The sequence below is a fragment of the Sinobacterium caligoides genome (assembly GCF_003752585.1).
Classification (GTDB): Bacteria; Pseudomonadota; Gammaproteobacteria; order Pseudomonadales; family Sinobacteriaceae; genus Sinobacterium; species Sinobacterium caligoides.
Window position 1 is genome coordinate 403,701 of sequence record NZ_RKHR01000004.1, and the last position, 57,671, is coordinate 461,371.

The window sequence follows — 57,671 nt, forward strand, 5'->3', positions numbered from 1 at the left end:
TAGAGCAAGCCTAGCAAAACCCTTTCTTTTTTCGCAAAAGATCATCCTCATCGATATCCGGCATCCACCGCTCGCATTTTAATGTCATTCCTATCACGACGAAATGTAGATCAAAATAGCAAAGGGTTCACTATGCTTGAATAGTGACACAAACACCTCACTCAAGAGCCTACTATGTCTAATAATTTGCAGCTGGTCAGTCGTTACACCCCCTCCGGTGATCAACCCGAGGCCATCAGTCAATTAATGGCCGGGCTCGACGGCGGCAAAACACATCAGACACTGCTTGGGGTCACGGGCTCGGGCAAGACCTTTACCATGGCGAATATCATCGCCAAATCTCAGCGGCCAACGATTATTCTCGCCCACAACAAAACCTTAGCTGCACAGCTTTATGCCGAAATGAAAGCCTTCTTCCCCCATAATGCCGTGGAATATTTTGTCTCTTACTACGATTACTATCAGCCGGAAGCCTATATTCCCAGCACCGACACCTTCATTGAGAAGGACTCCCACGTCAACGCCCACATCGAACGACAGCGGCTCGCGACAACGAAGGCGTTAATCGAACGTCGTGACGTCATCGTCGTCGCCTCGGTCTCATCTGTCTACGGTCTCGGTACACCAGACGCCTACCGCGCGATGCAAATACATCTCGAACCAGGCGCTAAACTCGAGCAGCGTAACTTCCTCAATCGCCTAGCCGAACTGCAATACAGTCGCTGCGAGAAGACCATCGAACGTGCCACCTTTCGCGTGCGCGGCGATGTCATCGATGTCTTCCCCGCCGATTCCGAGCGCGATGCGGTACGTATTGAACTCTTCGACGACGAGATCGAGCGCCTGAGCTGGATTGATCCTGTCACTGGCGAGGTGCTTGGCCCACTGGCACGTTATTCGGTATCGCCGAAAACCCTCTATGCCACCCCCAAAAAGAAAATTCTACAGTCGGCTAATGAGATTGAGAAAGAGCTACGCACACACTATGCCCACCTACAGGAGCAAAATAAGTCTGTCGAGGCCCTACGGGTGGTTGAACGCACCAATCTCGACTTAGAAATGATGCGCGAGCTAGGTTACTGCTCCGGCATCGAAAACTACTCACGCTACTTGGCCTGCCGCAACGAAGAGCAGGCGCCCTCAACACTCATGGACTATCTGCCGAAGGGCGGGCTGCTCTTTATCGACGAGTCCCACGTGATGGTGCCGCAGATTAACGCCATGTTCAGTGGCGACCAGAAACGCAAGCAAGTGTTGGTCGACTACGGCTTCCGCCTGCCATCGGCACTGGATAATCGCCCGCTGACTTTTGCCGAATTTGAAAAAATCAAACCCCAGACTATCTTCGTCTCCGCAACACCAGGTGACTATGAGCTCGAACGATCACAGCGCGTTGCCGTCCAACAGATCATGCGTCCGACAGGATTATTAGATCCCATCATTGAAGTCCGGTCAAAAGCCGCCTATTACGGCAACCTGCTCAGCGAAATACAACGACGCCTACCGCTTGACGAGCGCGTATTAATCACCGCGGCATCACGTGCACAGGGTGAAGAACTGCATCAGCAACTACTCAGTGATGGCGTGAGGGCCTGTTACATCCACGCCGATGTTGTCACCGCCGATCGCGTGAAGATCATCCGTCAGCTGCGTTTAGGCGAGCACGACGTACTGATCGGCGTTAACCTGCTACGAGAGGGCTTAGACATTCCTGAGACTTCGCTGGTCGCCGTGCTTAATGCCGACCAACGTGGCTTTCTGCGCACCGAGGCGGCACTCATTCAGCTGGTCGGGCGAGCGGCACGCAACGTGCGCGGCAGAGCCATCCTCTATGCCGATACCATAACCACGGAGATGCAGGCGACGATGGATCAGACAGCGGCACGACGCAAGCAGCAACAGAAGTTCAACGCCGACCACGGCATCACCCCACAACCGCTGGCACGACTAGTTGCCGAAGAAGGCGATCATCAGCCCGATAATAAAGAAAATACAATGACTAGCGCAGAGCCATCACTAGCGTCACTGACCGCTAAAATTGCCGCCCTCGATGCAGAGCGAATCGCCGCTGCGGAGGCACAAGACTACGAGCGAGCGACGGCGCTGCGTGATGAGGTAGCAATATTGTCGCAACAGGCACTCACTCAACCATAGAGAGATGTGTTATTAACAGCGGAAAACTAAACCTGCCATGCTAAAACACCCTTTTGCTAAAAGGGTTTTCACTGACTATGGTAACAGAGGTAGTCCTGCACAAAGAAGGCAGGGCTAAGCCGTCGACTTCAGGACTTAACAGGAGCAGAACGATGAAGATATTGCCTTTATTACTTGTCTCGTGCTTATTATCACTTGCCGCATGCGACCCTGTTGATAACGAAAAAAAGGCGGCACCCTACTCTCTTAACGCTGAACAGATAATAGCCGCCGTCGATAGCGGAGACCCCAACCTCTATGCCAAACTATTAACAGACAACTCTGTTTTTCGCTTTGCCAACTACCCCCCGGTAAAGGGAAAGCCTGATATTTTTTCTGCACAAAGCGATTTTTACGCTTCAGTGAAGAGTACCAAGCATGAGATTATTCGTGTCTGGCAGGACAATGAAACCATTGTCGCCGACATGCTAGTCACCTATGTGCGCCACGATGGCTCGACCATTACCCTACCCGTCGTCGACATCTTCGAAATCGAGGATAATAAAATCTCCGCCACACTGATTTACATGGACATCAACCCACTGCATGCCAGCGACTAGGCTCTGCCACAACAGAGCCAGGCTGTCATCCGCCCTTAATTCTTATCTACAGCTACAGGTTAGCCGCTTGTAACGACTGCTTCGCCTCGACCAGCTGGGCGACAATCTCGATAGCTCGATGTGCCGATAACACCGCGCCCTCCTGCCAGCCAGACAAGTACGTCGTGTGATCCCCAGCAAAAACATAGGGACCATCAGCATGGGAGAAAGCGGGGGCTGGCGGAACATTACTCCAACCACCTTCCGAGAAAGGAGTGTTTTTCCACGAGCGCGAGCAACCATGGCGAGCGTGTTGACGAATATTCGGATGCGTCTTTTCCACCTGACTCAACGCGGATTCATTACGCTGATAATTATCCATGTTGGCGAAGTTAATGCCCCAATAAATATAACCACACCCCAGTGAACCTGTTTTCGCGTTGTAATCGCCTGAAGGGTACCAAATCGCGGAATTCTCACTCTCCATATAGCTTACACCGCCATAGATGCTTTCCTCACTCTCCCAAAAGCGCTCCGACTCGAAAGCCACCTTCCCTGGTGGCGCATAAAAGGCACCATCAATGGCCGAGGATATATCCTCCGAAAAATCATGCTCAATGCCCTGCAGCACCGTCAGTGGGATGGTCACAATAATATGATCCGCGGATATCGCCCTCTCTCGACCATACTGTGTATAAGTCACCGTGCCACCCTCACCGCTGCGTTCGATCTTGCTGACAACCGATTCATACTGAATACGTCGTCTCAGGCGCTTAGCAAACGCATAGGGGATCTTATCCATCCCTCCAACCGGCTGTAGCATATTCGGCTGATAGTCTATTCGCTCACCGGCGGCCAGCTCCATTTGACTCCAGGGGTCTTCTGCCGCCATGAAATCTGAAAAATCGACACCTTCTATTGGCTCTGCGGGGGACAAGATACCTGTCCCCTCGACAATACCCGCACGTGTCGAACCTTGATAAGTGTAGTCCTGCTGAAGATCTCCAAAAGTCTTCAACATCGCTAACATCTGCTCGACATTATAAGGCTCAATCAGATCGTCCACTAAACTCTGATCAATTGCCTGCGCCAATGTCGAAGCAATTAACCCGCGTTGACTTGCATGTAGTTGGCGAAAGGGGACAGGCTTACCACCATAGCCCTCATTCATGCGGTAGGTAGCGGTATAGTTATCGTTGACAAACGTCTCCATCTCAACGCCGAGTTCTCGGCAATAGCCCAGCAACCGTGTATGTCGCTGCGAAATTCGTCCTGCTCCCGAATTAAAATAAACAGACTTGTCCCTAGAGAATTGGCAAACATCCTCTCGATCAAACTCCTTAATGACGCTGCCATGTCTAATCGTCTCATTTCTGCCACCTGGCCGATCTCGCGCCTCCAATATCCGACAGTTATAACCTGCCTTTGTTAACTCATAGGCTGCAACGAGACCCGAGATCCCCGCTCCTAGAATTAACACTTCAGTATGCCGATCACCATGACGATTTCTTTCTCTATCTCGCCATGATTCCAGTGAAGGGTTGTCAATACTTTGATCTGCTAAGGCAGACTGACCGAGAAGAGCTTTTGCAGAGAGTGCCGATACGGCAAATTGACCAATAAATTTTCGGCGCGACTTATCCATAAACATAACATCCTTATGTTGTCTCGTAGATTTAAAATTATTATTTTATCGATTGCAGCAAGCAATTATTCTGCAATGTGATCAATAGATACATCGAAGAAGAATATTAACGAATCAAAATATCGATTTACTATTATTATCATAAAAAATCCATTTACTGCTATTTACGCGCCAACCAATCTCTGCCAGCAGACCTACCAACCCTATAAAAACACCTCAACTAGCGCACAACTTACAAATTGATTTCTCACGACAATATAAAGCATTCGCTTACATCCGTGCATCATGCTGCAGTTCATTCAACCACAACACCATCACCATTGCATTAAAAAGATATATCAGCCTGCAAAAAAAGAATATCAATTTATAAAAAACAAAAGAGAAACCACAAAGAGAACAAAAAAGGCACCACAAACATACACACAGCACTTACAGGGCGCTTTAAATATAAAAAACAACAGCAACACAAATCACCACAAGACACCAAGCCACACCCGGAATCACACAAACAGTGATACTATAAGCCACCGTTATCACAAACCAAAACACTAATATTAATTATATTTAAAACTCTCTGCAGACGATTAAAAAAGCGCCGTCATATTCGCCCCACTGACGCAAATGCACAACAAAACACAGCTAATTGACACCAAAACAATCCGCAGAGAAAATTAGCGAGTTAATTATTCACAAGAAGCTGGTAGTGGCAGCCCTCTATGGAGAGAAAATATTCTATCTATAAAATCCTTAACCGACGAGCTAATCAGAGCACAAACAGAAGTAGCCCACCGACGGCCAAACCAATGACAATAAAGCATCTACCTAGCGTCACACTATTGCTTAAACCCATATTATGACCTTTCAGCAATACCTCAAGCTGATCATCGTCTAGCCTGCCGCAGTGATGGCACTGTTTAAGGTCCTCACTGTAATAAAGGCAGCACCTGTCGCAGCGCCTCTGTTTTTTCCGCATCGCGCACCAAGAGATGCTCATACCTAACGCCATAATTGCGTCCTATCAATATTTTAAACAAAAAAGTTTAATACCATGAGTTTAACGCAACACTGACGTCACCCTGTATCCCAACAGCGACCTCAATGATGCCTACGCACTTCTCAGTTGATTTCAGTGCTGATATTTACGCCACAATAGTGGGCTAACACTTATTACTCCATAACTGAGGTATTGGAAAATTCACCAGCGCCATCGTCGCAGCCAGCTACTCCGTCATATGATCAGGGTATTGATAAGAGGAGACGATATGAGGCGTTAAGATGGTCGATACAACAAAATAAATATAAGCCACTCACTAGGCAGCAATATTAAAAAAGATGCTAAAGTACCGCAACAAGCCATCGCGATCTTTGATGAAGGTTAATGTTAACAGAGGGAGGGCGATCCTCATTGCTCGCTGTTATTGACTGACAAACTAACCGGCCAAGATCTGCTTATCTGCGCAAGTAATGCTTAGACTTTGTGCTTCTCACCTAAACACCTTTACTTTGCAAATGAGAATGATTATCATCTAGAGAAATAGATAAGCGAGGAGGTGTATCATGATTAAGACAATGACATTTGCAGCACTACACTTTAGCGTCGCATTTACAGTCAGTTACCTGCTCACTGGTAGTGTTGTAATCGGTGGCGCGATTGCATTAATAGAACCCTCTGTGAACACCGTGGTCTTTTACTTCCATGAAAAGGCCTGGAAACGCCATGAGGCCAACAAGCAACAGGCTGCCGTACTGGCATAAGCTTTACTCACGCCATCGCACCTAGTTCGACTAAAACACTGACTAAGTCGTCACCAACACGAAATGACAGCCAGAAAAAAAACCACCGTCTTGCGGCGGTGGTTTCCTCTAAACAACATACTTCGTTAGTCGTAAAACTAGCCCTTAAGCGCTTTACTCACCATCTCAAAGACATCACTGGAGAGGTTGGGCGACGTCATGATCCGCTCTAGAGCCAGCTTCATCTTATCACCCTGTGCCGCAGGCAGTCGTCGCCACTTGGACAGCGGTACGATCATACGAGATGCAATCTGTGGGTTTAATGCATTCAGCTCAATCACCTGATCGGCGAGGAACTCGTAACCACTGCCGGAGGCATCATGGAAATTAATCGCATTCTGCCCACAGAAAATGGAAATCACCGAGCGCACTTTATTCGGGTTTTTTATATCAAACGCTTCGTGCGCCATCAGCGCCTTTATTCGCTCCAGACCTCCTGGCAACGCACAGGCCGACTGCACCTGTAGCCATTGATTCACGACCAGCGCCTCGTGCTTCCAGGCGTGATAGAAATCATCCAGCATCGCCTGTTTAGCCGTCTCCGCGTGCAGGCTGTTGCTGTTAACCATCGCCGCAAGCGCCGCCAACTTGTCCGTCATGTTATCGGCATCTTGGTACTGCTGCTGGATACGCTCGATGGCACTAAAGTCAGACTGCAGACTCAAATAAGCAAGGCAGGCATTCTTCAAACTACGTTGAGCAATTTGCTCAGCACTTGGCTGATATTCAACATCGCTCATATTGGAGTGATAGGTATCGAGCAAGAGCGCTTGTAGTTCACCGGAAATATGCTGACGTAATGTCGCACGAGCATGGTGCAACGCCTCAATATCCGGGCTATCCAACAAGTCGACCAAGTAAGGCAGGCTTGGCAGAGCCAGCATTAACGCCACCATCGCTCTATCGGCACTCTCATCTTGTAGCAGTTGACGCATCGCCTGCACTAGTCGCACATCGACGACAAGGCTCTCACCCGCACGCCAGGCCTCGGCCTGCTCACTAATCACCGCAACCGCTAGCTGCTGCATTGCATCCCAGCGGCAGAAACCGTCGGTATCATTGGCGATCAAAAAGAGTAACTGGTCACGACTGTAGGCACAGCTCAAATTAACGGGGGCTGAAAAATCACGTAACAACGACGGCACGGGCTTTTCGCTTACACCGCTGAAGACGAACTGCTGCTGCTTTTCCGTCACATCCAACACCGTTTCCACGCCATGGCTTTCACCCTCCAACTCTAACGGCAGCAAACCACGTCTACCAACCAACGCCATCGCCAGTGGAATATGGAAATTCGGCTTCACCGCCTGACCCGGTGTTGCGGGACAGGATTGCTCAACGGTAAGGGTATAAGTCTGAGCCTCGGCATCGTATTGCCCAGCAACGGCCAGACGCGGTGTGCCGGCCTGTTCGTACCAGTGCTGGAACTGACTGAAGTCGCGACCACTCACCTCCGCCATGCAGGCAACAAAATCATCGGTAGTGACCGCTTGACCATCAAAGCGCTCAAAATACAGGTCACAACCACGACGGAACAGCTCCTTGCCCAAAAGGTTGGCAATCATTCGTACGACTTCATTACCCTTCTCATAGATAGTCATGGTGTAGAAGTTAGATATTTCGATAAACGAGGCGGGGCGTATCGGGTGCGCCATCGGGCCGGCGTCCTCCGGAAACTGAATGGAGCGTAAGTGCTGCACATCCTCTACCCGCTTCACAGTGCGAGAGTTCATATCGCTCGAGAACTCTGAGTCACGATAGACAGTGAAACCTTCCTTCAAACTCAGCTGAAACCAGTCACGACAGGTGACACGATTGCCCGACCAGTTATGGAAGTACTCATGCGCTACCACCCCCTCGACACGCTGAAAGGCCGCATCGGTGGTCGTTTCTTGCGCCGCAAGCACACAAGAGGTGTTGAAGATATTCAGGCCTTTGTTCTCCATCGCCCCCATATTGAAATCGTCGACGGCGACAATCATGAAGATATCCAGGTCGTACTCGCGACCGTAGGTCTCTTCATCCCAACGCATAGAGTTTTTCAACGACAGCATCGCGTGAGCACACTTATCAAGATCTTTCGCCTCGACAAAAATCTGCAACAACACATCTCGACCACTACAGGTCGTGAAGCGGTCCTCAACCACCTCAAGATCCGCCGCCACTAAAGCAAAGAGATAGGCAGGCTTTTTAAAGGGGTCGAGCCAGGTTGCGTAGTGACGACCATCGGCCAGCTCACCACGCTCAATGGCATTACCATTTGAGAGCAGCAGCGGAAACTGACTCTTGTCGGCCTCGACACGGGTGGTAAACACACTCATCACATCGGGTCGATCGATGTAGTAGGTAATCTTGCGGAAGCCCTCGGCCTCACACTGCGTACAAAACATTGAACGTGACTTATACAGCCCTTCTAACGAAGTGTTTTTGTGCGGCTCGATTTCAGTGACACAAGCTAAGACAAAGCTTTCTGGCAAGTCACGCAACGTCAACGTCTTATCGTCAACACTGTATTTATCTTGCGGCCAAGGCTGGCCGTCGACCTTTACCGACAGCAACTTTAGCTCCACACCGTGCAGCACCAGCTCCGCATCTGCCGGGCTATCTGCGTGACGATGCATCTGTAGCTCACTGTGCACAACGGCCCGCTCTTCGAACAACTCGAAGCGCAGCCCCGTCTCGGTAATCCAGTAATCAGGCTGACGATAATCTTTCAGATAGATCGTACTTGGCTGTGCTTGTTTCATCAAAAATATCCTCTCGTATCGCTGTTATAATACTTATTCACAGGGGTGAAGCAGCGCTTCACTCCCCGTAGAGTTCAATGTGGTAGGCAGTGAATTTGCGCATATTGATTACGCCACTATCGAGGATCAGGTACTGCCCTTTAATACCTTGCAGTACACCCTCGACCACACCGTTCAGCTCGCCCGCTTGTGCCAACACATCGGCAAACTCACCGGCAATCGTCGCGCTATCTAACGCGGCCAGCAGAGGCTCTTTCTTTATCACGGCCGACAATGCCTCGATCGCAGGTTTGTGGCTGCGTGTTTTTTTCAAACCTTTCTTCAATGTCGAAGTAAACAGCTTAAGCACCGCCTTCTCCGTCTTCTTGTCTAGCGCCAGCTCGGCCAGATGACGCTGCATAACACCCTCAAATAGCTCGCGATGACGATCTTCAAGCTCACTATCAAGGCTACGTGAAGTCACCTTGCTCGGGTATTGCTCGACGGGATAGGCAATCGTGACAGTCTCACTATCGTCGAGCCACTCGATCTCACTGCTAAATTCGATCGCGTTAAAATCGGGATGAGCGGCACGCTTAGTGGCCACCTCCGCTTCGACCTTTTCAACCAAGGCCGCTATTTCACCCTGCAGCTGATCTTTTGCCTCACGCCATAATTGATCAAGATCGAGTGGTTCGGCATCGCCCTTGAGCATATTACGCCAGTTAGTCTTGTCCGGCAGTACCGCCTTAAACATGTCCTCGACTTTACCCGACATCAAGCGATTACGAATACGCGCTACCGGCTTCGCCTGTACCGCCCCCTGGTCCATCCAGCGCGTGGGTATTTGGTTACCACGGGTGATGCCGATCTTGATACCGGAGGAGTTCGCGAGGTAGACATAATGATCTTGGAAGCAAAAACGCTCTCCCCAGCTGCTATCGCGACAGGTACCCGCGTGATAGTGGCACTTCTCCGGGCTCATGATACAACTATCACACTGCGGCAATGTCATCGCACAACGATAGCAATAACCTTGGCTATAACTCTTCTTCGTGCTCTTACCGCAGGCCACACAATTGATGGCACCACGATACACAACGCGTAGCGAACGACCAATAAGGGCATTCATCGGCACCGCTTCTTCGCCAACAGGTAGACTGTATTCGACACTCGCATCAGTTAACTGAGTGATCATTTTGGCCACTTGGCCACGAGCTAATAATTGCAAAGGTTTACTCTCCAACAGGGTAAAAAACACGCATTAGGCACTGAATAAATAACCACGAATACGTTATTTACCAATGAAATTCAGTGGCTGAACGCCTGCCTTTTCCAACTGCTCAATCTTATTGTCGCGCTTCTTTTTCTTCTCTTCTGTCATATCCACGAAGCCGGCACGCTCTTCCTCAACAAGATTCTTCTCGCCGTAGGCAATGACCGCCTGTAAACACAGCTGGCGCTCCTCTTTGCTCAACACTCGGCCATCGTGCCATTTGCCCAGCTCGATCGCGCGCTGTAAGTTAGCGTAGATCTCCGGGGTAATACGTTCTAATAACTGCTCAAGATCCATACCTTTTTCCTCTATATCTATCGTCGAACAACACACTGCAGTAGTCACTATAGCGCGGCAAAAAAGCCACGACACAGCCGCTCGCCTATCGACTCAGCCATCGAGCGAGTGCAAATTATACCATTTTTGTATCCGCTACGGCCTTTAGCCAGTCACCCTATCGCCGCTGTAACGCACCCGCAACATCGCACTCAATAGCGCCACGGCCATGCCGCTAAACAGGCCACCAAAGTGCGCCGCATTAGCCACGGAGGTACCACTAAATAGCGTGACTACCCCTGTAGCAGCGATCACCAAGTAAGCCACCATCATATAGATCAGCGACGACGGCACGGTGAAGTCTTCCCCCTTGCGCAACAGACTCCATACCCAGACATAACCAACCAACCCTGCATCGACCCCCGAGAGGCCACCAAAGATCGTGTCCGGTGCCATTAAGTACTGAGCTATATTGGCCCCCAACGCCGTCGCCATCACCAAAATTAATAGCTGACTACGACCCTGCAATAACTCAATGCGATGACCAAAAAACCACATCCACACCACGTTAAAGGTAATATGAAGAATACCAAAGTGTAAAAAGGTCGGTGTCAGCAAACGCCAATACTCACCGCTGAGCCAACTGTCAGTCACCGGCTGAAAGAACAACCGTCGACCATCATAGAAAAAGTCTTGGAAGGTCAACCAGTGCAGGTGACTCTGCCCCGGGTCCAAATAAACCAGCAACGCACCAAGAATCGATAAAATAATGGTCACCAACGTCACCGGCACCGCCGTGAACATCACTCGCCAGTTAAGCTGACGACGCGGTGCTGCTGGCTGCCGCGCTGCCGCCTCTGTCAGCTCCCCCCGCTGGAAGGCCTGATAATACTGCTCGACCACCTCAACATGCTGCTGATCCTGCACATAGACAACCTGTCGCCCCGCTTCCTCGGTAATCCAGTGCGCTAAACCTCTGCTGTGTAGCAGTCGGCTCAACGCACCGATATCTTCTTCAAGCGACAGTGTCAGCGCCCGTATTTCAGCCATAACGACATCCCATTCCGGTGTGATGGCATCGCACCACCCGACATCAAGTAAAGGTTTAAATTAATAGAATAACCACAGCTATGGCAACTCAAGAGGGCCGCGACTCACAGTAATCGACAGCGACAAACTTGTCCTCTCGCAACTGACTCTCGCCATCCATCCGGTAGGCTACTAGTGGTCCACCCAAGACAGCACTGTAATCGAGACAGGCGATGTTGTTACTCTGTGGAACCTGCGCCCCTTGTAACCAGTAGTGGCCGATAAACAGCGGGCGCCGATCATCAGCATAGCTTTGGCTATCCAACCAGCTGCGCGTGTCCTCGGCCAGCGGCTGGTTACATAGTCTTTCCGGTAGAGGATCAGGCTGAAAAGCCGCATCGCCCAGGCTGTAGCTCCCCCCCCAAAAGCGCACACGAAAGCGCTTACGCGGCTGCCCCTCACGCCCGACGATGACATGCTCATCGGGTAACGCCAGAGTCAGACCGGTAGTGAGACGCTTCATCAGCCTGCCGGCGAAGCTGCGAGGCTCGAGCGCCGACTGACGAAACAGCGCCGGCGTCAAGCTTGCGCTACCCAGCTGGTGCTGCATTTCATCAACCAACGCATCATCCCAATAAGCATGTACGGCACGAAAGCTCGGGTGCTGAAAGTACAGCGGCAATTGTTTCATCCAGTCTCTAAATGCCAACAGTTCCTTGGGGTGGCGGGAAAACTGCCGCAGCGTCTCGGCAATAATACGTCGACTATGATCACTGTGACGACGCAGATAGCCGCCGCTGCCATCGGGGGTCAAATAGAGTGCCGCATGGTATTCGTGATTCCCCATGATGACGATGGCCGAACCACGCTGCACCATCGCCCTCGCCAAATGCAAGACCTCACGAATGCCTGGGCCACGATCGATCAGATCACCAAGAAAAATCAATTGCCGTGGACGCTCGTGATCAAGAAACTCATAAACACCGTCAACTAAACCATAACCGAGCTTATCTAACAGCGCCAATAGCGTCTGATAGCAGCCGTGTACATCGCCAACAAGATCGTAACCGACAAATTCGACGGGAGCCTTAGTAGAATGATCGTTAACAGCTGACGGCATATTAATCGATTAACCGCCCGCTCCAACCCAGCTTATCCCGGCACGACTTATAGAAGTCGTGATCTAACGGGTGCAACAGGGTGAGCTGATCACTGCGCTTCTGAATCACCACCACATCGCCCGGCGCCGTATTCAAATGCACCTGTCCATCACAGCTGACGTAGGGGTGGCAATCGCCGATAATCACCTTGATCTCCGTATCGCCACTGACCACCGTCGGCCGCGCACTCAAGGTGTGAGGGAACATCGGAACGATCGCGATAGCATCGAGGCCAGGGTGCATAATCGGGCCACCACCGGACAACGAGTAAGCGGTCGAGCCCGTCGGTGTCGACACGATCAAACCATCAGAATCCTGGCTGTAGACATAGGAGCCATCCATATAGAGATCGAAGTTGATCATGCGTGCAGAGCGACCAGAGTTCACCACCACATCATTCAGGGCATTGCCCTTGGCGATACGTTCACCATCACGTAACACACTCACCGCGAGCAGGAAGCGTTTCTCGGCATGATAGTGACCATCGAGCACCTCTGTGACCTTTTCTTCTATCGAATCCGGGTGAATATCGGTCAAGAAGCCGAGCCGGCCACGGTTAATGCCGAGGATGGGAACGCCATGGCGTACCATCGCACGAGCGGCACCGAGTAGGCTGCCATCACCACCGATGACGATAACCAGGTCACACTGCTCGCCAATCTGTTGGCGGTTAGCCACCTCCATCTGGCAGTCGTCGATAGACTGAGCGATCTCATCTTCAACAATGACGCGCAGTTGTCGCGCCAGCAGTAGCTGCTGCAGTATCTCGACCGACTGTAGCACCAAATCGTTGCCCAGCCGGCCAATGAGGCCGATAGTATGAAATTGACTCATGACGACGCGCTCAAGGAAAATAGTCCTCGATTATAACCGGATTCACCCGGCCGTCGACAACACTCTCCATCAAATTACTGCTGCAACCGACAATCGCGCCTTACCCCACCTGCAATAACGATTGATCCGCATGCCGCAAGCGCTCTAGCCCACCCCGCAACACCTTCACCTTAAAACCCGCCTCACTCAACAGGTGGGCCGCGGCGGCACTGCGGCGACCACTATTGCAATACACGATGTAACGCTGCTGACGGTCCAGCAAGGGCATCTTCAGACGCAGCAAGTTCAGCGGCATACTCAGCGCCCGATAACAGTGACCACGATCGAACTCTATCGACGTCCTAACATCCAGCCAAGCACTGCCCTGGGCGACGTTTTGACAGGCCTCAGCAAGGCCGATCTTGATCGCCTGCGGCTGCCGTAACAACGGGAAAAATGCCTGTTTATCGAGGCACATCAACTCCCCCGCCGTCAGCATTCTGACACTCGCGTTACGCGGCGCATCGTTGATCAAGGCCTCCTCGCCAAAACAGCTGCCCGCCTCCAGTTGCGCGACAATACGCGCATCGCCCTGCCCCGCCGCCAGCACAACCTCAGCCGTGCCATGTTTAAGCAGATAACAACAATCGCCCGCCTCACCCTGACGTACCACATACTGCCCCGCCTCCACGCGCTCAGGCACAAAGTGATCGATAACCTGGCGAATATTAATCGGCGGCACACGATGAAAAAGGTTCGAGTGTAGCAAAGCCTCAAGCCAGCTCTCATCGAGATCACGCTGCTCCAATAGCTCCAACCACAAATACTGTGCAGCCTGACTCCAGGCCAGCACGGTATCAACACGCTCAGCATCAATACACAACAATGTGCAATCGGTGAGCGCGCGCGCACAATAGGGATAGGGGCGCTGCGCAGGCAACGGCCAAGCCGCCTCATCAGCGCCAGCTCGCCAGACTGCGTCATCAGCCCCCTGCCCAGGCTGATAGTGCAAGCCGACCTCTCCGTGCAACAGGTAAAAGTGACGCTTCTCACCATCCGTGATATCAAACAGCGTCTGCCCACGGCAGAACGATAGACGTTCGGTGTAACGCCAAAGGCCGCGAAGATCAGAGTCGGACAACCCCGACAAAGGGTGATAAGCCCGCAGCAACTGTCGCCCCTGCGACTCACTCATAGCTTATTACTCATATACTGCCTCTCGCACCGCAGCCTTCATACACTATCTCCCCGTAATCAACCGGCTCACCACACACCCAGCTCAATCCCAACGCATCAGTTTTTTACGCATGCCGCGCAACCCCTGCATGCCGCCGCTATGTACCGCCACGATGTGACTACCGCGTGGAAAAAAGTCGTTTTCAATTAATGTAAACAACGCCTTAAACATTTTACCACTGTACACGGGCTCGATGGCGATTCCGTGCGCCTGTTCAAACTCCCGCAGAAACCGAGCCAGCGGCTCGTCGACCTTGGCATAGCCACCACCGTGAAAACCATCCAACAGCTGCCAGCCTGCCAACGGCGGCTCAGCCGCCTGCGCCAAGCCCCGCTCGATATCGGCGTAAAGACCTGCATAGGCGTTGACCACCGCTATCCCTAACACCCGAGCCTTCGACGTCACTGCCGCGCTCATACCTGTCATTGTGCCCCCGGTTCCCACCGGCACCATCACCACATCGCAGTCGTCGACCTGCCCCTCAATCTCTCGCATGATATCGCCACAACCCTGAATACCCAGCGCGTTGGCACCGCCCTCTGGCACTACATAACTGTGACTGTAGCGTTGCTGTAGGTCGGCGAGAAAATCGGGCTCAGCCTTACGCCGGTAATCGCTGCGCGAGATGAATTGCAGCTGCATACCCCAGGCCTCCGCGTCCGCCAAGGTCGGGTTCAGCGTCGGTGGCGCCTCACCACGAATAATGCCGACAGTCTGCACCCCCAGGCGGCGCCCGGCGCTGGCGAGAGCATGAATATGATTAGAGTAAGCACCACCAAAACTGACAATACACTGCGCACCTTGGCGCTGTGCCGCCGCCAAGTTGTGCTTTAACTTATACCACTTGTTGCCGCTGATCTCGGCATCCAACAGGTCGAGCCGCTTGACCGAAACTCGCACCCCCTTGTCATCAAACAGGGCGGCCGACAGCGGTACAACAGGTGTGGGCGAGAACATCGCCTCGAGAGAATAAGACATAACTGGGCTACCAGGCGAATAGAGGAGTCGAAATGGTTAATACTGGCGACCGATTATACGCCCTACCGTCTTCGCCGATAAGGTATGACTACTGCAGCGATCACTCTCTCCCTCGATAAAATAGCTGGGCATGTCGACTCGCGCCACGGTACGGCCACAAACAGCTCCATCATGTGACTCGCGACAAATCGGCGCCTGAAAATGGTTTAACCAGGCACGATAACGTGTCACATCACATTCGCAGTGCGCTGCCGCGTGGCGGTCGGGAGCCTCGAGGTACTCCGACAAGTCTTCGATATCGATATTCATCTCACCAGCACCCGGCTGAAAAGCAACAAAACGAATACCGCTCTGCACCATCTGTTCCAATAATTGGTCGCCGCCCTCGATAAACAACCGACGCTTGTCTGCCTCCAACTGCGCCACCTGCTGCTGCAGATGAGTGATCTTGTTATCGCGGTAAGTCACCTCAAGCTGGCGCAAATCAAGTTGCTCGCTCGACTCTGCGAGCGCGACCGAGAGGCGGGCGCGCGACTCGACTTCATACTGCTTCTTGAGTTCATCAAAGCGCTGATGGTCTGTCACTCTCGCCCGCTGGAAGCGCTCTTGCACTTGCTCCCGCGCCGCACTGAACTCCGCCAGCTGCTGCGCCTGCAGTTGCTCCGCTTGTTCGGCACGCCTCTCTGCCGCCTGCAGGCGCTGCGCTAGCGCTTCAAGCTCGACACTCTGAGCCTCAGACTTATCGTTATAGTGCTTATGCACATCCACCAGCTGCTGGTTGTGCTCTGCCTTTAATGTGGATAAGTGCAGCTGCTGTGCCTTCAACAGGGTCGAAATCTGCTCGTGCTCCGGCATCGACACACGACTAGCGCTATCCGTCAGCGATTCGACACGGCTTTCGACAGCCAGTAATGGCGGCTCAACTCTGTGGCTCTCCTGCCCACTAGAAACCACGTTCGCCATGCCAAGCATTGGCGCAAAAGTGTTAGCACGGCGACTGGAGATGCCTAACTTATTAGCACGGACGGCAGCACGAATGACCGCGAAGCTGTTGTCCTGCGAGCTGAGTACGGGGTCCCATAACTGTGCGCTCATCCAGCTCACTGGACACTGACTACGGCACACCAAACGAATCGGTCCCGCCCCCATATCCGGCCCTTCCGAGGCCGATTCCAGCAGGTGTTGCAAAGGGATGTTCCACTGCTGATCGGCCTGGCCCGTAGCATCAAAGTGAATCTGAAAGAACAGTGCCGCGACCACGTGAAGATCGGCATCGATACGAACAAACACCGCCTGCTGCTGCTGTCCCGCATAGTCGGAAAGCCCCACGACATGATCCAAGACCGCCTCGAACTCGGGGTAGAACATCTCTTTGACGACACGGTTATTTTGCACAAACAACACAGCTTCGGTGCTGCCGGTGGCGGCTTGATGGTACATAAACTCGACTTCCCTTCCCTAGCTGGTAATACTGACGAGAAACGCCAGCTAAAGCTCAATCAAACTGAGGCAGCAATCAACGCAACGCTAGAGTATGGTCGAAAACAAGCCGGAATAATGTGACAGGCAGCACGCTTTCCAGACCAATAGAGGCACTAATAGGGGCAACAAAAGACGAGTATATCGATGTAGGAAAAAGATTATCCACTCATACAGACAGTAGGAGTGGTGGGTGATGACGGGATCGAACCGCCGACATCCACCTTGTAAGGGTGGCGCTCTCCCAGCTGAGCTAATCACCCACAGCTACGACCAAAGGGAGGGTCATAGTGGGTTGCGACTTATCCACTTTTTACTTGAGACCTTCTCGTTAGAGGTGCTCTCAAAGCAATAGTGGCGGGCCGGACGGGACTCGAACCCGCGACCTCCGGCGTGACAGGCCGGCATTCTAACCAGCTGAACTACCGGCCCGAATCGCTATCGTTACTATTATCGACTGACTTGCAGTCATCCAACTCCATGGCGTCAAACGCTATAAAATTGGTGGGTGATGACGGGATCGAACCGCCGACATCCACCTTGTAAGGGTGGCGCTCTCCCAGCTGAGCTAATCACCCATTCTGTAGCAACGGATGCGCATTCTACAGCTCTACCAAAAACTGTCAACAGTCAGGGAAGATTTTGTCACCGATAAAACGACGATAACGCACGCAGAGCGCACAAGTGATCCACAGCGACTTTTCCTCACACGAGGCAAAAAAAGCAAGCACAACAAACAATGAGCAATAAAGGTAGTGGTAAGATCAATAACCAATCCAGAGGGTGGATTGGTGGGTGATGACGGGATCGAACCGCCGACATCCACCTTGTAAGGGTGGCGCTCTCCCAGCTGAGCTAATCACCCACAGCTACGACCAAAGGGAGGGTCATAGTGGGTTGCGACTTATCCACTTTTTACTTGAGACCTTCTCGTTAGAGGTGCTCTCAAAGCAATAGTGGCGGGCCGGACGGGACTCGAACCCGCGACCTCCGGCGTGACAGGCCGGCATTCTAACCAGCTGAACTACCGGCCCGAATCGCTATTGTTACTTCACATGGCCAACTCTAACGTGATCAATCAACGTAAGAATTGGTGGGTGATGACGGGATCGAACCGCCGACATCCACCTTGTAAGGGTGGCGCTCTCCCAGCTGAGCTAATCACCCATGCTGTAGCAACGGATGCGGATTCTACAGCTCTGCCGAGCGTTGTCAACGGCTTTGCCGGAAACTTTTCAGCAATAATTTCATCATAGCCATTGAGGCGTGTGTGACGCCCCCGGCTGGCGCTATCTTCAGCGGTGAATATTCGCTAAGATCAAGAGCATCGAACCCACCTTGTCATTGCTGGAGTGCCTTCATGCCCTCGCTGCTTAGCCTCCTCATCGCCTTGGTACCCTGCCTGATCTGCTTCTATCTATATCGCCTTTACCGTCACAGCCAACAGCAGGTCGACCAGCTGCAGCAAGCGCTTTCCAAGCAGCAGAGCCAGCAACACGGCCTCGAGCGAAGCATCGAGCATAAACAAAACAAACTGAATAACGCCAACGCCCGTCTGTTCGAGGCTGTCGCCCGCCACGAAATCAACCAAGAGCTCATCGACGAGGCCCAGGAGTATCTACACAGTATCCTCAATGCGATGCCCTCGATCCTCATCGGCATCACCGCAGACGGCATGATTACTCATTGGAATCGCTATGCCGAACGCGCGACCGGTATCAGTGCCGCTAACGCCCTCGGCACCCCACTGGCTACTACTTATGCACAACTGCCAATCAGCCAACAGCGACTCACCGAGATCATCAGCAAAGGACGTAGCAAGCGCTTCGAGCACCTACAGATTGGCGTGGGCTCACTCACCGAATACCATGACATGGCCGTCTATCCGCTTCATGCTCACCAGCCGCTATCAGAGCAGCCGTTACCCGAGCATCAATCATCAGAGCATCAATCATCAGAGCAACTATCATCAGAGCATCAATCATCAGAGCATCAATCATCAGAGCAACAGCCATCAAAACACCGACAGCAGCAGACAGCCGCCAGCGGGGCTGTCATCCGCATCGATGATGTGACAGCGAGAGTCAACCTTGAGAACAATGTGATGCAACACGAGAAACTCACCTCCCTCGGCGAGCTGGCGGCGGGACTCGCCCATGAGCTCAATAATCCGCTGGGTGTCGTACTGCAGAGCCTACAAACGATCGATCGACGACTACAATCCGACCGTGCCAATAATTGCCAGCTCGCGCAAGAAGCCGGTATCGAGCTTGAAAAACTCAACCGTTACCTTGAGCAACAAGAGATCCCCCTATTTCTCGACAATATCAAGCAGGCCGGCAACCGCGCCAGCCAAATTATCCACAACATGCTGGAGTTCTCCCACGCCAATAACCTCCAGCACCGCGACGAAGACATCATCGAGCTGATCGAAAGCAGCCTATCGATGACCAGCATGACGATGCAGCCGAACAATCAACTGCACTTTAAGGACATCATCATTCGCCGCCACTACCCCGACACGCTACCACGAGTGTGCTGCGGCTCTGCGGAGATCCAGCAGGTGTTACTCAACCTGTTCAAAAATACCTGCCAAGCCCTCGGCGACGACACCCGCGACCAACCCCCCGCCCCCGCCATTGATATCGCGCTGCGCCATAGCGATGAATACATGATCATCAGCATCAAAGACAACGGCCCCGGCATCCTCGCTGAGGCAAAGCGTCATATCTTTAACCCGTTCTTCACGACTAAGGCCGTCGGCCATGGCACAGGGCTCGGGTTATCACTCTCCTACTTTATTATCAGCAAGCGTCACGGCGGTACTATCAACGTCGAATCAGAAGCCGGCCAGGGCTGTGAATTCATTATCCAGCTGCCACTGCAAGCCAATCACGACGCCGAGTAAATAAGCGCCAAAAGCGACATATGCCAATACTCGCCGATTGTGTTACCCTTCGCGCCTTCGGCCCTATTTTCTCAGCCATGGTGGTCCATCGACGCGTACAATCGGCGTTGATACTCACCGGCTCTCATCCCCTGTCGTTTTACGGGTAACGCGCTATGGAAATCTACAAAGACTTTATCTTCGAAGCAGCCCACCTGCTGCCAAACGTCCCTGCGGGACACAAGTGTGGACGCCTGCACGGCCACTCCTTTCACGTGCGCCTTTATATTAGCGGCGAGATCGGCGAAAAGAGCGGCTGGATCATGGATTTTGGCGATATCAAAGGCATCTTCAAGCCTATCTACGACCGCCTTGATCACTACTACCTCAACGACATCCCAGGCTTGGAGAACCCCACCAGCGAGGTGTTAGCAAAGTGGATCTGGCAACAGCTGAAGCCCGAGCTACCTCAGCTCTCGTGCATAGAAATTAAAGAGACCTGCACCAGCGGCTGCATCTACCGCGGTGAGTAAACCCGCATACGGCCAAGGAGGGCCGTACCGCTAACCAGCTATCCACAGACCATCACCATAAACAAGTTTATCCCCAGCGGATAAACGACGGCACTCAACAACACGCGCTCACTCGGTCAACAAGCGACAACAACGAAAAAATTTCCGCATTATTGTTAATAACCCTTGACAGCCAGGCCACAAGCGACCAAAAAAAGCAGAGTTTGACCTTCATCAAAAGCCTTTATGCACAATTTTTCAAAATTGACAATCTGTCAACGTAGAAATATACACATTGTTTTGAAAATAAAACAAACTACTGTTTTTAAAGGGTTTAATAGTATTTGGTTGCAAAGTAATCAATCTAAAGAAAGCACGTAACAATGCGCCTCACAGGCTCATCCCAACACCTTGCGCACAGAGTTACCCACAAAAACTGTGGAAATCATTACAGAGAGGTTACCTGTGTGCATAAACGACGCATTCAGCACTTTTCTATCAACAGATTCGCTGACAACATTGAATAACTCCCTGTACCAAACCTGTAAACACCGCCGCAATTACGGCTATAGCCATGACTATAACCACGACTACAAACGCTATTACAACAACAGCAACAAGATACACAAGGATAAATAGAGCCCAACACGATAGCGTCGACGCTTAAACAGAGATACTGACATCGGCCACTCCTTTCGCTAACTCCCCCTACTCACTATAGCAATCGCACGAAGCGATCGACCAAGGCCTCACCTCTATCTGTTGTAGCCTCCCCTTTCAATCCTTTATCATCGACGCTGGCATGATGCCATCGCCTACTGGAGCCACCCACAGGGAGCTCTGAGGCGGTCACTCGTATTACCCCATTTGTTTTCACTGGAGGAAAACTATGCTCAACTGTTCACGCCGTCTACTCTTATCGGCCGGCCTTATCGCCGCCAGTAGCCTGTCATTTGCTGCCGCCGACGACAGCGCCAACGAACCACTACAATTCAAAAAAAATAAACTGGCAACTGATCGCGTCATCGCGGAATACTACCCCTTGGTTAACAACAATGAATGGGATGCATTCTTTTCCTTGTTCCACCAAGATGCACACTTTGAAGCACCGTTTAACAGCCTGCTCGATGGCATAGAAAATATCGCCCCGTTTTACTACAACGTCGCCGAAACCTTTCCCGATCACACCGACACTCCCGTTGAGGTTATTTCCCTCGGCAATCAAGCCGCCGTGCGTTTAGCGTTTTCTGGCACCACTGCCTGGGGTGTACCAGTGACGTTTGAGGCCGTCGATTGGTTTAAGATTAACAAGGGAAAAATCGCCGCCGAGGGTATCTTCTTCGACATCGCCAAGATGCCCAATGAAATTCTCTGCCCCGCCATTGCCTCGCCCCCTGCCCCTGGCACGGTCAATACACCGCTGCTGCTCAGCAACAAAACGGGTAAGACTGGCTGGAGCATTGATCAACAAAAAATTGTTAGCGCCAACGATGTCAAAGCACTGGCTAAAAACCTCAAAACCATTGACGCCTATTATAAACGGGTCAACAACGATCAGCTGGAGTCGTTTTATACCCTGTTCGCCGACGACGTCGTCTTTCACGGTCCCGGCGGCTTTAGCAGCCACAGCAAAACAGCCATGCAACCTTTTTTCTCGCAAGCACTCTCCGGCTTTCCTCACCATCGTGACACGCCACAACAAGTAATGGTTTCAGGGCAGACGATCGCAGTATTGCTGCAATTTACCGGTACCGACACCTCCGGTAACGCTATCGCCTTCAACGCCGTTGACTGGTTCCAGCTGGACAATGGTGTCATCACCTCGCTGCGTATCTTCTTCGACCTCGCACACTTCCCACAATCGCTGGCTGCCGGTCGCTGCCAGGCAGAGTCTGCGTAGCATTGCCCACTTTATTTAAAACAAAAAAAAGCTGCCTTATGGCAGCTTTTTAATTTTAAAAAATGAATCTATTGAGGCATTAGCTCCTCACTAAACTTTCTTATTTTTATAACAGCATGATCAAACCAATGATAACTAGGCTTCGCCAAATAAATGCTTCCCGCACTATCACTTAATAAGTAACCGTCAAAATAACTAGGATCCAGATAAAAGTTATCTCTATCATCGTCAATCACTAAATGCTTACCTAACTCATTACCTGCGCTATCGTAACGGAATAAATAATTCCCACTGGCATCGCCCTGATACTCACCACCTACACTTGCAAAGCCATAATACTCAGCACCAGAACGGATAACTTGACCGAAATGATCATCACTAAAGCTGCCAAACTGCTTGCTCGACAGAACTTGGCCATCAGAGCTCAACATCGCATGAATAAAGTCCTCACCTAAAATAGCAGTATTACCTGCGAAATTACCAGGCGTGCTACCATAAACGACCACGTTATCATCGTCATCTATCAGTATTTTATTTAGATAAAACCAGTTATTTGTAGGTAACTCAAGACTCCACTCTACCGCTCCATTTAAAGCATTAAACTTTAATACTCTAATACCAAAAACATCTCTATCATCGCTGAAAGCAATAAAAGAGTTACCTTGGCTGTCAACAACAACGCTTTGAAAAACCAGGTTATAATGTTCAGGATCTACCACATCGATATCATCCTGCTGCCATAACAACTCACCTGCGCTATTAAATTTAGCGAGATAGAATTTACCATCAATTTGGTCGTTATCCACATCTTCCCTAAAGTTTCCTTGTGCTACGAAAATATCATCATTTCCCCCCACGACTATCGATGGAGACTCTAAAGCACTTGAAAAGGATCGCTGCCATAACAGAGCGCCTTGCACGTTGTATTTTTCCATCAGAAGCGCATCATCGCCCATGCCTTTCTGCGTACGTAATATGACAGGCTGGCCAAGACCGTCCAACGCCATCGCCACCGCCTCATCACTGCGATCACTACCCAACTGCTTAATCCCTAAGGACTCACCCTCTAAGCTAAACTGCGCCAAGAATACATCCGCATTCCCCCCGAGATATTCCGCTCCCTCAAGCGCTCCTTCAGTCACTGTACCAAACACATACAGCGTATCATTTGCACTAACCTGAATATCCTTAACGCCAATGCTGCCTTGATCAGGATTCTGCCGTGGTATAAACAAGTTTTTTACACCATAACGATCAGGATTTATTCCCTGTATTGCCACTGTATGCATAGCCTTAAGTGGATCAACATCGATCGCATTAGCATTAACAGGCACTAGCGATATCTCGATTGTCTTATCCTCATCTAATTCACCTAACAGCTCAATAGAAATACTGGTATGGAAGCCTGATAAGTCATTACCAACAACCAACGATGACTCCCAAGCATTATAATCAACACCTAATTCAGCGGTACCGCCAAAATGCAACTCAACGGTCTGCTCGATAGACGGTGTACCCGACCACTGCACCTCGAGCCAAAAATTGCCATATCCCTGAAATGATGAAGAAGACTCGACAAAACCGATCACCGGCTTCACCTCGTTGTCCACATAGGTGACCTGACGGACACGAGCTTCTTCTGCTAGCAGCACCAAATCACTTGCCGGACCTCCTAACGTCATCAGCTCAAACTCAACGGCAAAATCACTCAAGAAGCGCTGATCATCTTCGACAATAAACTGGATTTTTTTCTGAGTTTCACCAGGCGCGAAGAAAAAGACACTCTCCTCTTGATAGTCCTGACAATTAGAGCCATCGATCTCACAGATACGGTAGCCTAGTGGGAAAGACCAATAATCGTTATAACTAAGGCTGATACCGATCTCAGTAGCGCTCGGCGCACTGAGCGACACAATCATCTCACTTACCTCATCAACACCCTCGACCACCGCTCCTGGTTCGGTAATGGTGACATGAATAGGCTCAACCACATCGAGTACTACCGCTTTCAGTGTCGCTTTTTCCCCGTCACTTACCGCAATAACAAACTCATGACGACCAAGCTCAATAGCGTCCGTATTAGCACTTAAAATCGCTGAATAATCATAACACCGCATTCGACCTTCATCATACAGCGCACAACTATAAGGTGCTGAAGGAGCTGACTCAATACGCAACCAGTCCGGTGCATCAATCAACGTTAGCTCGGTGCTATCGTCATTATAATCACTATACAAAATCGCCCACACACTCATTGTATCGGGCGCTACGTTTAATTGATGACGACCAGCCTCATCGGTCCCTACAGCCGTGTGATGATGAGAGAAGAATTGATCATTTGATAAATAGGCTAATTCAGCAACTGGTTTCGAGTTATCTGCACAGATATAAGCAGTAGACGACAGCTCTTCGCTCTCTAAGCGGCCGTTTTCATTCGTATCAAAACCAACATAGGTATAGTTTGTCGTATGCAGGCAAGGCCCATCTTCACGTGATTCTTGCTGTATCAGTAATTCACCAATGTATCCATCAGCACCGTCTTGACCGTCAGCACCGTCTTGGCCGTCAGCACCGTCTTGACCATCAGCACCGTCTTGGCCGTCAGCACCGTCTTGGCCGTCAGCACCGTCTTGACCATCAATACCGTCTTGGCCATCTACGCCATTTTGACCGTCAGCTCCGTCTTGACCGTCAACGCCATTTTGACCATCAGCACCGTCTTGACCATCAGCACCGTCTTGGCCGTCAACACCGTCTTGACCATCAGCACCGTCTTGACCATCAGCACCGTCTTGGCCGTCAACACCGTCTTGACCATCAGCACCGTCTTGACCATCAGCACCGTCTTGACCGTCAGCACCGTCTTGACCGTCTTGACCGTCTACGCCACGACAAATATGCTGAGTGCTGGTGATTTCTTCTGGGTCCAGAGTACCATTCTCGTTAATATCAAGGCCGCTCTGTAGGCTTTGGCCACCAGCCACACAAAGCGCTTGTTCTGGCGAAATAACCAGCAATGAAGTAAGACCCGGCTTACCTGCCACGCCGTTACAAAGCGATAAATACTGATCAACCTCGCCAACTTGCAACGCTCCGTCTACATTGTCATCAATGCCTATATCAATCTGTTGGCCCCCGGCCTCACACATTTCACCTGCGCTTATCACGCTACTTGCCGTCAAGGCTTTAGCTGTCTCACCGTGACAGACGACCTGTGTCTTACTGACTTCCACCTCATCCAGCTTTCCGTTTAAGTTCACATCAAAGCCGGTGTGAATTTCGATACCACCTGCCACACACTGTTCGCCAGCGTCTAAACTGCTATAGGAAACACTGTTATAAGCCGTTGCCTTTTCAATACCCGTCATCGCTGCGAGTGTCGCCTGCAAGTGCAACAATGCTGAACTGGTAGAAATCATTTCTGTGTTTGAAGAACCACTGTTGGCAACCAGTGTTGCGGCACCCGCAACAAAGTCCTCAGCGCTGAAATCTAACGTCATCTCTTCAGCGATGGTATGCGCGCTATCGCTAATGCTAATGCCGTTGCTGGCATCACCATCAACATCGAGACTCTGTAGCAAACGAGCGATATTAATCACCACAGGATGATTAATGTCATCGGTTCCAGCTAAATCAAGCGGCGTCAATAAGACCTTTGCCTCAGCTTCAGGCAGGTCTATTCCCCCTACTGAGAAGGTGACTTTCTCACCCTGAATAAACTGGAATTCACCTTCCGTGTTAGTCATACCGCTCTGTGTCGCAGTACGATAACCGAGGTTTGCAACCGCGCTATCGACAAATACCCCTGTGCTAACACTGGCAGCCGTTTTCGGCACCGGCGAGGCATCGCCGCCTCCTCCGCCACCGCCACCGCCGCACCCGGTGCCCACAAAGGAAAAAGTTAATAACAATGCTGCAGGCAGCGTTTTTATCATTTTCATTGAAACCTTCCTGATGATGCCTAATTATTATTAAGTCATGACACGCAATAGAGGAATTTCAGGTAGCGCTAAAGCGCTATACCTCACTCACATAGCATGAAAAATATAAATACGATTAAGACCAACCTTTGTCTTTCGCTGTTATTATTATTTATATAAAAACGTTAAAAATATAACGTAACTACTTAGTGATAATATCATGAACATAATGATCAATCTCGCCCGCAACTGTAAAGAGTTCCGTCACTAGGCGTGGACATTAGCTAAGCAAGCAATAGATCGAAGCGAGGCTAGGTCGACTCCAATTTATCAACAAGAATATAGAGGGTATTAAGAAGCAGGGAAGCCCCCTACGACCCTAGCCAAGCTAGGATATAGGGAGTCAATTTAGCCCTGAATCACTAAAATGCAGCCAAACAAGTACTAGTCTAGCACTCGGTTACTGACGCCTTCTAAGCGCCGCAAGACCAAGAAGACCGCTCGCAAAGAGCCAGGCTGCTGCTGGCACAGGCACTTCATTCACATAGCTAGCCGTTGCCGCAGTCATCTGGTATTCCGCTTGCAGAAAATCATCACGTGAAGCCAGAGAAACATTCAAAGAAGGTGTTAGTACAACGTCGATCATACCAAATGGCCCGAGCAGGCCTGCTCCCTGCCCGGTTATGCTACATTCTGACGATAAGAAACAAGAAAAAGCGTTAGCATTAAGACTTTGCACGTTTATAGATAATATTAAGTCATAGGAATCATCTGGCAAAAAACCATCATTAAAACTAATCACAGAGAAATCACTATCTTCGTATAATAATCTGCTCGAGATTTCTGATACAGCGACATTCGCCGGAAAAGAGTCAGTAAGCTTATAAGTAAAGTCAATGCTTTGGACTGCTGCATTTGTATAAGTAGAAGAAAATGAAGCCAGTAACAAACAACAACCTATTATTCTATTTTTCATAAACATCCCTATTTTTAGCTCGACCAACATCGACGTACAGTTTCTAACTGTCCCATTTTATGCGAACAATATCACACTAAACAGCAGACTTCCCTTCAGGAAATGTAAAGATTTCCGGCAGCAGTTTCCGGCTCACTATAGATACCCGTCCAGAAAGAACTTCCTTGCAACCTAGACGCAGTGGCAGTCAACCTGATGCTCTAACGGACGAACGCGTTAATCCTCTAACAGTGCTGCACAGTTATAGTTTATCGCGATGCTCGGATATTACTCATCATAGCCCTGTTGACACCTGCGACTACGGCTAAACAGTCGGCTATATTTTGAGAAGCATATAACGGCTTCTCAATCACTCATCAATGACAAGCACTGCCCCACCCTTAACCCTTAACCCTTAACCCTTAACCCTTAACCCTTAACCCTTAACCCTTAACCCTTAACACATACGACTTGCTTCAAAGTATGAACAACCTCTATCAAATCACTTTGGTTTTCCATCACTTGATCAATATCCTTATAGGCGCCAGGTATCTCATCAATTACACTCTTGTCTTTTCGACATTCAACACCTTTGGTCTGCTCTTCCAGGTCAGCGCGTCGAAAACGCTTTTTTGCGGCTGATCGACTCATCCTGCGGCCGGCACCATGAGAGCAAGAACAAAATGACTCTCCATTGCCTTTACCTTTAACAATAAAAGAACGCTCACCCATGCTACCGGGAATAATACCCAGCTCACCTTCGCGCGCACTAATGGCCCCTTTACGCGTCAGAAAGACATCTTTACCGAGGTGATGCTCTCGCTGCACATAATTGTGATGGCAATTGATCGCCTCTTTAGTCACGGTAAAGTCAGGCAGGTAAGGCTTAATCGCTCTTAGCACTAAATTCATCATTTCCTGCCTGTTTACCTTCGCATAGTGCTGAGCCCACTCCAAAGCCTCAATATAATCATCCATATGTTGATTTCCCTGCGAAAAATAACACAGATCTTTATTCGGCATGTTGTGCATATGCCCTTGCATATCTTTTTTGGCTAAGGCAATGAAGTAACGCCCGATAGCGTTGCCAATACCGCGACTGCCTGAGTGCAACATAACCCACACATCCTTATTTTCATCGATGCATAACTCAATGAAATGATTGCCGCTGCCCAAGGTACCCATTTGTGTTACCCAGGTCTCCCGAGGCCGTTTTAACATTTTTAATAGCTGAGGGTGCTTATCCAAGATGAGATGAATACCGGCTGCTATCGGCGTGCAGGCACCTTCTCTGGCACTCACTCGCTTATGCTGTCTTAATCCAACTGGCACAGCCCCTTCAATCGCTAAGCGAAGGGGCTTCAAGTTATCAGGTAATTGGGATGATTTAACCGACAGACGCAGTGCATTCATCCCACAGCCAATGTCGACACCGATAGCCGCTGGAATAATCGCATCCACGGTGGGTATCACAGAGCCAACCGTCGCCCCAACACCTGCGTGCACATCTGGCATCGCTGCCACATGAGAGTGAATAATAGGCAATCGAGCAATATCCTTTAGTTGCTCAAGCGCTTTGTAGTCAACTTGGTCAGTATAGATTTTTACGGGGAATGCGCCACCGCTTCTATTTTTATTTAACTCTATTTTTACTGGCATAAAATTATCCTAGTATTTAAATCAGAAAGAGCTCTCTCTTCGAGCAACCTCTTCGGTAGATAGTTTAATATTTTTTTATTGATTTTTTTCAACGTCCTTTTTCTCGCGCGTTTGTTGACGCCCCCAATAGCTGAATCACAGAGGCGATTACTCATTAGCCAGCACAACTTGTCCCCTCTCATCACGCACCTCGACACTCTTCAAAATTCGGTCCGTGAAAGCGACGCTTTGGTTTGCCTCGCTGTACCTGATAATGGGATAGCCAACGCTGTTTGTTTTTCATCTGCTGCTCATTGCTGATACCTTCCATCAACAATATTTGTAACCTCTCCAACGCTAGTTTCTTGTTTCGATGCTGAGACCTATCTGACTCAACCCTGATCTGCAATCCTGTCGGCCGATGCGTAACACGAACGGCACTGCTGGTCTTATTAACATGTTGCCCACCTGGGCCCGTGGAGCGCATTGTTTGAATTGAGACCTCTCGTTTCAGGGCTTCCATCTCAATCACTTTGTTACCCGCCACATCGAGCTCCAACACTGCCACATACCAATTCATTCGTTTGTGCTGTCGTCGATAATGGCTCTCTCCTTGCCATTTGATCACCCCCTGCCAATCACGCACAAACGATTGAGCACCATCGCCTTCCACTCGCACTAATATTGAGCGAAAGGCGTCCGGTACGATCAAGTCTTGCTGACGTAACACCTTGTCGTAAGCCATGCTCTCAACGACATCAAATGACAAGCGCTGCTGTTGCGCCGCCACACTCATGACCCGGCACAGTTGAGCAACAACCCAACCACACTCCTTTGGCCCTTGCCCTGCTGTTAGCTGTAACCAACAACTAGTCATATCTCACCTGTTTATTTATAAATTCACTTTCTTCAGGCAAAGCGATAGCCCTGCCGTATTAGACAAATATTTTTTTAGGAAATTGCAGGCGAAAAAAAACCCCAGATAACTTGGTCAGAAAGACACGATTAGCCAGGGTTTTAAACCGGCTTGAAAGTTATCTACTTTCAAGCCCTATGTTAGTTAGAACTTGAAAGGTTATTTTTTCACCTCGTCTGTATATGTCATTTTCTCAACCTCTCTTTAAGCTAGTTCATGGAATATTGCGGGATTTTACGCTCATCACTCTTCATGTCAACACTAAAATAAAAAACAGATGAATCATCTATCTTACCAACTACCCATCCTGACAATCCGCATCTTAATTAATTTAAAATCTTCTAGCTGTCTATTTCTTTATTATATTATTTAGCCACTACAAACCATTTTCATCATGCTACCCACCATCGCATCAATCGCCCTCAAGCATAATGTCACTAATAACGCTTACATCTTATTATTTATAATGACCAGACTAGTACAGCGTAACGATAACGACGAATTGGCGGTGGGCATCGAGACTAGCTCAACTACCGCTAGCTCTCACCTTCACCAACAAGCTCCCAACTCGTCGAAAGGTCACGGTTATCAGTATTATAATGAATAGGCTTTTCGTTTCGCAGAATATCACCCAGCGCCGCTAATTCCTCAATAGAATCAGGTTCGATGCTGACGTCCGTCCCATCGGCCAGCTTTAACCAGATAATCCCGGAGTTTTGCTCTGCTCGCCAATTTAACGAATATTGATTGACTTCCTTCCACATTATATTGCTTCCTTAGTTACGTTATGGTAAAAAAATTTAAGATTCATCTACACCGAAAACGCTTTTAAGCGCTATTTTCCGGCATCCTCCTTGACGTAATCTTGCTACAGCAAATTCACGATATATCATCTCACGGTAATATAATACTGATCGTGCAGAGTTTATATCTTGCCGCCAAAATAGGTTGAATATACGCGACAAAAATAGAGGGCTACCTATATCAACTGCTGAATTGATCAAAATAAAATAGCGTACAAGTAGCCGGCGCTCATCGCCATTGAAAGAATGACGATTAAAAACGCGATAATCATCGTATTTTTAAATATAGACTTCAGCAAAATAACCTCTGTCAAACTCGCTCCCGCGCTACCAATGATCAAAGCCATCACGGCACCAAGCCCCATGCCTTTAGCGGCCAATGCTGCACTTAGCGGGATGACGGCTTCTGCTCGAATATACAAAGGGATGCCGATAACAGCCGCGATCGGGATTGCAAACGGGTTGTCTTCATTGGCAAGGCTCACGACAAGACTTGTTGGCATAAAGCCATAAATCAGCGAGCCGATGGCAATACCACCGATGAGGTAAGGCAGGACTTTTTTAAAGTCAGCCCAAGTTGTATTCCACACTCGCTGCCATCGGCTAACGGCCACCTTGCTGCCTTCACAGGATGATCCACAGCCTTTTGACGCCGGCTCGATATAGGCCTCTGCCTTAACATACCTCTCAAAGCCCAGCTTTTCTAACGAGTAGCCGGCAATGACTGACACTCCCATGGCAATGGTGAAGTAAAACGCGGTGACAGGCAGACCAAAGGTTACCGCAAATAAACCGATAATAATGGGGTTGAGCAGGGGGCTAGCAAATAGGAAGACCATCATGGTGCCAAAGCCAGCCTTTGCCCTTAGCAATCCTTTGAGGAAGGGGATTGTCGAGCAAGAGCAGAAAGGGGTGATCGCCCCTAAAAAAGCCGCGATCAAGTACCCCTTGCCTCCCTTACCACTCAATATGCTCTGTATTCTTTCCGGTGGGATATATTCCTGTAACACGCCCACTATGTAACTGATGACAAGGAATAAAAGCGTAAGCTCCAGCGCAAGAAAGGCAAACATTGTTAAGCTGTCTTGTAACATACTGATATCAATATTTAGCACGACCACCACCTATCCATATTTCTAGAATGGTCGAACTATATAAAAGACCGCTGGTCATATCAAGTTATTTCTAGTAATGTCGAATTATTGTTTTTCAGGTGATCAAATGACTATCGAAATTATCGCTAAAGCATTCAAAGAACTGGGCCACCCCACCCGACTAAGTATTTATAAGCGAGTTATTCGGGCGGGGCATCAAGGGATTGCAGTAGGAGGTATACAAGAAAAGCTCGATATTCCAGGCTCAACCCTATCTCATCACATCTCTAGTCTAGTATCGGCTGGCTTGATTTCTCAGCGACGCGAGAGCAGGACGTTATACTGCATTGCCGAATACGAGCAGTTGCAAGCTGTCATCAGCTTTCTTCAAGATGAGTGCTGCGCTGACGAAGATAACCAATAGCGTATTCAGCAGCCACTGGTTGGCAAGCCCGCCGTTAACTGTCAGCCTTTATGAAGAATGTAGGCGAGCCGATAATAATGGGCAGCGCAATGAATCAGTCGCTACTGTTTCGTAACTCAGGCATCGAAAATCGATTGTGCGCTAAGACAGGGATCTGTTGCCGTATCTTTTCCTGCTCACTCTTATCCAACGTTACCTGAACCCAACCACAGCCCTGTTCTTTTTGCGCTTGAATCCTGCCCCAGGGGTCTACGATCATGCTCTGTCCCCAGGTCTCTCGCCCCCCTTGATTATGAGCCCCCCACTGTCCTGCCGCCAAAATAAAACACTGGGTCTCAATCGCTCTCGCCTGAATCAACGGCTGCCAATGCGCCTCCCCTGTCACCTTGGTAAAGGCAGCCGGTAGCGCAATCAACTCAGCCCCCGCCAGACGCATCGCTCTAAACAGGTCCGGAAACCTAAGGTCATAGCAAATCGCTAAACCTAGCTTGCCAAACGGCGTGTCGATCACGGTAATTTTCTCTCCCGGGCAGAAAGTATCACTCTCCCTATACACTTTCGTGCCATCCGCCACATCCACATCGAACAGGTGTAGCTTGTCATAGTCCCCTAGCGTGTGCCCCTTATTATCGAACAGGTAAGTGCGACTATAGACACGTCCATCCGTGGCACAGACGGGAATAGTCCCCGCGACTAAATAGATATCATAGCGTGCAGCCAGCGTCGACATAGCCTCTTTAAGCACGGTGGATTCGCCGCCTGGCTCTCCAGCATACTCAAGCTGCTGACTTTCATGACCTCCAAAAAGCAAGCAACACTCAGGCAGCACGACCAGTTGTGGCTCTCCGGCAGTGCGTGGCAGCAGCTCCAGCTGCGACTCGATATACGCTAGATTCGCCGACACATCACGGCCGCTTTGACACTGTAATAGACTAAGCTGCACTACTTGCCCCCTTCTTCACGACTGATTAACAGTTTCCTAACAGCAGGCAGGTATTGCTTGCACATTATTATCAAACCGTTATACACCTTTACTGATAGCTACGCTATCGTGGCCTTAAGCTCTGTGGACTGCTTTTGCTGCTTTTGTAAGCCTTCAGCCCACCGGGGTTCACAAAGGGCGTATTTATTCTTGCCTTTGACTCATCTGCTGATGATTCTATAAGGTTCTATAATTGAAGATCCTGATGCTAGCACTGATCCTGAGGTTAACCTCAAAACAATGATTATAAAACGATTCACACATCTCCTTGTATAGTTAACGCCAGCAGTAGTCGCTGTGCGTAGCGAGGTCTAGCTAGCGGACTTTTTGGGCCAACGCTGATTGGCTTTGTTATTTGCGTTTTAGTTATACCGCATATTTAAAATGCGGAAAATTACAAAGCCGAAGACGCAGTAGCTTTTTCAACTGCCTAAACTTGTTCTGTATCGACTAGCGCACAAGACTCGGAACCTTATCTTTAAGCATTTTAATCAGTTCTTTGTTCATATACTCATAGCTATCAGGGATATCCAGTGATATGACAGGCTGACTATTTATTGCCGAGGCAAATTTACTGGAAAGTTTCTTTTTATGTGCTTTTTCCATGACGAATATATAATCAGCCCATTCGATATCTTCGAGGCTCACATGTACTTCTGCGTCATTACTGATTCCAGCAGAATAAACCTCCCAGCCCTCTACGTTACTGAATATCGACTCAGCGGTTGGACTTCTGAGTTTATTCTTGCTGCACAGGAATAGCACCTTAGTCATTTATACTCCAAGAAAGCAGAACACCTTTATAATGGGTGGGTACCCCCCCCTTAATTTGGAGCCATAGATAAGCCTATATTGACGATTGCTTATTTCGTTTTACTCCTGCCAACCCTAACAAAGCGGAACCAAGCAACCATGCTGCCGTAGGAAGAGGTACCTGCGAGACGTTTATAGCTATAGTGTAATCATTAATTGAACCATTGAATCCAGTCCCTCCAGAAGCTAGTGCATTAAATCCAATGAAGCCGAGTTGATCTGTTTCTAATTTTATTGGCAGGAAAAAATAGCCACCTTCATTAGTGTTGGAGAAGATATAATCGTCATAACCTCCCTGTGAGTATCGAAAATAACCAGGAAAGTTACCACCACCGGACAGATCAACCAACGACAATTCAATCGATTCAATCAGCACTATTTCTGCGAATGAAATACTGAACAAATCAAAATCACAATCACCAGTAATAGTACAACCCAAAGTGCCACTGACGATATTGGCGCCGACACCCATTTCTAGCGTTTGAGATGAACTAAGATCACCATCAATCTCCTCATCATAAATAAGTGAGACTGCATTAGAGGAATAGTTGATGGTAAGTAATAAGGCTAAGACCAAGGATTTGTTAGGCAAAATAAAGTACTCCATGTATTGTTATTTTCATATGTTAGTAACTATTCTATCGTTTCAATCACATTGTCAAATTGACTGTGTAAAGCAACTCGACTGTACAAGAGATAATGTAGAATATTACCGAGATATAGCATGCTGACAGCCAGCACCCTATAACGCCCGACACAGAGGCTGTCCAGCCAGCTTTCCTGGCGATACTGCTTGGCCTTGCTATAGCCAGGCTTGGTACACCGTTGGAAGTTGTGAAGTAAGTCCATGCAACTGCCGCTAAGCCGTGTCGTTAATTATTTGAGGGGTACAGTACATTACTTATGGTTGGATGAAAAGTTACAAGTGGCTGATAGCTGTAAAGATTTGCGACGATTAGAAGAGGTGGTGGGCGTTGGGAGAGAGACTGGTGTGAGTATGATTAGAGAGTGAGTTTTTAGCGCTATAACGCCTTACTAATGGGCGCATAAATGCTTGGCTAAAATTCGCGACGAAGGAGCGCAAGCCAAGCGTTTTTCGTCCTTTTGAGTAACTTGTTAGCTTTCAGTTACTTGATCTTTGTAACGCCAGATAAAAGCCTCACCTAGTTCTTCTTGTTCCCAGTGATATTTTACAATGGAACCATTTTCTCTGAATTTACCCCAACCCCAGCCTTCTTCAACGAAGTTAAAGTAGAGGCAACTGCCATTTAAAATAGCAACAACCCAAAATTCATGTTCAAAGTCGTATTGCTCCTGTTTCCATTTAAAAGGTTCAATTTTACACTTAACCCACGTTTTCAATGTTTCAAATTCAGAATCGCTAATTGCAACATCAGCTTCCGCTAATTCTTGATTTACTTCATCGAGAGTTAAATTTGACTGCATACTATCCTTGAAAGCTAACGCCCGCAACAAGGGCTGACAATTGTTTGTGGCTTTTGCATTAACATGCCGAAGGCATGCAAAAGGCGCGAGCAGTTGGCAGTCCTGTTGTGCTTGCGCTTGTTAAATGAACTGTACTGCTACCCATATGAAAAACAATGACCCCGCATAGCCAGTAATTAATTCTATATAATGATAAAATGGAGCATCTTCTTTTGATGGATACCCGCCCAACTTGTTATTCACACTTAGCTCGGTTTTATGTACTGCATTACCATAAAGAAAAGCACCAAAACTAGCTAAAATAGAGAAAACAATATTGTAACCGTCGGACATTTCACTAGATAAGCCAATCAGTCCTGCTATTACAAAAAGCCCACCTATTCTGAATCTTCTTTTTAGGTAATCTACATTTCCTTTCAGATCACTCAAATTATTTCCTTACATTTAACGCCGCCAGCACAGGCGAGCCGAACGTAGTGTGGCGAGTCCAAGCCGCGCTTTATTGCGGCTGATTGTGACTGGCCTTGTTATACGCCTCTAAGTTTATTGCTAGGTATTTCGTGCCCTGCACTGGATTACTTGTAATTGGCTCATGTTCGTCAAAACCCATGTTTTTATACAGCTTATATGCCGCTTTAAACTCCGGTAGAACATCCAAGCACATTTTCTTATACCCAACAGTTTTTGCCTCCAATAAAATCCTCCGGACTAGAGCTTCGCCTAGCTTTATTCCTCTAGCTTGGGGGCAAACATATACACGTTTCATTTCACAGCAATCGTCGTCATATCGACGAAAAGCTGCGCAGCCTAGCACCCTTTCTGAGTCAGAAGCTAAAAATATTTGGGAAGACGCCCCCTCATACTGCTCTGCAATAGATAAAAAATCTTTCTCATTATTTTGAAAGCCGAGATCTTCCTTGGTACTAGAAATATATTCTCTATACAGACAAAGAACATCCTTTAAATCCGTCGGAAAGATCGCTCTTTTAATCGAGTACAATTTTTGATTCCTCATCGCGTATAACGCCCGCCTCAGCTGTCGGAGGTTACTGGCGCCTTTTGTGCGTTTTTTTGCACAAAAGGTGACAGTGACCGGAGGTCAGATTGCAGGCACTTGTTATGTGCTTGATTTAGCGCCAAAGTTGTCCCAATACTCTCTTGATGCATTATTGAGATCCTCGAAGCTAATCTGCCTACCATCTTGCAAAAACAGTTGGGCAACATCGTATCTCGTTCTAATCGTTCCGCATATATCGATTATACTTAAGACTCCATCTTGCTCTTCAGCTGAGAGAGCCTCTAATCCAGGTTCGATATCTCTCAGTTCTTCTATTGATGAATAATATTGAGTTTCATCTTTGGTCCAGTAACGCTCATACTCAAATAATGTGCAGTTTTTCAAAAGAACTGAAATTGTCTCATGGTTACCCGGTAACTTATTTGCTAGATAAGCAATATCTACAGTAATGCTTATATCTCCCGGAACATCACCTTGGATATCTTCTAGGCCTCCGTCATGAAGGTTATTCCATATTTGATAGTCAGATTTCATTCGATACTCATTGGCACATAACGCCTCAGTAATGGGCCGAAGCACGCAGTGCGGAGGTCCAGCCGTGAGGCGACATTGATTGACTTGTTATGCATTTTCCTGTCTGCGTAATTTGATTACTGAAACTACAAAGACCACCAAGGGTGCCCAAACTAAAATAGCCATCAGAAATGCCCTAAGACTAAATAAAGCAAACATTGGTGTAAACACCAACCACAATGGCCAATTTAGCCATGCAGTAACCACCGAGCTACCAGTGAAACCTTTGCATTTGAAGCCAACAAGCATTGCATCGTATGCATAACACCCCACAAACTCGGTGCCCTTTCGCCCATACTCTACTGCTAAAAAGATAAAAATATTAGCTCCCACAGCCACTATAAGAGCAACAAGAAATATTGCCGAGACTTTCTTAAGTAAGTTCCAATTCATTTTGATGCCTAACGCCGCCAACAACGGCAGAATTGTGATTGTGAATTTTGTGCAAAAATGGCGAAGCCATGCACAAAAGGCGCAAGCGCAAGGCTGTCCAGAGAGCCCAGCGAACGATGTTTCTTGGCCTTGTTAGGGCTTTGATTTGTAGAGAAGAACATATTCAAATTAGTTTTCTTGTAAATGGAATATGAGATAAAAAACCAAGCATTGAGCCAATAAAAAAACCAAGAGTTCGTAGAATTTTTGGGTCCCCTGATACAATAACTCCATTGGAAAAATCTATTAAAAAAGCGACTCCAAATATAAATGTGATACCCACTATAATTGAAGTATGAATATATGCAGACTTCCGTTCTTTCCACGTTTTCATGAACCAACGCAGCAGACAAAGCCAATAAGCTAAGAAGCCAAAAGGTATCGTTATGATTACATAGGCCATGCTTAAACCCTAACGCCGCCATAAACGGCTGCCAATTTATTGGCCGTCCGGCGCAGCTTGCTGCGCGAATTTGATGGCCTTGTTATATGCTTTAGCACTGACTGGGCAGAAATATTCTTTGAACTGCCCCCCATTAATTTCGAGAGAGTAACAATTACCCTCTATTTTTGCTTCACGAACTACTTCTCCCTCAAGTTCCGAGGTATATCTGATAATTACAGACTTACTTGAAGATGACACAAGTTCATAACTACTGATTTCTATCCAATCATCCATGACCGAAGTGAATTTTCTGCACTCGATATGCATGAAGAGCTTACCGAAGAAGTTGTTTTCAAATACCTCCATCTGCTTCGGTGTAACATCCTTGGCTTGGCGGAAACTGGCAAGAGTCTTTTCTTCGTCAGATTTCCAATACCCCTCTAGTGGGCAGCCAATCACCCTGAGAGGTAAGACTAATAAAATAGCGATTAGTAAATGTAATTTCATCATTGCATATAACGCCTAAAGCAGCGGCGCGCGTTAGCGCGTCCAGCCCGTAGGGCGACGCTGCCTTTACTTGTTAAGTTTTGTACCTGCACGAAGCCAAAAACCTAACCATGTTGTTAAAAAATGTAGGGCTAAAAATACCACAAAACCTACGTATAGATTGAATATAAAGGTTAATACTAGAGCCGACAAACCGAAGACTACTAGATTTTGAACCCAACCTACTTTGATGTCTTTCTCGTTTAGATCGCACCAATCCCACCAGAGAATATTCCACCATAGACTTGATGCGGCAATGTACTCTAAAAACCAGCGATAAAACCCAGTTACACCTCTATGCCTTAGTTCGGACTCAAGGCTTTCAATGTACGTGTCATCGTGTTGCGTATCCAAGTAGCGATCGCCGATTATTGAGAACGTGCTTCTATCCATAATCGAAACTTAACGCCCAAATAACGGGCTAATAAAGCTTGGCTAAAATTGTGAGCGCAGCGAACCAAGCCAAGCTTTATTAGTCCGCGTTGATTTGTTTGTTAGCTGTAATTTGCCACCTATTAAAATAAAAGAATACAACACCATGCACACTACCAATTAAACCAACTACCAAGCTTGCTGGAAGTGAAATTGTAAAAATGTACTTCATTACTTGCCACCAATTAGCGCCAAGTAGCGGACCACCTGCAGCCATAACTTCGGAAGATATACTCCAAAGCCAAAATATGACGGCCGCTATAAATGCCCATTTAAAGCCATCAATTGCGTACAGTTTGACCGTTGCCTTACCCTCAATTAAAGACTTAGCGAGAACAGAAGAACGGTAAGATACCAAGGCTGAAATAGGAACTAAAACAAATAACATTACAGGTAATGCGCCCCACCATTCAGAAGCTAGCAGCATTCCAATTGATGACCAAGTTACCAACGTAATGATTCCATTTGTTAATCCGATGTGTCGATTATTCACGGTACTTCCATTACAGCTAACAGCGTGATACACCGCAACCTACGGTGTATCACAGTTGCGGTGTAATTCTGGGGTTAATTATTTTAGTTACCCATAAACTACATGATTAACATAAGCTTATCTACTCTCAATAAAAAACCTCTCAGAATTACACCGCAACTTGCGCATGTATTAGAACTACACCGCAATATTTATGGTCTTTTTATCAATCACTTATCCGCCGTCGGTGTATTTTTGAGCCTATTTCTAACAGATTGATACTGCTGGCAAAGGTGTTTTCAGGGTAAATTCGGCCGATATATGCTGTGCCGGCCAAAAGTAGATTTTTGCCTAGCTTTTAATCCTTTTTTGAAATAACCACTCGGCGTGCTTATCCTCAATCGCGATGCGATGTTATTTTTTAATGCTTTGATTATTTTTTAAGCTGAGTCTTTATAGAAAGCAAGCAAAAGGGGCTGTGATGTTTATCTGCCCCCCCCTCTAGACGACCAAACAACTACCGCTGCAACCGAATGCGAGCACTAACAAACCCCTTACGCTGCTCGTTATTAATCGACACGGCATCGATACGCAGGCCTTGCTCTGTCTCTAGGTGATTCATCCATTCCAGTAACTGATTGAACGGCACCTCTTCGAACCACAGCTGCGCCTTGTTGCGGCCACTGGGCTGGTAGCGTTGCATCTTCAGCTTATATTTCGGCAACGTACCGTCGACGATCGAGCTAATGCTGCCCGTCGATGTTTTACTGCCGCCCTTGCGCTGGCTTTTAATTTGCTCGGCAGCGCTGGCCAACCACTGCTGATCTTTCAGCGCGGCCTGATAACGGTTTTGCTGACTGTCCAGATGGCTGTATAACGGCTTAACGACACCAAAGGCGAGCACGGCAAACAGCACAAACAAGGAGCATCCCAACGCCATCCATTGCTCGCGCACTGCGAGCGACTTCCAATATTGCTGCATGGTTATAGCTCCTTAAATTTCATTCTGGCGGCGACCTTGCCATCGCGGTTGTTACTGCTGAGCAGTTCCGCCTGTAGGCCTCGCTCTTCCGCTTCAGCGACCAGCTTTTCTAACTGTGAAAACTTGTCCGCCACAATCGAGGTGCTCACCTCTCTGCTCGACGCCTCGTAGCTCAAACTTTTAATGGTGACGGTCTTATCCTTACTGATCGGCTCTGCAATGGTTGCCAATAACGGCACAAACGGGCCACTGCCACCGCCTGCCCCCTTCAACTCAGATTCAAAGCGTCGGCGTGCACTACCGGTATAGCGCCCTCGAGGAAAGACCTCCTTAAATAGCGTCTCTTCTTGCTGATCTAGCGCTGCCAACTTACCGTTAACAGCGCTAATCTGACTACCAACCACGGCAAGGTTGGCCAATAAGGCACAGGCGGCAATCGCTGCCGGTAACTTCCAGCGTGACCAGATCGATGCCCAATCAACGCTAGGTGAGTACTCACCCTGTAACAGATTCAACTCACTGGCCATCGGCAAACCATCACGCAGCTGACTCAACGGTCGCTGCTGCCAGTCATCGGTCTCATCGCTGACTGCCGCCAGCTCGGCCAATAGCGCATCATCTTCTTCGCCATAACAGACGATACTGTGATAGGACTGCTGCTCAAGTAGTTGGCTCAGATAGTACACGGCCACACTTCGATCGACCGTCGCGGCGAGGTTAACACCGTAGCGTAACTGACAGCAGGACTGATCGACCGCGAGTGTCAGGCTCTGATCCCTGAAGGGCAATGCCAACGGCTCCGGTAGCACCGCTGCCAAGGCAATATTGTGCTCCTCAAATTGTGCTAACAGTACTGCGAAGTATTGCCTGCTAACGACACCTAACACGATGCTAGTGTCCTGCAAGTCAGCGTGCACAATATGCAGTGACTCGACATCCTCGATCAACTGCTCTTCCAGTAGATAATCGACTGTCTTTAGCACGTGGCGTCGCTCGGGGGCGGTAAACTCCACCCGCTCAACAGTCACCTCAAAACCATCCACCAGCAGCGTTACCGCACGACTACCGATTAACCCAGCCAACGTATCGAGACTACCCTCACCGGTCAGCGAGCCTTCACCGTAGCCCCACCACTGAAAGCGGCCGTCGGCTAGCTGTTTTACTATGATCGTGTCACTCACCATCGCTACCTTCTATTGATGTACTGCTGATGCAATCGCAGTATCTTTTCATTGTCATGCTATAACTGCCCCGAGCTGCGAGCTAATACTTTTACCTTGCCAGAGCTACGCTCTAACACGCTAGTCATGGTCTGACGACTACCGAAAACTTCGACCTCGCTACTGAGCATGTAGCGTGCGCTTTTCACCGTTAATACGACTTCCAGCTTTTTCCCAGTAAATGCCGAGCTCTCCTTAAACTTTGCAATATCGCTATAGGGCCTGCCCTCGATAAGCTCTTCTGCCTCGCTCTCACTTAACGCCGGTTCGGTGAGCGCCATCATCAGTGGCAGTGCCGCGGAGTTAATATTGATCTCCGCGCCATCGGCCCAGACTGTCACGTAGGGGCGCAGCTTGCGATACAACTCTTTATTCATGCCCTCGATCAGCAACAATTCTGACAGCGACCGCATCGATTGATTGGCTGCAAAATAGGCCGGCGTTCGCCCTTGATAGGTGTCATCTTCGCCACCGCTCAGGCTCGTCACCAGCTGATCGTCATCCACCCAGTCGGTGATGGCGTCGACCAGATCGTTAGCCATCACAGGATCTAGGCTCATCTCTTGTAACAGCCTCGATAACACTGCTTGCTGCGGGCTGTGCTTACCGTTACCTTCACCCTCTTTCTTCAGCGTATTAAGATTAATCCTCCCCTGCAGATCGATCGCCTCGCCCTCGACCCAGCCCTCTACATCTTCTAAGGGATAATGTATCGGGCTCTGCTGCAGCAGCGCCTCTTGATCGTAGTCGGGGTTGACCTCCTCCTCCTCTATCAAGCCCTCTTTAGCGAGGTCTTCGGCGGTCAGCAAGTAATAATAACCCTGCTCGTGATTGAAGTGGTTGGAGGCACGTTTATAGCCCAGCACAAACTCTCGCCCCGCTGCCGTCACCAACGCCGTGATCAGCGCCACGATCAGGATCGCCATGATCATCGCGACGCCGCGCTGCCGCTCTTGCCCTAGCTGTTGCTTAGCGTAATGCATAGATTCGCCTCACTTCGTCCAGGTCGTTAAAGGTGACAATCACCTCCACCATCTGCGGCTCCGCCGAGCTGCCGTTATTCAACGGCCAGACACTGTGCTCGTTACCCTGCTGGTCAAACACATTAATTTCGACATTGCTGACCTCATCAATGATCGGCGATTCACGATAACTCTCGTCACTGATGCCGTCCAACACCAACCACTGGCCACGATAGATCTTGTCCCCCTCCCAGCGATAGGCGACACGCTGTAACTCCGAGCGCGGCAGCGACAGCGGGTTACGCCAGCCGCCCCGCGTCAACGATAGCCAATACAGCTCACCGACCCCGGTTTGCAGCGCTGGCAGACGATCCGTGCTGTCTAAGCTGCGCACAGGGCGGGGAATAAATTCACGAATATCGCGGGACAGTACGTTGTAAAACAGCTGCAAATCAGCAAGCCGTTGCTGATGCTTTTGCGCCACATCCATGGAGGTAATATTGCCGCTGAGCGCGGCGTAAGAGAGCATACCGATAACCGCCGAGATTGCCATCGCGACCAGCACCTCGATTAAGGTAAAGCCCTGCTGCCGTCTCATCACTTTGCCCCATTGAAGTAGTAGCGCAACGTCACCAGGTCGTTGGCGTCGGGCTCATTCAATGCCACGCCGATCGCCGCCTCAAAAAAGCCTTCACGCTCGGTCTCCTCAATATCGACATGCCAGCGCCACTCGCGGCCAGCTAGCGTCACCGTATCGCCGCTATCATCTTCGGGCATTTCTGGCGATGACTTTGCCATGTTATAACGCATCTGCTCAGCGATATTGGAAGCGACCCAAGTCGCATAGGTCTTGCTTTCTAGATGTAGCGTATCCTGTAGCTGGCCCTGTACCGAGATCGATAGCGCCGGCAGCGCTATCGCCACAATGGCCAAAGCCACCATCACTTCGATGAGAGTAAAGCCGCGTTGCCCGCTGCGGCGCTGAGAATGTCTAACGGAGCTACGACTCATCATCTTCTTCACTCCCATCCTCTAAACTAATACGGCCCAGATAGCTGCCCTCGATACGATGACAGATGGGCTGCTTCGGGTCTCGGCACAATTCGATCGTAAAGCCGTTCAGCTCGCCGCTAGAGAGAAACAGCAGTTGCGGGCCATCTTCACTTTTAACCTCCTCATCTCGCTCTTCACCATCGTCTCGATCTTCCGCTGCCTCAGCATTATAATCCGGCAACACCAGCGGCTGCTCATCAATGGCAAGGCGCAATAGATAGCCTCGCTTGATAGTAAAAGGCTTAACCCGCTCAGACGGCAGCCAAGACACATCGCCGTTCTCCACATCCAGCACAAACCACTCGCCGTGATAACGGTACGCATCAATCTCGTCTTCAACCGCCTCCTCCGTCAAGCGCAGGCCATAGCTATAGCCGGTCATCACCGCGACCTCGCGCTGAAGACGCAGGTAGGAGGATAACTCTCGGCTCTGACTCAGCTGCTGTTGCGGCGTGATACCGCTGGGAATCGTCGACATCACCATGCCGCCCGCTATCGCCACGACAACGACGACAATGAGGATTTCTAACAGGCTAAAACCTGTCTGGCGGCGGTGATTAGCCACTAGCCCACCAAGTTGTTCATTTCGAAGATCGGCAACAACACCGCGATGACAATCATCAGTACGGCTCCCCCCATCAACACCACAATCAACGGTTCAAAGGCGCTCATCAAGGTACCCAGCTTGGCGTCGAGCTCGCGCCCCTGGTTTGTCGCACAGCGCTCTAACATCGATTCCAATTCGCCGCTGGCCTCACCACTGGCAATCATATGCACCATCATCGGTGGAAATTGCTCGGTCGACGCCAGCGCACGACTTAAACTGCCGCCCTCCTGCACCTTCATGGCAACCTCGGCACAGGATTTACGTAAGACTCGATTGGTCAATACCTCGCCGGCGATCTTAAGCCCCTGTAACAGCGGCACGCCACTGGCCATCAAGATACTTAACGTGGAGGCAAAACGGGTGGTATCGCTGCTGCGTATAACACCGCCGATTAGCGGCAGACGCAGCTTTAGCTGATGCCAACGATACAGCCGCGAAGGCTTGCGCAACAGCATCTTAAAACTGAAGAAAAGACCGCCAATGATGGCAAACGTCAGCAGTCCCCAGTTCGAAAAGAAATCGCTGCAGGCAATCAAGCCACGCGTCAGAATCGGCAGCTCGGATTCCGTGTTCTCAAAGATGGCGATCAAATCCGGCACCACGAAGGTCATCAAACCACCGACCACACACAGCGCGAATACCACCAACACCGAGGGGTACATCATCGCCTGCGTCATCTGTTGTCGAGAGTGATGACTGCTCTCGGTATAATCCGCCAACTGCTCGAGCACCTTGCCGAGAAAGCCGGCGCTCTCACCCGCCCGCACCATTGAACAGTACAGCTCGTCAAAAACCTTGGGGAATTCCGCCATGCCGTAAGCGAGGGTGTGGCCTTCGAGAACGCGCCCACGCACATCGAGCAGCATACCTTTCACCTTCGGTTTCACCGACTGCTGAGCCGCCGCCTGCAACGCCTCGGCGAGGGGCAGGCTCGACTGTACCAAAGTAGCCAGCTGACGGGTGATCAGACACAATTCAGAGCTGGATATTTTTACAGCAGCGTGGCGGCTACCCTGCATGAAGGACGGTTTATCACCCTTTTCAACACGGGCCTTACCCTTGTTGCCCGCCTCGGTAACCACCATCGGTTTCAGCTTTTGCTCGCGCAATAGCAGACGAACCTGACGCTCTGAATCCGCCTCGAGAACACCTTTAACTTTTTTACCCTCGGCATCGAGGGCCTGATAATTATACGCCGCCATCGTCGCTTACCCGCCCGTGCGCGTCACGCGCAATACTTCTTCCAGGGTGGTATCACCCGCAAGAATACGTCGCCGACCGTCGTCAAAAATAGAGCCGTAGCGCTCACGCGCCGCCTGCTCCATGACGATATCACCGGCACGGTCATGGATCAGTTGTCGCATCTGCTCATCGATCTTAATCAGCTCATAGATGCCTGTTCGGCCCTGGAAACCACCGTGATTACAACTCGAACAACCCACCGCGCGGTATAAAGTCTGCTCGCTATCAGGCGCCAAACCAAGCAGTTCAAGCTCACGGTTATCGGCCGAATAAGCCTCTTTACAATCGTCGCAGAGCACTCGCACCAGGCGTTGAGCAATCACCGCCAGCAAGCTCGAGGACAACAGGAAGGACTCTACCCCCATATCCAATAAGCGACTGACCGCGCCGATCGCGGTATTCGTGTGCAGTGTGGATAACACCAAGTGGCCGGTCAAACTGGCCTGTACGGCAATCTCTGCCGTCTCCACGTCGCGAATCTCACCGATCATCACCACGTCGGGATCTTGACGCAAAATGGCACGCAGCCCCCGTGAGAAAGTCATATCGACTTTCGTATTAACCTGCGTCTGACCGATGCCTTTGAGCACGTATTCCACCGGGTCTTCAATGGTCAATATGTTGCGGCTACTGTCGTTAATATGGCTGAGACCGGCATAGAGCGTCGTCGTCTTACCCGAGCCCGTTGGCCCCGTAACCAAGACGATACCGTGCGGCGTGCGCAGACAATCTTTCAGGTCGTTGGTGACTCGCTCGCCCATATTCATCTGGCTGAGGCTGAGCTGGCCCGCTTGCTTATCAAGCAGACGCAATACCACTCGCTCACCGTGGGCGGAAGGAATCGTCGACATGCGAATGTCGATGCCATGGCCGGCGATACGCACCGAGATGCGACCATCTTGCGGTATACGCTTCTCGGCAATATCGAGATTCGCCATCACCTTCAGGCGAGAAACCAACAGTGGTGCCAGCTGTCGCCTCGGCGCCAGAATTTCGCGCAGCACACCGTCGATACGCAAACGCACGACGAGGTTTTCCTCGAAGGTCTCAATATGAATATCCGAAGCTTTCTGCTGTGCCGCCTGCGAGAGAATCGCGTTGATCAAGCGAATGACCGGGGCATCATCCTCAGCGTCCATCAAGTCAGCAGACTGAGGGATTTCATCGGCCAACTGCGAGAGATCAATATCATCGTTGAGGTCATCGGCGACCTGTTGCGCCTCACCATCACGCTTCTGGTAGAGCTGTGACATCAACGGTGCAAAAGTTTCCGGCGGCATACCGCGCAGGGCGAAAGGACGGCCACAATAACGACGCACCTCACGCAACAGCAGTAGGCTCGGGGCATCGCGGTAAGCAAGTATTAACTCGCCCTCTTCAACATGTAATAACAGCTGATGCTGGCTGGCAAAGCCAAACGGTAAGCGCGGCTCCAGCGGCGCGGCGGCACTCTCAAGTGCCTCATCCTCCGCGACTTCTAGGCTCTCGAGCGTCTCACTCATACAAGGCTCCTGCCGCCGCCTCGGCAGCACGAATCTCGTCAAGGCGTTTCATCTGCTCCTGCCACTCCGGCAACACGGGAACCGCTTGACCGTTATCGCGATCCTTCACCTGCATATTGCGAATATTCAGATACGGTGCCTGCGTCGCACGATTAATATCCGCCGTCTTGCGCACAATCTGCGGCCTGATAAAAATCATCAGGTTAGTCTTTTCCACGACATCGCTATTGCTACGGAATAGAGCGCCTAATAAGGGGATATCACCGAGCAGCGGTACTTTCGTCTGCGAATTTGTCACCTTATTTTGGACAAGTCCACCCAGTACGATAATACCGCCATCGTCGGCAAGTACAGAGGTGGTGATATGACGCTTAAGGAATGTCGGGTCGCCGTTCGTATTCACGCTGACTTCCGCAATGCTATCGTTCTGCAGCTCCAGATCCATCATCACCGCCGCATCCTCATTGATATGCGGCGTCAACTTGAGGACAAGACCAACATCTTTACGCTCGTTAGTGGTAAACGGGTTATCACCATCATCGTTAGAATAACTACCGGTAGGGATGGAGACCTCCTGGGTAATTTCTATAGACGCCTCTTTATTATTCAGCGTCAACAGACTCGGTGTCGATAGCACGTTGTAGTGCGAGTCGGTCTGTACCGCGTGCAGAATACCAAGGAACTTGTCGTTACCCCAGCCATAGGTGCCGCCCTTGCTACCAGCTAGTGCCTGGCCCACTTCTGCCTGCGGGTTATCAGAGACGAGGCCTTTTGCGATACTGCCAATCAGCGTACCATCGCCGCCGATGCTACTACCAAAGCCTTTGTCGCCCGCTGCGATCCAATCAACACCCAGCTCTTGCAAGTCTTTGTCTCTCACCTCGACGATGATCGCCTCAACCAGCAGCTGAGTACGACGAATATCGATCTTCTCGATAAGCGAGTTAATGGTGGCCATGTTGCTAGCATCGGCGGTAATAATCAGCGAGTTTGTCGCCTCATCGGCAACCACGGTAGATGAGGAGGCGGCCGCGGCAGCCTGCCCTTTCTTGCCACCGGTCTTGGCCGAGATCATCCCCGCCATGTTATCCATCACCTTGCCAAGCACTTCCGCCGCATCAGCCGCTGTCGCATACTGCAAGTTCACTACCTGTGCGTTACCACTGGTTTGCAACGGTCTGTCGAGATGCCTAACTAACGCCTTAACCCTGTTACGCTGTATCTCATCGCCATTGATCAATACGCTGTTAGTCCGCGTATCCGCCACCAGCTTCACTCGATTAGCCTGTGCTGCGCCCTTCGCCGCACCCTCCTTCTCAAGCTGCTCAACGATACGCACCGTCTCTTCTGCCGAGGCATAATTTAGCTGCACCACATCCGTCTGATCGACTGCGGCCTGATCGATATTGGCAATGATTTTACGAATACGCTGAATATTCGCCGCCGTATCGGCGATGATAATAGCGTTGCTCGGCGCATAGGCCGCTAAATGGGACTGCTGAGCCACCAGCGGGCGCAATACCGGCACCAGCTTAGCCGCAGAGATATTTTCTAACTGAATAACATGCGTCACCAGGTCACGGGTATTGCCTGGGGCTGTCACCACCGGCAGAGCCTCACTGCGCCCCGATTTAGCTGGCACGATACGTACCGCACCTGCAGACTCTACGGCAACATAACCATGAACCTGTAGCACCGAAAGAAATAACTGGTAAAGCTCTTCTGCTCCCACCGGCCGAGTCGAAATCACCTTGACCTTACCACTCACCTTGGGGTCAATAATAATGGTCTTGCCGGAAGCCTCTGCGACAAAATGAATCAATTCCTGAATATCGGTATTATTAAAGTTCAGGGTCCAAGTCGCTGGCTCTTCACCGGCAGCCGGTGCCGCCATTGCTACCACCGGCTGTAACATCGCCGCCGCAATTACTAGAGCACCTATCGATGCCCGCAAAGAAAATCGGTTCACAGTATTACCCTGTTTTATGAGCTGTTGATTCAATCTGACTGCTGGCTTAGACCTAAATAGAAAGGAGCAGCCTTGTTTATTTATTTTATTCATCGAGACCAACCATCAAGTCAATAGTCTGACCTTGCCGTAAAACCGACAAGCTTACCTGTTCGGCAGTACCGGCTAATTTATAGAGTTCCATTAATTTACTCGGATCTGATACAGCCTCACCATTGACCGCAACAATCACATCGCCACGCTCAAAACCCAACTGGGAGAATGCTTCCGCCTCTCGGCCGGGGGAAACACGGTAGCCAATCATCTCGCCATCCTTATTATAAGGACGCGCATTAATAATCTTCATCAGAGAAGCGGGGCTATTTTTTAGCCGCTGACGCATATCCTGCAACACCTTTTGGGTGTTTTTATCCTTGCGACGGTCATCGACTCTCGGCTTTGTTGCTCTCGCTTTCGGTGCATGCGCTCGTGCAGAGGAAAGCATGGCGCTGTCTTTACCAAACAACAATAGCGATTCTGTTCGACCTGCGTTGCTGATAATTACTTTATCAGGATAGACCTCTAACAACTTCACCTGACCGCCACCGGGAAGTTTGGCTCCGGGGCGATAATTTTTCTGCTTTTTTTGATAGCTAATAATCGCCACTGAGTGATCTGGGTTTGACGACATCATCACGCCACTCAGCACTAAGTTAAGCTTGGTCACCACCGCCGTTTTCTCCACCGGCTTCGCGACTTCAGGCGCTTTGTCATCGGCAGTGCCGCCGAACAGATCGAGTAAGCGTATCTTACTCGCATCAAACGCCTCGGCCTGCGAACTTCCCTGGGAGTTAATTACCGTAGTAGGAAGCCTCTCTTCATCGGCATCATCCAGCAACAACTGCCACGTTAGAGTTACAAGAGAATACAGCAGAACTAGCACCGCAACGATGACCACCGCCAGCCGAATCACTAACTCTAACGAGCTTTTATTGTCGAAGTTAAAAAAGCCTTTAACACGACTCAACAAAATACTTCTCCCAACACACGCTGCCTATCAATGGACCACAGCCTTAATTTCTTACCGAAAACGAGGCTGGATACATGACGCCCTAAACCCCGAAGGCTCAACTGACGCAGACAAAGACTCGATCATTATTGTTCTACAAAAGGGGGACATCGCATGATCCTCGCCTAATGACTTGGCTCTCATAGTAATACGATTGATTGATAAAAGCGAAGCTGAAGAGGCGAATTTTGCCCTTAAAACATCACATTCATCTTATCAGCTAGAACATGTAATAATTATGACGAAATACTTAACACTTTTTATTAATCCATTCGTTAATAAACGGTAATAATTGATAGCAAAAAGGCGAAGCCATTAATAATGACTTCGCCTTTCATCAAGCAAACACTAACGACGGTCGCCTAACCACCAATCAAGGCAATCATCACCCCCGCCGCCACCGCCGAACCGATGACACCGGCAACGTTGGGCCCCATCGCATGCATCAGCAAGAAATTGTGCGGATTGGCGTCCAAGCCAACCTTATTCGACACCCGTGCCGCCATCGGCACCGCCGAAACACCGGCCGAGCCAATCAGTGGGTTCACCTTATGCTTGCTAACAACGTTCATCAACTTAGCCATTAATACGCCTGCCGCGGTGCCGATAGCAAAGGCAACCATACCCAGCAGCAGGATACCTAGCGTACTCAGATCGAGAAACTTATCCGCACTGAGCTTCGAACCAACAGAGAGACCGAGGAAGATAGTGACGATGTTAATCAGGGCGTTTTGTGCCGTATCACTCAAACGCTCGACGACACCACACTCCTTCATCAGGTTACCGAAACAAAACATCCCCAACAACGGCGCTGCATCTGGCAGGAATAACGCCACCAGGATCAATAGCGCGATAGGGAAGCATATTTTCTCAAGACGTGGCACATGACGCAGTTGCACCATCTCGATTTTACGCTCGGCCTCAGTGGTCAGCGCCATCATGATCGGCGGCTGAATCATCGGTACCAATGCCATGTAAGAGTACGCAGCAACGGCGATAGCACCCAACAAGTCCGGCGCCAGCATACTTGAAACATAGATCGCTGTTGGGCCATCGGCACCGCCAATGATACCAATCGCTGCCGCATCGGCGATACTAAAGTCCATGATGCCAAAGTTAGACATCGCCACCGCACCCAATACCGTTGCGAAGATACCAAACTGTGCTGCAGCGCCGAGGAACAGTGTCTTCGGGTTCGCCAGTAGCGGCCCAAAGTCAGTCATTGCCCCAACCCCCATAAAAATCAACAGCGGCGCCACACCGCTGGCAATGGAGACGGTATAGAAGTTGTAGAGCATACCGTTAACGAAAGTACTATCGTTCGCCACGTTGATAGCGGCAGTATGCACCGCCGCCGACGCATTGTGATACGCCTCAAGCAACGCATGAGGGTCGCCAATATCGCTGACACCGAGTACCGCACCTAACTGCTGTAACACCTCAGGCGTACCCGAGTAGACCGCGTTCTCTACTGCCGAATAAGCTAACCCCGCACCGGGGATGTTGGCAAGAATGCCACCAAAGCCGATCGGCACCAGCAACAAAGGCTCGAAGCCCTTTTTGATTGCCAAAAACAGCAGTAACAGCCCCACCAATATCATAAAGAACTGGCCCGGGGTCAGTTGATAGATCCCCGTGCTCAGCCATAGCTTCATTAAGTTATCCATCGCCGCGGCCTCTTATAGCGTCAACAGGACATCACCGACGGCGACGGCGTCACCCTCTTTGACGCTGATTGAGCCCACGACGCCAGACTGGGCCGCACGGACCTCAGTCTCCATCTTCATTGCCTCGAGAATGATGATGACATCACCCTCCTGCACATGCTCACCAACACCGACATTGACCTTAAAGATATTCCCTGAGAGCGGCGCACAGACAGGCTCCCCACCACCCGTGGCCGGATCGACAGCATGAGCAACAGGCTGAGCTGCCGCTTGCGGCGCAGCAACTGGCGCTATGTTAGACACATCGCCGCCCTCTGCCACCTGCACCACATACTGCTGGCCACTCACGGTTACGGTGTACACTTCTTCAGCAGCAGGTGATGATGGCTTAGCCGCCACCTTCGCTGCCGGTGCCACCTCTTCAGCACTCGGTACCGGTTCGAAGGCTGAGGGGTTGTTACGGTTTTCGAGGAACTTTAGGCCAATCTGCGGGAACAGTGCGTAAGTCAGCACATCATCGATTTCTGCGTCCGCCAAGCTAATCGACTTGTCGCTCGCCAGCTGCTTTAGTTCTGCCGTCAACTTATCCACTTCATCATCAATCAGGTCGGCAGGACGACAGGTAATCGCCTCAGCACCCTCTAAAACACGGGTCTGCAGCGCTGTGTCGACCGGCGCTGGCGTCTCACCGTATTCTCCCTTAAGCACACCGGCGGTTTCTTTGGTGATGGACTTATAGCGCTCGCCCGTCAACACGTTCAGCACCGCCTGGGTACCGACAATCTGCGAAGTCGGTGTCACCAACGGCAAGTAGCCGAGGTCTTTACGCACGCGAGGGATCTCTGCCAACACATCATCGAGCTTATCCGCGGCATTCTGCTCCTTCAGCTGCCCCTCCATATTGGTCAGCATACCGCCTGGCACCTGCGCCACGAGAATACGCGAGTCGACGCCACGCAACGAACCTTCAAACTTAGCGTACTTCTTTCTCACCTCACGGAAATAAGCGGCAATATCTTCCAGTGCTTCAATATCGAGGCCGGTATCACGGTCGGTGCCCTTCAGCATCGAAACGACAGACTCTGTTGGCGAGTGGCCATAGGTCATCGACATGGAGGAGATCGCCGTATCGACATTATCAATGCCCGCTTCAACAGCTTTCAGGATCGTCGCCGTAGAGAGCCCTGTCGTGGCATGGGCGTGTAACTGTACAATCAGGTCAGTCTCCGCTTTCAGGCGACCAACCAACTCAAAGGCCTCATAAGGTGTCAGCAGGCCTGCCATATCTTTAATCACCACGGAATCGACACCCATGTCTTCCTGACGCTTAGCAAGGTCGATCCACATGTCCATGTTATGCACCGGGCTCACGGTATAAGAGAGCGTGCCCTGGGCATGCTTGCCCTGCTTCTTCACGGCCTTGATCGCAGTTTCAAGGTTACGCACATCATTCATCGCATCGAAGACACGGAAGACATCCATGCCGTTGATCGCCGCGCGCTCGACAAACTTCTCCACCACATCATCTGCATAATGACGGTAGCCGAGAATGTTTTGGCCACGGAACAGCATCTGCTGCGGCGTATTAGGCATCGCCTTCTTCAGGAGGCGTAGACGCTCCCATGGATCCTCACCTAAATAACGAATGCACGAGTCAAAAGTGGCTCCTCCCCATGTTTCCAACGACCAAAAACCAATCTGATCGAGTTTCTCGGCAATAGGCAGCATGTCATCGATACGCATACGCGTAGCAAACAGCGACTGATGAGCATCACGAAGTACGACATCGGTGATGCCAAGTGCTTTTTTATCACTCATGGAAGACAACCTTCTTTATTATCAATAATTCAAATGGGGTGCGTTAGATCGCTCGTATCACTTGCCGTGTTTATTGCGATACTGATGAATCGCCGCTGTGATAACAGCCGTCAACTGTGGGTCGACTTGACCGTTCGCTTTATTATTAGGCTGCGGCATGCCCTTAACGGGAAGTGCCGGCCGCTCAGGCGCCACACGCTGGATGATTGACGACATCAGCGTAGTCACAATGACCAATAGCGTCAGAAACACAAATACGGTTCCCATGCCATAGAGCATCAGGTCGGCACCCTGTTGCAATATTGATTCCTGCATTATTATTTATCTCCTCCTGGCACGACACCTAGAGCGTCGACAGACCATCAAAATAGCTTTGTGGGCCACTCTACAGGCAATCCCAGACATAGGCAAATACACCTACTTCTTGTAAAAAAACTACCAAATAGGGTGAAACCACAGCGATGACAACGCTGTCATCTTAATCTATAGAATGCCACAAACTTTCGACGTTTTCACCTATAATGCCCATTCATTCTCCGCCATCAGATCACTATGACCCACCGCATCATGCTCGCCCCTATGGAGGGCGTCATCGACCACAGCCTTCGAGAGATTTTTAGCGCCATCGGCGGCATCGATCGTTGCGTCACCGAGTTCGCTCGCGTCACACAGCACCCCCTAAAGCGCAGACAGCTGCTGAGTATCTGCCCAGAGCTCGACCAGAACGGCCATACCCGCTGCGGCACCCCCGTCTATCTGCAACTACTCGGCAGCAATCCCGCGCTAATGGCAGCAAGCGCCGCACGCGCAGCAGAGCTCGGCGTCGCCGGTATTGACATCAACTTCGGCTGCCCCGCCAAAACCGTGTGCAACCACCAGGGAGGCTCCATCCTATTAGAGCAACCCTCCTTGGTCGAAAGCATTATCGGCGCAACACGCCGCGCACTGCCCGATCACATACCTCTCAGCGTTAAGATACGACTCGGCTTTAACGACGACGATAAACTGGATGATAATATTCAAGCGGCCATCAACGGTGGTGCCAACGAGCTATGCATTCACGCGCGTACCCGTAAACAAGGCTATACCGCCCCCGCCTACTGGCAGAAAATAGAAGCGCAACGCTGGCCCATCAACATCATCGCCAATGGTGAGATATGGTGCAGTGACGACTATCATCGCTGCCGCCAACAGAGTGGCAGCAACGATATCATGCTCGGCCGAGGCATCATCGCCCGGCCCGACCTCGCCAAAATCATCAAGGCAGAACTGGCTGGCGAGGACTATACCGCGATGACTTGGCAACAGTTACTGCCGATCATTATCGCCCTACAGAGCGACAATATAGAACGCTACCCGAGAAAGCATGCTGGTAACCGCATCAAACAGTGGCTCATGTACCTACAGCGCAACTACCCTGAGGCCGCCGAAACCTTTGAAGCTGTAAAACGACTACAAGACCCAACGGAGCTACTCAAGCAGCTTCAGCAACAGCTTGAGAATGCATAAATTTTTTATTGTCAGCGGCTATTCCCAGTAACTATTCCCAGTAACTATCCCCAGTAACTATCCCCAGTAACCACTCCTAGCAACTACTCCCAGTAACTACTCCCAGTAACTGCCGACAGTCGCGAGCGCCCTGGAAGGCATGATTAACAGGCATAAAAAAACCTGCTACGGCAGCCGTAGCAGGTTTCTCTTCAATATGGTGCGCCCGGGAGGATTCGAACCTCCGACCCTCTGGTTCGTAGCCAGATACTCTATCCAGCTGAGCTACGGGCGCGGCGTTAAGCATCTCTGCCAACGGGGGCGAACTATACGCAGCAGCCTTAGTTGAGTCAACACCTTTACCACAACATTACACCATCATTAGCGCAACATTGACCAAAAGCTCTCTCTTCCCTCGGTAACGAGCATCATCCCAGCACAGCGCATTTTCTCCGGATACAAAAAAACCTGCTACGGCAGCCGCAGCAGGTTTCTCTTCAATATGGTGCGCCCGGGAGGATTCGAACCTCCGACCCTCTGGTTCGTAGCCAGATACTCTATCCAGCTGAGCTACGGGCGCGCGTTAGCATCATTGCTGACCGGGCGAAATATACGCAGCTAGGTACAACCGGTCAACTAGGGGCTTATACCTAGCCTAGAGCACACAACGATTTTGTTAGATCGATAAAACCTTTATTTGCCCCATCCTCAGCATCAGGGTAAAAAAGCCTCTTTTACGCCTAAGCAGCATATTACGCAGACATAAAAAAACCTGCTACGGCAGCCGTAGCAGGTTTCTCTTCAATATGGTGCGCCCGGGAGGATTCGAACCTCCGACCCTCTGGTTCGTAGCCAGATACTCTATCCAGCTGAGCTACGGGCGCAGTGTTACTTTCTAAGTCGAACCATAACTCTAATATTTCAAAGATCGCTAGGATCTCTAGAATAAAGAGTGATGGCGGACAGGGAGGGATTCGAACCCTCGAACAGGTTTCCCCGTTACGCCCTTAGCAGGGGCGCGCCTTCAGCCACTCGGCCACCTATCCAGCAACGGCGGCAATAATACGCATTTTCTCGGCCAATGCAAAGGGAAAACAACCGATTAATATCAATTAATCTGTCCTTTGTAGCAGAGCCCCCGCAAGCTGGATAAAAAATCAGCAACCCGGATAACTCACTGCAAACAAAATACGCCAGTAGTACGCAGAGCATATTCTACGGGCATAAAAAAACCTGCTACGGTAGCCGTAACAGGTTTCTCTGTAATATGGTGCGCCCGGGAGGATTCGAACCTCCGACCCTCTGGTTCGTAGCCAGATACTCTATCCAGCTGAGCTACGGGCGCAGTGTTACTTTCTAAGTCGAGCCATGATTCTAACACTTTAAGGATCCCTAGGATCTCTAGAATGAAGAATGATGGCGGACAGGGAGGGATTCGAACCCTCGAACAGGTTTCCCCGTTACGCCCTTAGCAGGGGCGCGCCTTCAGCCACTCGGCCACCTATCCAGCAACGGCGGCAATATTACCATGTTTTTTCGATTTGCAAAGCGTTTTCTAAGCTTTATTTACTCGACACCGTCGGCCGGTACATCTTTTTCCTTCTGGATCCGCTGATAGATCTCCTCACGGTGAACCGCAACCTCTTTAGGTGCGTTAACGCCGAGCCTAACTTGGTTCCCTTTAACCCCAAGTACTGTCACGGTGACATCATCTCCAACCATTAGTGTTTCACCGATACGACGGGTCAAAATAAGCATTCTAAATCTCCTAATTAAAGAACTGGTATCACATCATATGACAACAACCAGCATCCACATCCCACAACACTTAAACCGTAGGATGTACATTCCTTTGTTTAGTATTGACGAGCTATAATAAAATACAATCCAAACTCCCTTTATTTGCACCTTGAATCAATTCAAGGCGCAACACTCATGCTTCCCTAGTGAGTAGAATTAACTAAATTAACAGTAGATTACACTGCAAGCCCCGCGCTTGCTAGCGAGCTCTGCAAGAATCTACCCATTTTGTATCATTTATTTGACGGTCAGAATAAAACCATCACTTACTCCACATCCAACTCAAATGCGGAGTGCAACGCGCGCACGGCGAGCTCCATAAACTTCTCATCAATCACCACAGAGATCTTAATCTCCGATGTGGTAATCAGCTGTATGTTGATGCCAACCTCAGCCAATGCGGCAAACATCTTACTGGCAACACCGGCATGGGAGCGCATCCCTACACCCACGATCGAAACCTTGCAGATGCCATCGTCGGCAATCACTTCGCGCGCCTTCAGCTCTGCCGCCGTACCTTGAAGTATCTTCTCCGCCTTCGCCAGCTCACTGCGCGCCACGGTGAAGGTAAAATCGGTCGTGCCGTCTGCCGTCGTGTTTTGTACGATCACATCGATCTCTACATTGGCGTCACTGACCGGCCCCAAAATCTTACTGGCGACACCCGGCGTATCGGGAACGCCTACGATAGTTAGTTTTGCCTCATCGCGGGTAAAAGCGATACCGGATATTGCTGGAGCCTCCATAGCGACCTCATCCTCAATAGTAATTAACGTACCCGGGCCCTCTTCAAAACTCGAGAGAACACGCAGTGGTACTTTATATTTCCCCGCAAACTCAACCGAGCGAATCTGCAAAATCTTTGAACCAAGAGAAGCCATTTCCAGCATCTCTTCGAAGGTGATCTTATCTAGGCGCGCGGCCTTATCCACGACCCGAGGATCAGTCGTATAAACCCCATCGACGTCGGTATATATTTGACACTCATCGGCTTTTAACGCTGCAGCGAGCGCGACCGCT

General features: G+C 49.9%; 51 protein-coding genes and 12 tRNA genes (1 of these 63 only partly in view). 8 read left to right on the forward strand and 55 right to left on the reverse strand.

Annotated features, from left to right (window positions below; translation table 11 throughout):
• The first annotated feature begins 174 nt into the window (after nt 1–174).
• Together uvrB and EDC56_RS08505 are read left to right on the forward strand one after the other, a co-directional pair.
• A complete protein-coding gene (uvrB, locus tag EDC56_RS08500) occupies nt 175–2,154 on the forward strand; it encodes an excinuclease ABC subunit UvrB (protein ID WP_123712111.1) in 1,980 nt (659 codons plus the stop codon).
• A gap of 152 nt (nt 2,155–2,306) precedes the next feature.
• Entirely contained in the window at nt 2,307–2,753 is a 447-nt protein-coding gene (locus tag EDC56_RS08505; protein WP_162844128.1) for a nuclear transport factor 2 family protein, read from the forward strand.
• 52 nt (nt 2,754–2,805) lie between these two features.
• On the opposite strand, the gene EDC56_RS08510 is transcribed toward EDC56_RS08505, so the two are convergent.
• On the reverse strand, nt 2,806–4,377 hold the full coding sequence (locus tag EDC56_RS08510; RefSeq protein WP_162844129.1) for a flavin monoamine oxidase family protein: 1,572 nt from the start codon (nt 4,375–4,377) through the stop codon (nt 2,806–2,808).
• 1,557 nt (nt 4,378–5,934) lie between these two features.
• On the opposite strand from EDC56_RS08510, the gene EDC56_RS08520 reads away from it, so the two are divergent.
• Nucleotides 5,935–6,132, forward strand: a complete 198-nt coding sequence (locus EDC56_RS08520) for a DUF2061 domain-containing protein (protein WP_123712115.1) — start codon at nt 5,935–5,937, stop codon at nt 6,130–6,132.
• Between the two features lie 137 nt (nt 6,133–6,269).
• Here the strand turns inward: EDC56_RS08520 and pepN are convergent, their stop codons facing one another.
• From pepN to EDC56_RS08595, 15 genes are all read right to left on the reverse strand, one after another.
• On the reverse strand, nt 6,270–8,918 hold the full coding sequence (gene pepN / locus EDC56_RS08525) for an aminopeptidase N (RefSeq protein WP_123712116.1): 2,649 nt from the start codon (nt 8,916–8,918) through the stop codon (nt 6,270–6,272).
• A gap of 58 nt (nt 8,919–8,976) precedes the next feature.
• The gene (locus tag EDC56_RS08530) at nt 8,977–10,095 is read right to left on the reverse strand and encodes a DUF2797 domain-containing protein (RefSeq protein WP_148059359.1); all 1,119 of its coding nucleotides are present in this window, start codon (nt 10,093–10,095) and stop codon (nt 8,977–8,979) included.
• A 96-nt stretch (nt 10,096–10,191) separates the two neighbouring features.
• Nucleotides 10,192–10,470 (reverse strand): DUF1315 family protein, encoded by a 279-nt coding sequence (locus EDC56_RS08535; protein WP_123712118.1) that lies wholly within the window; start codon nt 10,468–10,470, stop codon nt 10,192–10,194.
• Nucleotides 10,471–10,614: 144 nt separating this feature from the next.
• Complete coding sequence (locus EDC56_RS08540) at nt 10,615–11,499, reverse strand: rhomboid family intramembrane serine protease (RefSeq protein ID WP_123712119.1); 885 nt, start codon at nt 11,497–11,499, stop codon at nt 10,615–10,617.
• A gap of 88 nt (nt 11,500–11,587) precedes the next feature.
• The gene (locus tag EDC56_RS08545) at nt 11,588–12,598 is read right to left on the reverse strand and encodes a metallophosphoesterase (RefSeq protein ID WP_123712120.1); all 1,011 of its coding nucleotides are present in this window, start codon (nt 12,596–12,598) and stop codon (nt 11,588–11,590) included.
• 1 nt (nt 12,599) lies between these two features.
• Nucleotides 12,600–13,472 (reverse strand): NAD(+) kinase, encoded by an 873-nt coding sequence (locus tag EDC56_RS08550; protein ID WP_123712121.1) that lies wholly within the window; start codon nt 13,470–13,472, stop codon nt 12,600–12,602.
• 100 nt (nt 13,473–13,572) lie between these two features.
• Nucleotides 13,573–14,646, reverse strand: a complete 1,074-nt coding sequence (locus EDC56_RS08555; RefSeq protein ID WP_123712122.1) for a cyclic nucleotide-binding domain-containing protein — start codon at nt 14,644–14,646, stop codon at nt 13,573–13,575.
• Between the two features lie 84 nt (nt 14,647–14,730).
• Nucleotides 14,731–15,666 carry a 1-aminocyclopropane-1-carboxylate deaminase/D-cysteine desulfhydrase gene (locus EDC56_RS08560; RefSeq protein ID WP_211333620.1) on the reverse strand — a complete coding sequence of 312 codons (936 nt, stop codon included), beginning with the start codon at nt 15,664–15,666 and terminating at the stop codon, nt 14,731–14,733.
• A 36-nt stretch (nt 15,667–15,702) separates the two neighbouring features.
• Entirely contained in the window at nt 15,703–17,106 is a 1,404-nt protein-coding gene (locus tag EDC56_RS08565; RefSeq protein WP_123712123.1) for an AAA family ATPase, read from the reverse strand.
• 226 nt (nt 17,107–17,332) lie between these two features.
• Nucleotides 17,333–17,408, reverse strand: a tRNA-Val gene (locus tag EDC56_RS08570).
• A gap of 92 nt (nt 17,409–17,500) precedes the next feature.
• Nucleotides 17,501–17,577 (reverse strand) — tRNA-Asp (locus EDC56_RS08575).
• A 70-nt stretch (nt 17,578–17,647) separates the two neighbouring features.
• A tRNA-Val gene (locus tag EDC56_RS08580) sits at nt 17,648–17,723 on the reverse strand.
• Nucleotides 17,724–17,934: 211 nt separating this feature from the next.
• Nucleotides 17,935–18,010 (reverse strand) — tRNA-Val (locus tag EDC56_RS08585).
• Nucleotides 18,011–18,102: 92 nt separating this feature from the next.
• Nucleotides 18,103–18,179, reverse strand: a tRNA-Asp gene (locus tag EDC56_RS08590).
• Nucleotides 18,180–18,236: 57 nt separating this feature from the next.
• Nucleotides 18,237–18,312, reverse strand: a tRNA-Val gene (locus EDC56_RS08595).
• Between the two features lie 193 nt (nt 18,313–18,505).
• Here EDC56_RS08595 and EDC56_RS08600 point away from each other — a divergent pair.
• From EDC56_RS08600 to EDC56_RS08610, 3 genes are all read left to right on the forward strand, one after another.
• Complete coding sequence (locus EDC56_RS08600; protein WP_123712124.1) at nt 18,506–20,053, forward strand: two-component system sensor histidine kinase NtrB; 1,548 nt, start codon at nt 18,506–18,508, stop codon at nt 20,051–20,053.
• Nucleotides 20,054–20,208: 155 nt separating this feature from the next.
• On the forward strand, nt 20,209–20,565 hold the full coding sequence (gene queD, locus EDC56_RS08605; protein WP_123712125.1) for a 6-carboxytetrahydropterin synthase QueD: 357 nt from the start codon (nt 20,209–20,211) through the stop codon (nt 20,563–20,565).
• Between the two features lie 868 nt (nt 20,566–21,433).
• Nucleotides 21,434–22,444 carry a nuclear transport factor 2 family protein gene (locus tag EDC56_RS08610; protein WP_123712126.1) on the forward strand — a complete coding sequence of 337 codons (1,011 nt, stop codon included), beginning with the start codon at nt 21,434–21,436 and terminating at the stop codon, nt 22,442–22,444.
• Between the two features lie 68 nt (nt 22,445–22,512).
• Here EDC56_RS08610 and EDC56_RS19735 read toward each other — a convergent pair whose 3' ends face one another.
• From EDC56_RS19735 to EDC56_RS08645, 6 genes are all read right to left on the reverse strand, one after another.
• On the reverse strand, nt 22,513–26,385 hold the full coding sequence (locus tag EDC56_RS19735; RefSeq protein WP_170162816.1) for a DUF7151 family protein: 3,873 nt from the start codon (nt 26,383–26,385) through the stop codon (nt 22,513–22,515).
• Between the two features lie 439 nt (nt 26,386–26,824).
• Entirely contained in the window at nt 26,825–27,340 is a 516-nt protein-coding gene (locus EDC56_RS08620) for a VPLPA-CTERM sorting domain-containing protein (protein WP_211333621.1), read from the reverse strand.
• A 429-nt stretch (nt 27,341–27,769) separates the two neighbouring features.
• Nucleotides 27,770–28,978: an RtcB family protein gene (locus tag EDC56_RS08625; RefSeq protein WP_123712128.1), complete on the reverse strand. Its 1,209-nt coding sequence runs from the start codon at nt 28,976–28,978 to the stop codon at nt 27,770–27,772.
• Nucleotides 28,979–29,159: 181 nt separating this feature from the next.
• The gene (gene prfH / locus EDC56_RS08635; RefSeq protein WP_123712130.1) at nt 29,160–29,834 is read right to left on the reverse strand and encodes a peptide chain release factor H; all 675 of its coding nucleotides are present in this window, start codon (nt 29,832–29,834) and stop codon (nt 29,160–29,162) included.
• 575 nt (nt 29,835–30,409) lie between these two features.
• Nucleotides 30,410–30,637 (reverse strand): hypothetical protein, encoded by a 228-nt coding sequence (locus EDC56_RS08640; RefSeq protein ID WP_123712131.1) that lies wholly within the window; start codon nt 30,635–30,637, stop codon nt 30,410–30,412.
• Nucleotides 30,638–30,873: 236 nt separating this feature from the next.
• The gene (locus EDC56_RS08645) at nt 30,874–31,791 is read right to left on the reverse strand and encodes a permease (protein ID WP_245980672.1); all 918 of its coding nucleotides are present in this window, start codon (nt 31,789–31,791) and stop codon (nt 30,874–30,876) included.
• 106 nt (nt 31,792–31,897) lie between these two features.
• On the opposite strand from EDC56_RS08645, the gene EDC56_RS08650 reads away from it, so the two are divergent.
• Entirely contained in the window at nt 31,898–32,194 is a 297-nt protein-coding gene (locus tag EDC56_RS08650; protein ID WP_123712857.1) for an ArsR/SmtB family transcription factor, read from the forward strand.
• 94 nt (nt 32,195–32,288) lie between these two features.
• On the opposite strand, the gene EDC56_RS08655 is transcribed toward EDC56_RS08650, so the two are convergent.
• From EDC56_RS08655 to EDC56_RS08775, 25 genes are all read right to left on the reverse strand, one after another.
• Nucleotides 32,289–33,137: a carbon-nitrogen hydrolase family protein gene (locus EDC56_RS08655; RefSeq protein WP_123712132.1), complete on the reverse strand. Its 849-nt coding sequence runs from the start codon at nt 33,135–33,137 to the stop codon at nt 32,289–32,291.
• A gap of 489 nt (nt 33,138–33,626) precedes the next feature.
• Nucleotides 33,627–33,950 carry a low molecular weight protein tyrosine phosphatase family protein gene (locus EDC56_RS08660; RefSeq protein WP_123712133.1) on the reverse strand — a complete coding sequence of 108 codons (324 nt, stop codon included), beginning with the start codon at nt 33,948–33,950 and terminating at the stop codon, nt 33,627–33,629.
• 73 nt (nt 33,951–34,023) lie between these two features.
• Nucleotides 34,024–34,581: a VPLPA-CTERM sorting domain-containing protein gene (locus tag EDC56_RS08665; protein ID WP_211333622.1), complete on the reverse strand. Its 558-nt coding sequence runs from the start codon at nt 34,579–34,581 to the stop codon at nt 34,024–34,026.
• Nucleotides 34,582–34,622: 41 nt separating this feature from the next.
• Complete coding sequence (locus EDC56_RS08670; protein WP_123712135.1) at nt 34,623–34,838, reverse strand: hypothetical protein; 216 nt, start codon at nt 34,836–34,838, stop codon at nt 34,623–34,625.
• A 267-nt stretch (nt 34,839–35,105) separates the two neighbouring features.
• Nucleotides 35,106–35,435, reverse strand: a complete 330-nt coding sequence (locus EDC56_RS08675; RefSeq protein ID WP_123712136.1) for a hypothetical protein — start codon at nt 35,433–35,435, stop codon at nt 35,106–35,108.
• 120 nt (nt 35,436–35,555) lie between these two features.
• Entirely contained in the window at nt 35,556–35,864 is a 309-nt protein-coding gene (locus EDC56_RS08680; protein WP_148059360.1) for a hypothetical protein, read from the reverse strand.
• A 70-nt stretch (nt 35,865–35,934) separates the two neighbouring features.
• The gene (locus tag EDC56_RS08685) at nt 35,935–36,435 is read right to left on the reverse strand and encodes a GNAT family N-acetyltransferase (RefSeq protein ID WP_123712858.1); all 501 of its coding nucleotides are present in this window, start codon (nt 36,433–36,435) and stop codon (nt 35,935–35,937) included.
• A 117-nt stretch (nt 36,436–36,552) separates the two neighbouring features.
• Nucleotides 36,553–36,987, reverse strand: a complete 435-nt coding sequence (locus tag EDC56_RS08690; protein ID WP_123712138.1) for a hypothetical protein — start codon at nt 36,985–36,987, stop codon at nt 36,553–36,555.
• 87 nt (nt 36,988–37,074) lie between these two features.
• On the reverse strand, nt 37,075–37,419 hold the full coding sequence (locus tag EDC56_RS08695; RefSeq protein ID WP_123712139.1) for a hypothetical protein: 345 nt from the start codon (nt 37,417–37,419) through the stop codon (nt 37,075–37,077).
• Nucleotides 37,420–37,897: 478 nt separating this feature from the next.
• The gene (locus EDC56_RS08700) at nt 37,898–38,353 is read right to left on the reverse strand and encodes a hypothetical protein (protein WP_123712140.1); all 456 of its coding nucleotides are present in this window, start codon (nt 38,351–38,353) and stop codon (nt 37,898–37,900) included.
• 63 nt (nt 38,354–38,416) lie between these two features.
• Nucleotides 38,417–38,782 carry a hypothetical protein gene (locus tag EDC56_RS08705; protein ID WP_123712141.1) on the reverse strand — a complete coding sequence of 122 codons (366 nt, stop codon included), beginning with the start codon at nt 38,780–38,782 and terminating at the stop codon, nt 38,417–38,419.
• Nucleotides 38,783–38,861: 79 nt separating this feature from the next.
• A complete protein-coding gene (locus EDC56_RS08710) occupies nt 38,862–39,314 on the reverse strand; it encodes a hypothetical protein (protein ID WP_148059361.1) in 453 nt (150 codons plus the stop codon).
• A 496-nt stretch (nt 39,315–39,810) separates the two neighbouring features.
• Nucleotides 39,811–40,275 carry a type II secretion system protein GspM gene (gene gspM, locus EDC56_RS08715; RefSeq protein WP_123712143.1) on the reverse strand — a complete coding sequence of 155 codons (465 nt, stop codon included), beginning with the start codon at nt 40,273–40,275 and terminating at the stop codon, nt 39,811–39,813.
• Between the two features lie 2 nt (nt 40,276–40,277).
• The gene (gene gspL / locus EDC56_RS08720; RefSeq protein WP_123712144.1) at nt 40,278–41,459 is read right to left on the reverse strand and encodes a type II secretion system protein GspL; all 1,182 of its coding nucleotides are present in this window, start codon (nt 41,457–41,459) and stop codon (nt 40,278–40,280) included.
• Nucleotides 41,460–41,515: 56 nt separating this feature from the next.
• On the reverse strand, nt 41,516–42,478 hold the full coding sequence (gene gspK, locus EDC56_RS08725) for a type II secretion system minor pseudopilin GspK (protein ID WP_123712145.1): 963 nt from the start codon (nt 42,476–42,478) through the stop codon (nt 41,516–41,518).
• Nucleotides 42,465–43,055, reverse strand: coding sequence for a type II secretion system minor pseudopilin GspJ (gspJ, locus tag EDC56_RS08730; protein WP_123712146.1), 591 nt, complete (start codon nt 43,053–43,055; stop codon nt 42,465–42,467). The genes gspK and gspJ overlap by 14 nt, the downstream gene beginning before the upstream one ends.
• Nucleotides 43,055–43,471, reverse strand: coding sequence for a type II secretion system minor pseudopilin GspI (gene gspI, locus EDC56_RS08735; protein ID WP_162844130.1), 417 nt, complete (start codon nt 43,469–43,471; stop codon nt 43,055–43,057). The genes gspJ and gspI overlap by 1 nt, the downstream gene beginning before the upstream one ends.
• Nucleotides 43,458–44,075 carry a GspH/FimT family pseudopilin gene (locus EDC56_RS08740; protein WP_123712148.1) on the reverse strand — a complete coding sequence of 206 codons (618 nt, stop codon included), beginning with the start codon at nt 44,073–44,075 and terminating at the stop codon, nt 43,458–43,460. The genes gspI and EDC56_RS08740 overlap by 14 nt, the downstream gene beginning before the upstream one ends.
• Nucleotides 44,075–45,319 (reverse strand): type II secretion system inner membrane protein GspF, encoded by a 1,245-nt coding sequence (gene gspF, locus EDC56_RS08745; RefSeq protein ID WP_123712149.1) that lies wholly within the window; start codon nt 45,317–45,319, stop codon nt 44,075–44,077. The genes EDC56_RS08740 and gspF overlap by 1 nt, the downstream gene beginning before the upstream one ends.
• A 6-nt stretch (nt 45,320–45,325) precedes the next feature.
• Nucleotides 45,326–46,861, reverse strand: a complete 1,536-nt coding sequence (gene gspE / locus EDC56_RS08750) for a type II secretion system ATPase GspE (RefSeq protein WP_123712150.1) — start codon at nt 46,859–46,861, stop codon at nt 45,326–45,328.
• Nucleotides 46,854–48,830, reverse strand: coding sequence for a type II secretion system secretin GspD (gspD, locus tag EDC56_RS08755; RefSeq protein ID WP_162844131.1), 1,977 nt, complete (start codon nt 48,828–48,830; stop codon nt 46,854–46,856). Before gspD ends, gspE begins: the two co-directional genes overlap by 8 nt.
• An 85-nt stretch (nt 48,831–48,915) precedes the next feature.
• On the reverse strand, nt 48,916–49,836 hold the full coding sequence (gene gspC, locus EDC56_RS08760) for a type II secretion system protein GspC (RefSeq protein ID WP_162844132.1): 921 nt from the start codon (nt 49,834–49,836) through the stop codon (nt 48,916–48,918).
• Nucleotides 49,837–50,240: 404 nt separating this feature from the next.
• Complete coding sequence (locus EDC56_RS08765) at nt 50,241–51,545, reverse strand: sodium ion-translocating decarboxylase subunit beta (RefSeq protein ID WP_123712153.1); 1,305 nt, start codon at nt 51,543–51,545, stop codon at nt 50,241–50,243.
• 12 nt (nt 51,546–51,557) lie between these two features.
• Nucleotides 51,558–53,363: a sodium-extruding oxaloacetate decarboxylase subunit alpha gene (gene oadA, locus EDC56_RS08770; protein WP_123712154.1), complete on the reverse strand. Its 1,806-nt coding sequence runs from the start codon at nt 53,361–53,363 to the stop codon at nt 51,558–51,560.
• 57 nt (nt 53,364–53,420) lie between these two features.
• Nucleotides 53,421–53,678, reverse strand: a complete 258-nt coding sequence (locus EDC56_RS08775; protein WP_123712155.1) for an OadG family protein — start codon at nt 53,676–53,678, stop codon at nt 53,421–53,423.
• Nucleotides 53,679–53,915: 237 nt separating this feature from the next.
• Here EDC56_RS08775 and EDC56_RS08780 point away from each other — a divergent pair, with 237 nt between their 5' ends.
• A complete protein-coding gene (locus EDC56_RS08780) occupies nt 53,916–54,872 on the forward strand; it encodes a tRNA dihydrouridine synthase (RefSeq protein ID WP_211333623.1) in 957 nt (318 codons plus the stop codon).
• Nucleotides 54,873–55,069: 197 nt separating this feature from the next.
• Here EDC56_RS08780 and EDC56_RS08785 read toward each other — a convergent pair.
• The 8 genes from EDC56_RS08785 to EDC56_RS08820 form a co-directional block, all read right to left on the reverse strand.
• Nucleotides 55,070–55,146 (reverse strand) — tRNA-Arg (locus tag EDC56_RS08785).
• 208 nt (nt 55,147–55,354) lie between these two features.
• A tRNA-Arg gene (locus tag EDC56_RS08790) sits at nt 55,355–55,431 on the reverse strand.
• Nucleotides 55,432–55,658: 227 nt separating this feature from the next.
• Nucleotides 55,659–55,735, reverse strand: a tRNA-Arg gene (locus EDC56_RS08795).
• Between the two features lie 72 nt (nt 55,736–55,807).
• Nucleotides 55,808–55,897, reverse strand: a tRNA-Ser gene (locus tag EDC56_RS08800).
• Nucleotides 55,898–56,119: 222 nt separating this feature from the next.
• Nucleotides 56,120–56,196 (reverse strand) — tRNA-Arg (locus tag EDC56_RS08805).
• A 72-nt stretch (nt 56,197–56,268) separates the two neighbouring features.
• Nucleotides 56,269–56,358 (reverse strand) — tRNA-Ser (locus tag EDC56_RS08810).
• A gap of 59 nt (nt 56,359–56,417) precedes the next feature.
• Nucleotides 56,418–56,609 carry a carbon storage regulator CsrA gene (csrA, locus tag EDC56_RS08815; RefSeq protein WP_123712156.1) on the reverse strand — a complete coding sequence of 64 codons (192 nt, stop codon included), beginning with the start codon at nt 56,607–56,609 and terminating at the stop codon, nt 56,418–56,420.
• Nucleotides 56,610–56,917: 308 nt separating this feature from the next.
• Nucleotides 56,918–57,671, reverse strand: the 3' portion of a protein-coding gene (locus EDC56_RS08820) for an aspartate kinase (RefSeq protein WP_123712157.1). Its footprint extends 467 nt past the window's final position; the window shows 754 of its 1,221 coding nt (coding positions 468–1,221); its start codon lies off the right edge, out of view; the stop codon is at nt 56,918–56,920.

Bases quoted from the DNA above. Each gene is read 5' to 3' on its own strand.
- uvrB (WP_123712111.1), top strand. From the start codon at position 175: ATGTCTAATAATTTGCAGCTGGTCAGTCGTTACACCCCCTCCGGTGAT.
- EDC56_RS08505 (WP_162844128.1), top strand. From the start codon at position 2,307: ATGAAGATATTGCCTTTATTACTTGTCTCGTGCTTATTATCACTTGCC.
- EDC56_RS08510 (WP_162844129.1), bottom strand. From the start codon at position 4,377: ATGGATAAGTCGCGCCGAAAATTTATTGGTCAATTTGCCGTATCGGCA.
- EDC56_RS08520 (WP_123712115.1), top strand. From the start codon at position 5,935: ATGATTAAGACAATGACATTTGCAGCACTACACTTTAGCGTCGCATTT.
- pepN (WP_123712116.1), bottom strand. From the start codon at position 8,918: ATGAAACAAGCACAGCCAAGTACGATCTATCTGAAAGATTATCGTCAG.
- EDC56_RS08530 (WP_148059359.1), bottom strand. From the start codon at position 10,095: ATGATCACTCAGTTAACTGATGCGAGTGTCGAATACAGTCTACCTGTT.
- EDC56_RS08535 (WP_123712118.1), bottom strand. From the start codon at position 10,470: ATGGATCTTGAGCAGTTATTAGAACGTATTACCCCGGAGATCTACGCT.
- EDC56_RS08540 (WP_123712119.1), bottom strand. From the start codon at position 11,499: ATGGCTGAAATACGGGCGCTGACACTGTCGCTTGAAGAAGATATCGGT.
- EDC56_RS08545 (WP_123712120.1), bottom strand. From the start codon at position 12,598: ATGCCGTCAGCTGTTAACGATCATTCTACTAAGGCTCCCGTCGAATTT.
- EDC56_RS08550 (WP_123712121.1), bottom strand. From the start codon at position 13,472: ATGAGTCAATTTCATACTATCGGCCTCATTGGCCGGCTGGGCAACGAT.
- EDC56_RS08555 (WP_123712122.1), bottom strand. From the start codon at position 14,646: ATGAGTGAGTCGCAGGGGCGACAGTTGCTGCGGGCTTATCACCCTTTG.
- EDC56_RS08560 (WP_211333620.1), bottom strand. From the start codon at position 15,666: ATGTCTTATTCTCTCGAGGCGATGTTCTCGCCCACACCTGTTGTACCG.
- EDC56_RS08565 (WP_123712123.1), bottom strand. From the start codon at position 17,106: ATGTACCATCAAGCCGCCACCGGCAGCACCGAAGCTGTGTTGTTTGTG.
- EDC56_RS08600 (WP_123712124.1), top strand. From the start codon at position 18,506: ATGCCCTCGCTGCTTAGCCTCCTCATCGCCTTGGTACCCTGCCTGATC.
- queD (WP_123712125.1), top strand. From the start codon at position 20,209: ATGGAAATCTACAAAGACTTTATCTTCGAAGCAGCCCACCTGCTGCCA.
- EDC56_RS08610 (WP_123712126.1), top strand. From the start codon at position 21,434: ATGCTCAACTGTTCACGCCGTCTACTCTTATCGGCCGGCCTTATCGCC.
- EDC56_RS19735 (WP_170162816.1), bottom strand. From the start codon at position 26,385: ATGAAAATGATAAAAACGCTGCCTGCAGCATTGTTATTAACTTTTTCC.
- EDC56_RS08620 (WP_211333621.1), bottom strand. From the start codon at position 27,340: ATGAAAAATAGAATAATAGGTTGTTGTTTGTTACTGGCTTCATTTTCT.
- EDC56_RS08625 (WP_123712128.1), bottom strand. From the start codon at position 28,978: ATGCCAGTAAAAATAGAGTTAAATAAAAATAGAAGCGGTGGCGCATTC.
- prfH (WP_123712130.1), bottom strand. From the start codon at position 29,834: ATGACTAGTTGTTGGTTACAGCTAACAGCAGGGCAAGGGCCAAAGGAG.
- EDC56_RS08640 (WP_123712131.1), bottom strand. From the start codon at position 30,637: ATGTGGAAGGAAGTCAATCAATATTCGTTAAATTGGCGAGCAGAGCAA.
- EDC56_RS08650 (WP_123712857.1), top strand. From the start codon at position 31,898: ATGACTATCGAAATTATCGCTAAAGCATTCAAAGAACTGGGCCACCCC.
- EDC56_RS08660 (WP_123712133.1), bottom strand. From the start codon at position 33,950: ATGACTAAGGTGCTATTCCTGTGCAGCAAGAATAAACTCAGAAGTCCA.
- EDC56_RS08670 (WP_123712135.1), bottom strand. From the start codon at position 34,838: ATGGACTTACTTCACAACTTCCAACGGTGTACCAAGCCTGGCTATAGC.
- EDC56_RS08675 (WP_123712136.1), bottom strand. From the start codon at position 35,435: ATGCAGTCAAATTTAACTCTCGATGAAGTAAATCAAGAATTAGCGGAA.
- EDC56_RS08690 (WP_123712138.1), bottom strand. From the start codon at position 36,987: ATGAAATCTGACTATCAAATATGGAATAACCTTCATGACGGAGGCCTA.
- EDC56_RS08695 (WP_123712139.1), bottom strand. From the start codon at position 37,419: ATGAATTGGAACTTACTTAAGAAAGTCTCGGCAATATTTCTTGTTGCT.
- EDC56_RS08700 (WP_123712140.1), bottom strand. From the start codon at position 38,353: ATGATGAAATTACATTTACTAATCGCTATTTTATTAGTCTTACCTCTC.
- EDC56_RS08705 (WP_123712141.1), bottom strand. From the start codon at position 38,782: ATGGATAGAAGCACGTTCTCAATAATCGGCGATCGCTACTTGGATACG.
- gspM (WP_123712143.1), bottom strand. From the start codon at position 40,275: ATGCAGCAATATTGGAAGTCGCTCGCAGTGCGCGAGCAATGGATGGCG.
- gspL (WP_123712144.1), bottom strand. From the start codon at position 41,459: ATGGTGAGTGACACGATCATAGTAAAACAGCTAGCCGACGGCCGCTTT.
- gspK (WP_123712145.1), bottom strand. From the start codon at position 42,478: ATGCATTACGCTAAGCAACAGCTAGGGCAAGAGCGGCAGCGCGGCGTC.
- gspJ (WP_123712146.1), bottom strand. From the start codon at position 43,055: ATGAGACGGCAGCAGGGCTTTACCTTAATCGAGGTGCTGGTCGCGATG.
- gspI (WP_162844130.1), bottom strand. From the start codon at position 43,471: ATGATGAGTCGTAGCTCCGTTAGACATTCTCAGCGCCGCAGCGGGCAA.
- gspF (WP_123712149.1), bottom strand. From the start codon at position 45,319: ATGGCGGCGTATAATTATCAGGCCCTCGATGCCGAGGGTAAAAAAGTT.
- gspE (WP_123712150.1), bottom strand. From the start codon at position 46,861: ATGAGTGAGACGCTCGAGAGCCTAGAAGTCGCGGAGGATGAGGCACTT.
- EDC56_RS08765 (WP_123712153.1), bottom strand. From the start codon at position 51,545: ATGGATAACTTAATGAAGCTATGGCTGAGCACGGGGATCTATCAACTG.
- oadA (WP_123712154.1), bottom strand. From the start codon at position 53,363: ATGAGTGATAAAAAAGCACTTGGCATCACCGATGTCGTACTTCGTGAT.
- EDC56_RS08775 (WP_123712155.1), bottom strand. From the start codon at position 53,678: ATGCAGGAATCAATATTGCAACAGGGTGCCGACCTGATGCTCTATGGC.
- EDC56_RS08780 (WP_211333623.1), top strand. From the start codon at position 53,916: ATGACCCACCGCATCATGCTCGCCCCTATGGAGGGCGTCATCGACCAC.
- csrA (WP_123712156.1), bottom strand. From the start codon at position 56,609: ATGCTTATTTTGACCCGTCGTATCGGTGAAACACTAATGGTTGGAGAT.